We start from the raw sequence: 51,378 nt of genomic DNA on the forward strand, positions 1-51,378 counted from the left end.
TGAGGTTACAGGCAGGTTATGTTTTTCATAAAAGTGTCACAAATCTGACGCATAATGGCGCCGCGAATCTCAGTGACAGCCGTCATAATCAGCAGGAGTAATAATGGCTAAGCGCATTTTGGTTGTGGAGGATGAAGCCCCCATCCGTGAAATGTTGTGTTTTGTTCTGGAGCAGAACGACTATCAGCCAATCGAGGCGGAAGATTATGACAGCGCCGTTGGCAAGCTGATTGAACCCTGGCCCGATCTGATTTTGCTGGACTGGATGTTACCCGGTGGCAGCGGGATTCAGTTTATCAAGCATCTTAAGCGCGAGGCGATGACCCGCGATATCCCGGTGATGATGCTGACCGCGCGCGGCGAAGAGGAAGATCGGGTACGTGGCCTGGAAGTGGGCGCCGATGATTACATTACCAAGCCGTTTTCACCTAAAGAGCTGATGGCGCGGATCAAAGCGGTAATGCGCCGCATTTCGCCGATGGCAGTGGAAGAGGTGATTGAGATGCAGGGGCTGAGTCTGGATCCCTCCTCACATCGCGTGATGTCCGAAACCACGCCGCTGGAGATGGGCCCCACCGAATATAAGTTGCTGCACTTCTTTATGACCCACCCGGAGCGCGTCTACAGCCGCGAACAGCTGCTGAACCACGTCTGGGGCACCAATGTGTATGTGGAAGATCGCACTGTCGATGTTCACATTCGCCGTTTACGTAAAGCGCTGGAAGTCTCCGGCCACGATCGCATGGTACAAACCGTCCGTGGAACAGGGTATCGTTTCTCTGCCCGCTACTAAACGGAGCCTTTACCGTGCTGGAACGCCTCTCCTGGAAGAGATTACTGACAGAACTGCTGCTAGCCTGTCTGCCTGCGGCGCTGCTGGGCCTGCTGTCTGGCGGCCTGCCCTGGTGGCTGCTGCTGAGCGTACTGGTGGTGCTGTTGTGGCATTTCCACAATCTGATGCGGCTGTCGCACTGGCTGTGGCTCGACCGCACCATGACGCCACCGACCGGGCGTGCCAGCTGGGAACCGCTGTTTTATGGGCTTTACCAGATGCAGCTGCGCAACCGGCGGCGGCGGCGTGAACTGGGCAATCTGATTAAGCGTTTCCGCAGCGGGGCCGAATCGCTGCCGGATGCGGTGATCCTGACCACGGAAGAGGGCACTATTTTCTGGTGTAACGGCCTGGCGCAGCAGCACCTTGGCCTGCGCTGGCCGGAAGATAATGGCCAGAATATCCTTAATCTGCTGCGTTACCCGGAGTTCTCCCGCTATCTGCGCCAGCGCGATTTTGACAAGCCGCTGACGCTGGTGCTGAACAACAAACTTCATATGGAGTTCCGCGTCATGCCCTATAGCGAAGGGCAGTGGCTGCTGGTGGCGCGTGATGTGACGCAGATGCATCAGCTGGAAGGGGCGCGCCGCAACTTCTTTGCCAACGTCAGCCATGAGTTACGCACGCCGCTCACCGTGCTGCAGGGTTATCTGGAGATGATGAATGACTCGGTGATGAGCGAGCCGTCGCGCAGCAAAGCGCTGCACACCATGTCGGAGCAGACGCGCCGCATGGACAGCCTGGTGAAACAGCTGCTGACGCTGTCGCGCATCGAAGCCGCGCCCGCGATCGATCTCAAAGAGAAGGTCGATGTGCCGGTGATGCTGAAGCTGCTGCAGCATGAGGCGGCGACGCTGAGTGGCGGTCGTCACGATATTCATTTCCATACCGATCCCCATCTGAAAGTGTTCGGCAACGACGAACAGCTGCGCAGTGCTATTTCCAATCTGGTGTACAACGCGGTGAATCACACGCCGGAGGGCACGCGGATCGATATCAGCTGGCTGCGTGGCAAGCAGGGCGCGACCTTCCGGGTGTGCGACAACGGGCCGGGTATTGCGTCAGAACATATTCCGCGTCTGACCGAGCGGTTCTACCGGGTTGATAAGGCGCGTTCGCGTGCCACCGGCGGCAGCGGGCTGGGACTGGCGATTGTGAAACATGCGCTGAGCCACCACAACGCGCGGCTCGATATCACCAGCGTGCCGCATAAAGAGACCTGTTTTACCTTTACGCTGCCCGCGAGGTTGATTGTGAACAGCGTGATGCAGGAGAATGCCGTTCATTAATCGCTGCCGGATCTCTCTGATGCGCCTCCTTCTTTTGTTAATCATCTCTCTGCTGCCGGGTCTGGCGCTGGCCCAGCCCGGCACGCTCTCCGGCAATCTCAGCAGCGTCGGATCCGACACGCTCGGCTATCTGATGACCCTGTGGGGCGAAGATTTTAGCCGCCAGGCACCGGGCGTCAATGTGCAGGTTCAGGCCTCCGGTTCGTCTACCGCGCCGACCGCGCTGGCGGCGGGTGCCGCACAGCTCGGGCCGATGAGTCGCCCGATGCAGGCTGATGAACGTCAGGCCTTTGAGGCGCGCTACGGCTATCCACCGCTGGCGGTGCCGGTGGCAATGGATGCGCTGGTGGTGGTGGTCAATCAGCGCAATCCGCTGCAGCAGATTGAACCGCGCCAGCTCGACGCGATTTTCTCCATTACCCGCCTGTGTGGCGCGCACAGTGTGCCGCTGCGCTGGGGCGATCTTGGTTTAACCGGCGACCAGTGGCGCGAACGGCCGATTCAGCGTTATGGGCGCAACTCCGCCTCCGGCACCTGGGGGTTCTTCAAACAGCAGGTGCTGTGTAAAGGCGATTTCCGCAGTGACGTAGCGGAGTTTCCCGGCTCGGCGGCGGTGGTGCAGGCGGTGGCCGGTAATTCGCGCAGCATCGGCTACGCCAGTTTCGGCTTTCACCTCAGCGGCGTAAAAATGCTGGCGGTGATGAATGACCAGGGCCAGGCGATTGCTCCGGATGCCGATGCTATCCGCAGCGGCCGCTATCCCTGGGCGCGTCCGCTTTATCTCTATGTCAACAAAGCGCCCGGCAAACCGCTGCCACCGCTGGTAGCCGCGTTTCTGCAGCAGGTGCTTTCCGTGCAGGGACAGCGGCGCGTCAGCGAAGCGGGCTACCTGCCGCTCTCTGACAGCCAGATGGCGCAGGCGCGCGCAGCGCTGCAATAATCTTCCAGCATGAATTTTTTTCATCATCGCTGAATTTTCTTCAGTTGCAGACAGAGGTTACTCGTGTCACTCTGCATTCAGACATATAGCCATCCAGATGGCTATTTATATCAGAATGTAATTATTTCCTGCCGTAATCATTTGCAGGAAGGACAGGAGTGATCATGCAAAGAGAAACCGCCCCGTTCCGCGCCGACACCGTTGGCAGCTTCCTGCGTCCCGCTGCAATTAAGCAGGCACGCGAACAGTTTTCAGCCGGAGAGATTGATGCCGCTGCCCTGCGTCAGGTTGAAGATGCGGCAATCCGCGATGTGGTCGCGAAACAGCGTGAAAATGGCCTGAAAGTGGTGACAGACGGCGAGTTCCGTCGCGGCTGGTGGCACTTCGACTTCTTCTATGGTCTTGACGGCGTTGAGAGCTATGAAGCGGAGCAGGGCATCCAGTTTAATGGCGTGCAGACTAAAGCGCATGGCGTGAAAGTGGTGAGCAAACTCGGTTTCCCGGCGGATCACCCGATGCTCGACCATTTCCGCTTCCTGCAGAGTATTGCCGGTGATGCGGTACCGAAGATGACCATTCCCAGCCCCAGCGTGCTGCACTTCCGCGGTGGCCGCAAAGTGATTGATTCGGAAGTCTATCCCGATCTGGCGGACTACTTCGACGATCTGGCGCAGACGTACAAACAGGCGATCAAGGCGTTTTACGACGCGGGCTGTCGCTATCTGCAGCTGGATGACACTGTCTGGGCGTACCTCTGTTCTGAAGATCAGAAGCGCGATATCCGCGCACGTGGCGACGACCCGGACCAGCTGGCCCAGACGTATGCTCAGGTGCTGAATAAAGCGCTGGAAGATAAACCTGCCGATCTGACCGTGGGGCTGCATGTCTGTCGCGGGAATTTCCGCTCAACCTGGATCTCTGAAGGCGGCTATGGGCCAGTGGCAGAAATCCTGTTCGGCAGCGTCAACGTGGATGCATTCTTCCTGGAGTATGACAACGCCCGTTCCGGCGGCTTTGAGCCACTGCGTTACGTTAAGCCGGGCCATCAGCAGGTCGTTCTGGGGCTGATCACCACCAAAGTGGGTGAGCTGGAAGATCCGGCGCAGGTGAAAGCCCGGCTGGAAGAGGCGACGCAGTATGTCAGCCTGGACCAGATCTGCCTCAGCCCGCAGTGCGGCTTTGCCTCTACCGAAGAGGGCAACAGCCTGAGCGAAGCCGAGCAATGGCAGAAGATTCGTTTAGTGGTCGATATCGCTAATCAGGTCTGGTAATGCTGTAACGTTGTGCAGACAGGCGCGTAAAACGCGCCTTTTGTGTATCTTCTGGCCCGTTTATGCGGGGTTTTCTCACGCTCTGTCTGTTATTTAAGCACATCATCTTGTGTGCCTGCGGCAAAAATTAACGCTATCCACTGCCTTTTGAAAAAATGGCGGCATAACCTTCTGGTTTTCCGATCCCGTATTGCCTTTCACCGCTATAAACGTTTTACTTAGCGCCGTTGTCGATCCATCCCTCTGTGAACAGAATAAAAGCAGCTTAAATCACCTGCGCTTTACCCTGCGACGAGCATAATGCGCTGACATTGTCAGCCAGATCGCGGTTTGCACGCAGCGAGGGGACAACACTAACCCAACTTCCACCGCAACATCAGTGACAGGCCGTATGACACATCGTTTAACTTCGAAGGACATTCTCGCGCTGGGCTTTATGACATTTGCCCTGTTTGTTGGCGCGGGCAACATCATTTTCCCGCCCATGGTCGGTATTCAGTCTGGCGAACACGTCTGGACAGCCGCCATCGGCTTTCTGATTACCGCTGTTGGTCTGCCCGTGATGACCGTGATCGCCCTGGCCCGCGTCGGCGGCGGCGTGGATGCGCTCAGCACCCCGATTGGCAAGGTCGCTGGCATCGTGCTGGCCACCGTGTGCTATCTGGCTGTCGGGCCGCTGTTTGCCACGCCGCGCACGGCAACCGTCTCGTTTGAGATGGGCATTGCACCGCTGACCGGCGATGGCGCGCTGCCGCTGTTCATCTATAGCCTGATCTACTTCGCGCTGGTGATTGGCGTGTCGCTCTATCCGGGCAAGCTGCTCGACACGGTAGGGCACTTCCTGGCGCCACTAAAAATTATCGCGCTGACCGTGCTGGGCGTGGCTGCACTGGTGTGGCCCGCAGGCGGCACCATTCCGGCGACCGCAGACTATCAGCGTGCGGCGTTCTCCAGCGGTTTCGTTAATGGCTATCTGACCATGGATACGCTGGGCGCGCTGGTGTTCGGCATCGTGATCGTTAACGCCGCCCGTTCACGTGGTGTTGATAATGCCGCGCTGCTGACCCGTTATACCGTGCTGGCAGGACTGATTGCCGGTCTGGGCCTGACGCTGGTCTACCTCTGCCTGTTTAAACTGGGCGCAGGCAGCGGGGCGCTGGTGGATCAAAATGCTAACGGCGCAGCGATTCTGCACGCGTATGTTCAGCATACCTTTGGCAGCATGGGCAGCTTCTTCCTGGCCGCGCTGATCTTCGTCGCCTGTATGGTGACCGCCGTCGGCCTGACCTGTGCCTGTGCGGAATTTTTTGCGCAATACCTGCCGTTGTCGTATAAAACGCTGGTGTTTATTCTGGGTCTGTTCTCGATGGTGGTGTCGAATCTCGGCCTGAGCCACCTGATTCAGATCTCCATCCCGGTACTGACGGCGATCTATCCGCCCTGTATCGTGCTGGTGGTGCTGAGTTTCACCCTTAACTGGTGGAATAAGAGCAGCCGGATTATCGCGCCAGCGATGCTGGTCAGCCTGCTGTTTGGCATTGTTGATGCGATTAAAACCACCGGGTTTAAAGATTTGCTGCCGGCATTCAGTCAGCACCTGCCGCTGGCTGACCAGGGTCTTGCCTGGTTGCCACCGTCACTGGTAATGCTGCTGATTGCCGCTGTTGTGGATCGGGTGAAAGGACCGGAACAGGTGACGGTTCACTCGTAACAGAGCGCACTGATTCTTCTTTAACCACGGGCTTGCCCGTGGTTTTTTCATTTCACAGGTACAGGTTGTTATGCAAGAAACCAACAAGCTCAAACGCGGACTGAGCACGCGCCACATCCGTTTTATGGCGCTGGGATCGGCGATTGGCACCGGGCTGTTTTACGGTTCCGCTGACGCGATAAAAATGGCCGGACCGAGCGTGCTGCTCGCCTACATTATCGGCGGGGCAGTGGCGTATATCATCATGCGCGCGCTGGGTGAGATGTCCGTTAACAATCCTCAGGCCAGCTCTTTCTCCCGCTACGCGCAGGACTATCTTGGGCCGATGGCGGGCTATATCACCGGCTGGACCTACTGTTTTGAAATCCTGATTGTGGCGATAGCGGACGTTACCGCGTTCGGCATCTATATGGGCGTCTGGTTCCCTGAGGTGCCGCACTGGATTTGGGTGCTGAGCGTGGTGCTGATCATCGGTGCCGTCAATCTGATGAGCGTGAAAGTGTTCGGCGAAGTGGAGTTCTGGTTCTCCTTCTTCAAAGTCGCCACCATCATCGTGATGATTCTGGCTGGTTTCGGCATGATTATCTGGGGGATTGGCAACGGCGGTCAGCCGACCGGTATCCATAACCTGTGGACCAACGGCGGCTTCTTCGCCCACGGCGTCGTCGGCATGCTGCTGTCGCTGCAGATGGTAATGTTCGCCTATGGCGGCATCGAAATCATCGGTATCACTGCGGGTGAAGCGAAAGATCCGGAGAAGTCGATTCCGCGCGCGATTAACTCGGTGCCGTGGCGCATTCTGGTGTTCTACGTTGGCACGCTGTTTGTGATTATGTCGATCTACCCGTGGAATCAGGTAGGAACCTCGGGCAGCCCGTTTGTGCTGACCTTCCAGCATCTGGGGATCGCGGCAGCCGCCTCTATCCTCAATTTCGTCGTGCTGACCGCGTCGCTCTCGGCGATTAACAGCGATGTGTTTGGCGTGGGCCGTATGCTGCACGGGATGGCGCAGCAGGGTCATGCGCCGAAAGTCTTTATGAAGGTCTCGTCGCGCGGCATTCCTTGGGTGACGGTGGTGGTGATGATGTTCGCCATGCTGATTGCGGTTTATCTCAACTACCTGATGCCGGAAAAAGTCTTCCTGGTCATCGCCTCGCTGGCGACCTTTGCAACGGTGTGGGTCTGGATCATGATTCTGCTGTCGCAGATCGCCTTCCGTCGCAAAATTGGCAAAGAGGCAGCGAGTAAGCTGCAGTTTGCACTGCCAGGTGGCAGTTGGACGGCTGGCGTCGGCGTTGCGTTCCTCTGCTTTATTATCGGGCTGATTGGTTATTTCCCCGATACCCGCATTTCACTCTATGTTGGCATGGTGTGGATTGTGGTGCTGCTGCTAGGCTATAAGCTTGTGCGTAAACCACGCTAATCTCCTGTTCTGCTCTCCCGATTTATGGGGGAGCAGAACCCGCTATTTCCCTCTTTTATTTTCTCCCGTCACTGTTTATTTGTGTGATCTTCGCCACAACGCTGAATTCTTTTATTACGCGTTGAACCACTGTTATCGAAATAAGACGCTGCGCCTGATTATTACGGTGAATGCATCCCGAAAAGATTATTCAGACGGGCAATGAATATCGCTGAAGATTACAGGCGGGCAAAGGCGTTGATGGGGCTTCATGCTCAGAAAATTGCGGCTATACGGGCACTGGCGGGCTAAAAAAGCAGAGAGGCAGAAATAAAAAACGGCGAAACCAGTCGCCGAAATACGCAAGAATTACAGGAAAATAGATAATAAAGGGATGATTGACAGGACTATCGTAAATCAAAATGCGTGGCGCTGATAGTCAGGCGAATTAAATAAGAAAAGGTCGGAGTGGCGTTAATTAACAGCGGTTAACATTATTAAGGCCGCATTGCGACTACGGCCTTAATTTGATTAGCCACAGACTCAGGGCAATATAACCGAAACCGGCAGCACAGCGCTGTTATCCAGGTTTTTACGCAGCTGAGTCAGTGTGGATTGATAAGGGCAGAGCAGGCCGACAGCGGTAACTCTGCAGTCGGGCTGATGCCATTCCTGCTGTAATAACGGATGTTTATCATCAATCGGTTGCAGCTGGCGGATGCCATCCAGACTCTGCGCCTGAAAATAGATCCGCAAAAAACGCTCGCCGCTGCGGGTGTCGCGCCAGCGCTCCAGCACCAGACTGCTGCCCGGCGGAATGTTACCGCGAGAATAGCCGGGTAACTGCCAGTTAAAGTCCATCAGGGTGCGCACCATCGCAATGTTGGTGTCATGCGCGACGAGAACCAGCCAGCGGCCCGGCGAGCTGTCGGCAGCGATCGCCTCCAGCATCGTGTTGAGCAGTATCGAGCCACGGCGCTGTGCCAGGTAGAATACGTCGTTGCTGAGATCGTAGTTGGCGGTCAGCAGCGGCAGCAGGGAGGTGATCTGCGCGGCCGTGGTGATGTGTCCCCAGGCGAGCTGATCAAACGGCAGATTTTCGCTGTAGCCCAGTCGCAGCGTCTCCACCATGCTCGCCATCACGCTCAGCCCGTAAACGTAACTATTCCCGTTGCGGGTTTGCCGGAACGTCCAGGGCGCATCAAACAGGGGACAATCCGTTGCGGGGGGGCAGACGGTGGCTTTCAGCTGCTGAATCGCCGGTTGCAGTTGCTGTTGCAGGTGTGCCAGATCGCCCGCTTTCTGCTGTTTAGCAGCCAGTTCCTGTGCGGGATCGGTCCGGGTGACCGTCAGCTTTTCACTCTGAAACAGGGGATCAACATCGCCCGCGACGTGATGTACGGTTACGCCGCAGCCGGGAAACGCGCCGTCCGTCAGCGCCGCAGCCGTGGCGCGGGTGCGCTGCAGCGGGCTGGCGCGCACGTAGACCTGAGCGGCATCCGGACAGCCCGTGCCCAGCAGGCCGAGCTGGCGATAGTGCTCGCCTTCCCAGCGTCCTTTATTCACTACGGCACTGTAGCCGTGACCCGTCAGCTCGCCATCGGCAGTGGTCCACTGTGTCCAGGGTTGCTGGCTGGCGGCTTCAATCTCTTTACGATTGCCTGGCGTGGGTGGACGTACGCCGTGACGGCTCAGTTCAACCACTTTCTCCAGCTGGTAATCCGCCGCCTGTGTCGCCGGGCTTAACAGCCAGAGAGAACCGAGGATTAGCGCACAGCGGCACAGGGTTGGCAGCGTCATTTACTCTTCCAGTGCGCCGTTGCCGGTCAGCGCTTTAATTTTTGGATACAGAGCCGCATTGGCCAGCAACACCGGGTTACCGTTTTTCAGGCCTTCATTACGCAGATAATCATTGGTAACACCGCCTGCTTCGCGCATAAGAACGATGCCCGGCAGACTATCCCACGGATGCATATGCGCTTCGTAGTAACCAATCAGCCGACCGGCTGCTGCCCAGGCGCTGGTCAGCGCACCCGAACCGATGCGAATAAACATACCACCCTGTTCAATTAAGCCGCTGATCAGGCGTGAGACGCTTTCGCCCGGCGTCCGGCTGGAGTTACTGATGCCAAGTAAACCCTCGTTGAGATGCGTAGCGCTATGAACCTGCAGGCGAATTTCATTCAGCCATGCCCCCTGGCCTGCCCGTGCGTGGAACAGCTCCTGATGATTGGGATCGCAGACCACGCCGATCACCGGTTCGCCTTCGCAGACCACCGCCAGTGAAACGCACCAGTTAGGCAGGCCGTTGACGAAACAGGCGGTGCCATCGATCGGATCGACAACCCAGATAAAGGGCGCACCCTCAACCTCGCCGCCGCTCTCTTCGCCATAGACGATATCCTCAGGAAAACGTTCAGCGATTAAGGTCTTAATTAATGCCTCAACGTTACGATCAGCCTCGCTGACCACGTCCTGCAAATCCCTTTTGTGTTCCACGACCAGTGTCTGACGCTGCTGATACCATGACAGAGCCCGGCTGCCCGCCGCACGGGCGATGTCGCAGGCGTAACGGTAACGCGCGTCTATTTCAGAATGCGAAGCGGATGACATCTTTTCCTCTTATGATTTTTTGCCATAACGAACGGAAGGCGCGCCTGAACAGGCGGTCTGGCTGTGATGTTTACTTCACTATTGTTAAGAAAGGCTTCATTAAGCCGCAGATAAGCAGCAATGGCAAGATGGTGCTGAGCCGGGCAGGCGGCTTTTTTCATCAGGCAAAAGCGCATGTCCGTCAGCCCGGCAGCAGAGGATCGGGTTTTACAGGGTTCTGCTGGTCGCCAGCGCCATTAAACGCGGATAAAAAACAAAAAACAGCGCTTCCAGCTGATCATAATGTTGCGTGAAATCGTGGTAGGAGTCGCGTAGTGCCGACAGGCGTGGACGGCGGCTGGCCATGCCGTGCAGCACCCGCTCCAGCCGCGCAGGCTGGGCATAATGCTCAAACCACCGCTCACGCCACATCACCGCGTTGAGTGCCTGAAATTCAGGAGGCGTGTCGGCCAGCTGCGGCAGGATTTCGCGCTCGGCGGTGGCAGAAAACTGCAACAGCGTCTGGTCGGGCGTAAATTGCTGCCAGTGACGGGCCAGAAAATGGTCCCAGATGACGTCCAGCGTAATCGGTGCCACACGATAAGTTTCCGCACGGAACAGCTGACGGGCGCTGCGCACCTCCGGCAGCGCATCCGTCATCACGTCCAGACGACGATGCATCAGAATGCCGTCTGCGACAGGCGCGGACCAGTGCTGGTGCGGGTTGCCCCGCACAAAGTCGGCCATTAGATTGCCGAGTAAGGAGCTGTCGGCCAGCTTAGCCAGATGGAGATGCGCAAGAAAGTTCATGCCGCATTATAGGCTGAACTGCCTTTGCGCAGCCAGTTGTTCAGAATTGGTCGATTTTCCGCTAAACTGTGCCGCCTGTTTTTGCCTGAGAAAGAACATTTCAATGCGTGTCGCCGATTTTGCTTTTGAACTGCCCGAATCCCTGATTGCTCACTATCCCCAGGCGCAGCGCAGCGGCTGTCGTCTGCTGTCGCTCGACGGTCCCAGCGGTGCGCTGTCGCACGGTGTTTTCACCGACGTGCTGGATAAGCTGAATCCAGGCGATCTGCTGGTGTTCAACAACACCCGTGTGATTCCGGCGCGCGTGTTTGGCCGTAAAGCCAGTGGCGGCAAAATCGAGATGCTGGTGGAGCGGATGCTCGACGACAAGCGCGTGCTGGCACATGTGCGCGCCTCAAAAGCGCCGAAGCCGGGGGCAGAACTGCTGCTGGGCGAAGATGAGAGTGTGAAAGCGACCATGGTGGCACGCCACGATGCGCTGTTTGAGATCGCGTTTGATGATGAGCGCGCGGTGCTCGATATCCTCAACAGCGTCGGTCACATGCCACTGCCGCCGTATATCGACCGTCCTGATGAAGAGGCGGATCGCGAGCTTTATCAGACGGTTTACAGCGCCCGTCCGGGTGCCGTCGCGGCCCCGACAGCCGGTCTGCACTTCGATGAACCGCTGCTGCAGGCGTTGAAAGAGAAGGGCATTGAGATGGCCTTTGTGACGCTGCACGTCGGTGCAGGCACCTTCCAGCCGGTGCGTGTCGAAACCATCGAAGAGCATCACATGCACGCGGAGTATGCCGAAGTGCCGCAGGAGGTTGTCGACGCCGTGCTGGCCTGTAAGGCGCGTGGCAACAAGGTTGTTGCTGTCGGCACCACTTCTGTTCGTTCGCTGGAGAGCGCCGCCAAAGCAAGTCAGGATGCCCTGATTGCGCCGTTCTTTGACGATACCCAGATTTTCATCTATCCGGGCTATGAGTATCAGGTGATCGATGCGCTGATCACCAACTTCCATCTGCCCGAATCGACTCTGATTATGCTGGTCTCGGCGTTTGCCGGTTATCAGCACACCATGGCCGCGTACCGCGCAGCCGTGGCTGAGCAATATCGTTTCTTCAGTTATGGAGATGCGATGTTTATCAGCAAAAATCCGCAGGCGCCGCTGGAAAAAGTGGGCGACTGATTTATTAACCGATAGCCGGAATCGCCTGTCGTGCGACTGAAGGTTATCTGCATCGGACTGTTTCTCCGATGCATCGATTTCCAGCGGATGCGGAACCTAGCTAAATATCATTTCAATACATCAACTTACGAGAGTTATCCGGCCAGATTCACTCTCGTATTTCCCTTCCTGTGCCAGAAATGTGACGGCGCCGCTAAATCTGCTCAAATGTTCACCACTCAGATGTGCGTACTTTGTCACCATTTCCAGTTTCTCCCACCCTCCCAAATCTTTGAGAACCATCAGCGGCGTTCCGTCCTGAACATGCCAGCTCGCCCAGGTATGTCTCAGGTCGTGAAACCGGAAATCCTTTATCCCTGAAAGCTTCAGCGCCCGGTTGAAATCACTCCGTACGAAGTAGTCCTGCATGGTTCCATCGGAAGAAAAAACATATTCAAAATCCCGGGGGATCCGATTCAGTATTGCTACGGCGTCATCACCCAGTGGCAATTGCCTTGCTCTTCCTGATTTTGCTACCTCCGCCTTCACGACTGCCCGCCTCAGACCCAAATCAATATCCTGCCAGGTGAGGGACAGAATCTCCCGCAGGCGAGCGCCGGTCAGAAGGGCGAATGAGCACAGGTTTTTCATCCACTCATGCTGAAGGTTGCCGATAAGCGATCTGGCATCGTTCTTATCCAGCCACCTGACGCGCACCTTTGGCTCACGCATTGTCTGTGCATAGGGTATCTGGTCAATCCATCCGCTCTTATAAGCCAGAGAGAAGCCACGCATGATAAAGGCCCGGTACCGGTTCTTCGTTGCGTTAGAGAGGCGCTGGTGGGTTATGCGGCTGTGAGTAGGTAGATTTTCCGTAATCTCCTCGCCGCTCACAGATGAAACCAGCCGGCCCTCAAAAAGACTATGCCAGTAGCGCGCATAGATTTTGATGTTCTCAATGTTGGCGTTATCTTCTGCGTCACGGAGCGCCAGCATGATCAGGTCTTCAAAAAGGCGTTCCGGTCGCTTATCCAGATTCTTCACAGCCCACGCTTCGTGCTTCAGCTTGTCGTGCAGCTGCTGTGCCTTCTCTTTTTCTTTGGTGCCAGCAGAGCGTCTAATTCGCGAGCCGTCTGGCTTCGATATATCAATCCAGTACGTGTTACCTCGTTTGTAGATCGGCATTTCCTCTTCTCCTTACCGCCTACAACAGCCAGCCGGAAAACATTGTTGTCGTTTGCTGCCTGCTGTTCAAACTTTTTCATACTCTCTGAATTGGCACGCCAGCAGCCGCCCACTTTAAACATGTGGAACCGGGCCGGGTCTCGATAGATAGTTGACGCTGACACCCTGATAAGCGCAGCGTACTCTCTGACTTTCATGAATGCCTCGTCCGGCATATCTACTCCTTATACGGCCAGTTCCAGACCAGCACGATGCAAATAAAAAAGACGAGCCACAGGGTGAACTCGTCGGGGGAGATGTCGCGGATGGTGTTCATCAGAACTGCTTGCCGTTAGGCTGGCTGCGGTTTTCTTTTTTATGGTCAGCGCGCTGGCGGTTGTAATCGAGCTTCTCCGCAATCGCACCTTCAATGTCGTAACCAAAAGCATGCGCATAATCGAGGATTCGTATAACAGCGTCAGCCAACTCAACCTCTGCCATCTTTCGGTGTGGTAAATGGTCATCCATGAGGTTCTTGCGCTCCCCCTCCATCGCCTCGCTGATTTCTGAGTGGATAAGGCAAAGCAACGTGCCTTTCTCGCGTGGATTCTCCCACCAACCAGCCTCAATGTTCTGTTGATGGATTCTTTGCTGAAGCTCTTTTATAGACATAACAACTCCTCACGCAGAGCGCGATAGTGAATAGGGTGGGTGGGGGGTTACTTCAGGGTGATGTGGGGGATTTTTCCAGCAGCGATAGCGTCAAAGACTGTTTTTGCTGCGCCTTCCGTCATGCCATATCCTGTACCTTTCAGGCACAACCGCATGGCAACCTCTGAGTCTTCACGCTTCCGTTCTGCTTCAGTGCGGACAGGGCGAAAGCATTGCTCAACTGCATATGCCAGCATTCCTCCCCGTCCGCCATCGGCTTCATAAAATGCGACAGGGGAGCCATTGGTAAAACCGTTCCCGATGATTTTCACTACCTCGCCATGCTCTCCAACGAATTCAGGAAAATCGTTGCCGTAGAAGTTTACCAGCTCGCATTCACAGCCAATCGGCGGCAAACCTTCTCCGTTCCACTCAATACTCATGCGACTCTCCTGTGCTGCTTAGCGCGCTCAATGCGCTCATGGTCTTCCCGGCACTCTGGTGAGCAGAAGCATCCGGCCGGCACCGCCTCTTCGCAGTAATAACAGGCACCGGTAAACACCATTTCCGGATGCTTGCGGTTTGCCAGTGCGATATTGCGCTCCAGCTCTTCAAGCTCAGCGGCCTGGTCTAATTCGTCAGACATGTTCTACCTCCGAAATTTTGGCGTAAAAAAACCGCCTCGGTGGGCGGTTGCATTTTTTTTGGAAGTTAAAGGATATCGCTAACTTTCCTTTTTGGCTTTTCGTCTTCTAATTCTTTCAAAAGCGCATCAACGTATCGAATAGTAGCTGTTGCGCATTTTTCAGCTGTAAGGGTTCCTTCGGAATCCGAAGCTAAGATTCCTTGGAAAGCCATCCCTATCAGCCATTGGCGGTAACTCATGTCTTCAACAGGTAACTTTTTATCGCTCATCATTTTTCCTCTTTCAAATAAACCGGGTCAGTGCCGCGCGGGAACTGCAGCGCAACGTTCCTGTAATGCTGCAATCTCTCTTTGAAATAATCTCTCATCGCTGCAGGCTGCTGCATCTCCACTTCATGCGGAATAACAGGCTGATTCATGCGCTCCTTGTATGCGACTCCTGACGCGGCTAAATCCACGTTAATCCGGTCCCGCTCTTCTCTGCTGCGTGCTGCTAAGTTGTGTGACATGGCGATGTCCTCCTGTGGGGAGTATATCGCTTATTCGGGCGGGGTGGGTGCTGCTGTGAGCATTGCAGACCAGATGCGCTTGCGATTGTCATGGTGCAGGCATGGTTGACCGTTGTGATGCTCTTTGCACCCGTCAGCCGAAAGCATTTCCCAGCTAGGCTCAATTGGCACCAGTTGCCAGCTATCTGGCACCATCTTCGCCTCAGCTGCCCTTGCTCTGTCAGCCCAATGATTCTTAGCGTCGAACATCATGCGGCATCGCTCTTCTGCTCCAGCTTTCTCAACCTCTGCTGCTTCTGCGCGCTGCTCCAGCGCCGAAAGCCTTTCCATAAGCGCATCGCGGATTTTGTCGATCTCTTCCTGTGCTGCGTCTGGGGTGCGAACTTCGCGCACATCAACACAGGCCAGGCAAAGCCAGTCAACAAACTGCGTGTTGCCAAAATTTTTGATACGTTCACTTAATGGTCTCATTATTCCTGCACCTCATAGCCACTGTTGGCAATTAATAGCGGAGCGCCTTCTTCGTCATAAATCACGCTATTCAGCGAGTCTGACCATGCTATCTGGCATTTCATCCGCTGGCTTTTGCTGCGGTCTGTGAAGCGGATATGAACCCATTCATGGGGATGCTTAACCGGATGCGCGGTCAGGGAGACGAGTGCCAGACTCTCAACCTTAATTCGCCAACTGATATCTTCCGAATCCGCAGGAGAAGGGATAATCTTCAGATAGGAAGTCAGGTCGGCAATGCTGTTTTTAAGCTGGCGCGCAATTTCCTGCTTCTCTTCGTTTGTCATGATGGCTCTCCTGCGCGGATTGCATGTGCGTAGTACTGCGGCACCGCTTCACCACTAACCCTGAATTGCTGCTCTGGTCCGTCAACCTCAGCAACACAGACAACTGGCGTTTCCCGCCCACCCACAATGCTATATTCAGCACTGTGCCAATCTTCCCTTTCCGCCCATTCTTTTGCTGCTGATTCATGGTCATACGCCTCAATTTCACAGGCATCCTCACGCTCTGAACCCATATCAGGGCACCACACTAAGAAGGTCTTCATCACTCACCATCCTTACCGGCGCGGAGTTGGGCGGCGAAATCTCCCAGGGTGAACACGATGCTCTTTAACGCTTTCCAGTCTTTGCTTCCGACTTTCAGTTCTGCACATTTCGCGCCGATTGCCTCAGCAACATAATCAACACCCTCAGCCCGCACAGAGTTGAGGTAGGCGTCGGTGGCTGGGGTGGACATTGCCTCAACAGCATTATCAATTTGTTCGTCCTCAAAGCCGCAAAACCGCGCTGCTTCTGGGTTCGCATTTAGAGCACGAATAATGTTGGCAGTGTGTTTCAGCGCCGCATTCTCAGCCGCCAGCGCGTCACGCTGTGCTTTGAGTTCGGCGTAGTCTTCGTATTTTACAAGTTCTCCATCGGAAGACTCACGCAGCTGAAGGCTCTCGCATATATCGTTCCATACCGCACCAATTCTATTAACTTCACTCATTCTCTTACCCCTTATGCCGCTGTCAGGCTCAATGCCGCGGCGAAAATAGTTAGTCCTGCACCACGGCACCAAAGCGGCCGCGCAGCTCTGTTTGATAGTCATTCCAGACGACATCAGGCTTCGTCACCACAATGCGAGGCAGCTGCGGATAGAAGGCTGCCTGCCGTGCATATTCCTTGGTAGTGCGCTCCCTGCGCCTTGCTTCCAGTGATTCCGTTGTGCGTGATTCAATCCGGCAACGCTCACCGTACAGGGCGGCTATCTGCTGCTGTGCGTCCTGCATAGCCAGCCGATGAAGGCGCTGTGATTGCGTCTTGCCAGGGCGTGCAGAGTCCGCCGAAGATTCGGTGAGGTTCATGGTCGGTGCCTTATTTGTGGGTTAAATCAGAAGGGAATATCGGTGTCGTAATCAGGTTCGGTAGATTGACCACGCGACTGTTGCGGCCGACTCTGTTGCTGGCCGCTCTGCTTTGGTGGCAGGTCGATATCCCGAACGAGGATAGTTGGCGTAGATACCTTTGTGCCGTCATCCTTTGTCCATTCTTCCAGAACGAACTCGCCGGTAACGGTGACCTTCGCGCCTTTCAGGATGCCTGCCGATAGCTTCTCAGCCATAGCGCCGAACATCTTGCACTGCAGCCAGGATGTTTTCTCGTTGTCACCAAAGCCTGATTTTGCCGGCACGGAGAATGACGCGATGTGCTTTCCATTTGGAGTAACGCGCAGAACGGCATCCTTGCCGACATTACCTGCGATTGTGATCGTGTTGATTGGCATTATGCTGTGGCTCCTTCAAGCTCTGATTTCTTCATGTCGTAGACTTCTTTTGCTTTTGCCTGCTCCGGAGTTCCGTCCAGCGCCTGCCACGCTCTGGCGAATGACAGCTTCAGCTCTTCCGGGGTTTTCTTGCTGAGTGCAGCCTCAGAGAAGGCGGCAAGGATGTCCGAGGGCTTAGGCTTAGGTTTTTGCTGCTGAGGTGCTGAGGCTGACTGCTGTCGGTGCTCGTTGGTATCAGCATCCTTCGAGTCATCGATACCGAACAGGCCATTGAGACAGTATTTGCGGGCGTATGAGCTGGTTGCGCCTGTTATCTGGGCATCATCCATGCCTTTCTTGTCGATTGCTTCACGGGCCATTGCAGAGGCGCTGTGGGTGGTTTCGCCATCGGTAATCGTAGCGGTGGCTTTGACGTAATACCGATCACCAATCAGAACGATTTCGTCAGAGATGGACAGGAACAGGCCATTAAGCAGCGGCTTAACACCCTCAAGAATGTCTTCACAGCTGCGGTAGTGATATTTGCCGAAACTGTTGTACTGGCCTTTTGGTGCCTCCAGCGTGCGCTGTATCTCTGCCAGCCTGACGTAGAATTCCTTACTCATAGCTCACTCCCATTCGCTCTGCCTGCTGCTCCGTACGGTAATCAGCAGCCGCATCCATTGCAGCCTGCTCATATGTCATTGGCTCAGCCAAATCGCCAAGCATGCCGCGCATCAGAGCGACAAATTCATCTTCGTTATGCTGCATGGTTTTTGAACCTCTTATTCCAGTCATCGTCCTGACAGTCATGCCAGCCCAGCGCAATCTCAGAAGCCCACGCATAGGCCTTATGCATGCCTTCCTTCGTGTCTGGGAAAGCCTCTTCGTACAGCTTGTTGAAGTGGCTGCAGCCCTGCTGAACCAGAATGGTTCCGTTCACCGGGATAATAGTCATAGCGGATTTACCTTCTGATTCAGCGTGTCGATAAGGTTGCGCCAGCCAGTGCGGAGGCGGCGGGTGATAGTGTCGAGCAGTGATTCGTCTAGCTGAGCAGCGCCCACGATGGCGCCGCCCGCGATGGCATAGTTCATCGTGGGTTCCTTGCTATTGGTTGGTATTAGTAGGTGATGCGGATGGCGGTAACTTCGCCTTTGGCGATCGCCGTGATTACGGTGCGCGCCTGTTCTTCTGTCAGGCCGACAGCAACGAGGTCAGCCAGTGCCTTGTTATTAACTGCCTTGCGGTGCGCTACATCAGCTGCGCGGGCGGCGGCTTCATCAGCAATGCGTTTTTCTTCAGCTAGGCGGGCGGCTTCGGCTTCACGGGCTTTGCGCTGCTCAGCTTCGATAGCGGCTTGCTTCTCACGCTCAGCCTTCTCACGCGCTTCCTGTGCCTGCCTCTCAGCGCATTCCTGCGCCTCTCTGGCTTCGCGTTCTGCACGCTCCTGTGCAGCTTTAGCGTCGGCCTCAGCCTTTTCCTTGGCGACCTGCAGGTCTGCTTCCCGCTTTGCCGCTGCTTCGCGCTCACGCCGCGCTGCCTGCTCTGCTTCGATGCGAGCCTGCTCAGCGGCCTGGCGGCGAATCTCTTCTTCGTGTGCGGCACGCTGGCGCTCTGCTTCGGCTTTCGCTTCTGCAGCATCGCGGTCGAATTTATCGTTCAGCAGCAGCGCCATTTCATGATCGGATTCAATCTGCTTTTTCAGGGCTTCTGCAGCCGCTTTCTGTTCGGCTTCGATACGCAGGCGCTCATCTTCAGCGGCTTTCTCTGCCGCGATGCGCTCCTGTTCAATGTCCCACTCATTTCGAGGGGCAAGAATCTGGTCGCGGATTGTGTCGCATTCACGAGTGAACCGGCGAAGCTCCTCTTCAGCAGGTTTAACCGCCTCTTTGAGGTGCTTCAGGTATGCGCGTCCAGGCTCTTCAATGGCCTTTTTACTTGAGCCGACCATGCGCGCCAGTGAGCCGATACGGTCCCGGCCTTTCTTGGTGCTGACGTCAGGCACTTCGGCGGCGAGCTGGCGAATCTGCTCAAGGTAAGCGTCGAGGCCGTTAGGTACATACAGTGCCGGAGCCTGTTCAGGTTTAATCTCCAGCACTGCTAAATCGGTTGTCTCAGTCATTTCCTTCTCCTGAATTCTGGGCAAAAAGAAGGGAGCCATTGCGGCTCCCATAAGGATGAAACGTTCTGGTTATCTATCCTGCTGAAAACTCAGCGTTGGTGCGTAGCACCTCAAAGCCGCCTAAGCAGACAGCTTTACGGTGTCACTCACAGCCTGAACTTTGCTAAAAGCTCTGGAGTCACTATTTCGTTGAAGTCCACATCTTCTAGCAGCTTGATGAAGTCCTCTTCACTCATGGCTTCGTCTTTGCAAAATCCAATAAACCTACTGCTGTTTTCAGTGATGAAACCCCTGATGATGAATGGCGATAATCCTTTGAGTTCCATCCTCTTTCTCCTGTAGTGGTTACTGGCCCACAACTGACCAGCCTGTTTTCTGCCAATCTTCACCACGAAACCATCCGCGCATTGAGCAGCCGTCTTCGGCGTAAATTCTTCCCTGCCGCATCTCGAAGTATTCTTCGCGGGTGAAGTATTCATTTCGTACGCGCTTACCATCTTCCATTGCCAGCAGCGCCTGACTCCATGACATGCCTTTGGATTCCATCTCAACCTCCTGCTATAAACCCCAGCACCATCAGCACGCCAAACACAAACCACCCAAATGCATAATCAGACGCGATTAACATGGTGCCTCCAGATGTGAAAAAGCCGCTCAGTGGCGGCTAGTTAATTGCTTCGTTTAGCATCTTCTCGATGGTTTGCTTGCCGTTCTCAATCTGCTCGACATGCTTATCGAATTGCTCCTGATAGTGAGCGCGATTTCTTTCTGACGAGGCAAAGAGGCGATCTCTAATTAGCTTCATCTCGTCCAGGCTGAAGTTGATTCCCATGTTTCGGCACTTTTTAACTTCATCAATGCTCAGACCATTACCATTCAGTCGCTCCAAAGCTATGCGCTTCACGCACTGTCTGGCTTCCTCGATAGTCTTGTAAAACTCAACCGTATCGCTGCCGCCACTGCCGTCTGAGTAGCGATTTACACGCAGCGCAATGTCACCATTGGAGCTACCTAATACCGATAGCATCTTGATGCCTTCGAAATTTTTTCGGCCATAGTAGTTATCAACTGATGACATAAAATCTTCGAATCTCTCAATGGAGGGAAGGCTGTAATCGCGCCTGATAGCAAACCGAACCTGCCCGGTCATTACATCTGAGAAGTGGTCTAAATCCGCCTCATCGATATGCTCAGAAAAGGCTCTTACCTGCTTAACCATTCCTTTCCAAAAGCTGAGAGTGTTTCGTAAATCTCCAATCTCCTTATTGATCTGCTCGGTTTTCAACTTAGCATCAGCCAGAGACTTCTCTTGCTTGGCCTTCTCGCGAGAAAGCCATGATTCAACTGGCTGGTCATGCAGGCTTTTAACCACAAATCGCTCACCACCAGGCAACTCATCACCGGCCTGAGTAACGAATACTTCCTGAACGATGGTCTCGGTATTGTTCAACTGACCAACGATTACAACTTTGCGTCCATCCGATAAAAACTTGGTTTCCATAACTACCTCGCTGTAATGCTTTCTGATTTGCGGTAACCCGCGTTGAATAATGCAATCTCAGGCAAGCACACTGATGTGCTCTCATGCCTGTCACGCAGAGAAGGGGAGGAGCAAGCCTTCTCGACTCTCTGGTTGCAGCTGGATAAGGTGCTGACGATGCGACGTTCGAAACCCTGCTGCTGCATCTTCATTGCCCTGTGTTCTACTGCGCGCTGCAGCTTCTTGCGTTGCTTATTGTTCATGTTGCCTCCGGTAATTGGCTTAGGTACTGGCGCCGGAACCTGTGATGTTTCCGGATTTCAAGTCGCTTCATAGTTCGGCCCGATGTACTGCTAGGCCTAAGCTCCACGACACGCCAGTCCAAAGCCAACTTCACTTTGGTGAGACCGAATCAGTCTCAATCTCTATTGTTAAAGAACCTGCCACTCCGTTCCCTGTGGCCTGCCAGCGCCCTGCTGATGGGATAAACAATAGCATTGCGTATTATCCATAGCAATACGTATTAGTAAAAAAGTAATAGCAATTCACATAAACTAATGATGTGAAAAAGAAAAAAATTACATTTTTGATGCGATCAGGCTATGGAATTGGAAGGAATTTAAAAAAAACAGCAATGGTTAACTTGATTTATAGGAGGATGTGTTTCACTATGAAAACACTGTTCGGATAAACAGTGGCTGCATTAGGCGTTCAGCTTAACTAGTTGAATTAAATACAAAACGGGAGGGGGTATGGCAACGGCTTTGCTTAGGAATAGGCAAGGAGGGTATATCGAATACACCCCCCCGAAAAAAGAGGAGGATTACTTTTTGCGCTTTAGATCGCGGAGGAGAAAGACCACTACGCCAACAACCGATGACTCCAGCGCTGGAACCAAAGGCACTCGCTCGTCATCAACGGATAAATAGCCAGTAGAGCCGCCATCGACAAACTTGTAGACCGAGTAAGATCCATTGACCTGAGCGTATACCAGATCGCCATTACCGGGCCTCTCAGCTGTATCAATGACTAGGACCGTTCCCGCAGGTGCTTCGAGGCAACCACTGTTTCTCTCAAGCAAATATGCGCGGCAAGTATCACTCTCGACCGATTTAGGCACATAAACATAATCAGTGGTTTGCTGATTATCAGGCCCGAACATCGGTACGGGGAATACCCCACCCAGCTTCATTTCATTCGACGGCTGCTGAGGATAGGTCATCTTCTCCTCAGAATTCATCTGGCCGCTGCCATTAGCAAGCCACTCGACGCTTACTGAAAGCGCCCTTGCTATATCTACGAGGCGTGAAGAGCCCTTAGCTTTGCCGTTAACGAGCCGCCAAATGGTAGGTTGAGCAACGCCAGTAGCTTTTGCTAAAGCACCCTGTGACATTCCCCGTTCTTGCATGGCCTTAGCCAGTCTTTCTGCGAGAGTTTTATTCATACCAGGCAATTTATAGCTAGGCGTATTAACCGTCAAATGCGGAAAGCTATTGCTTTCACCGATACTCATTGCTATTATTCTCACTGTGATAATACGTAAAGGAATTGCACATGACCAACAAAGCTATCCAACGAGCTGTAAACATCGCTGGCAGCCAGCAGAAGTTAGCTGCCCTGTGCGGCGTAAAGCAGCCAACTGTTTGGCGCTGGCTTCACGGCGGCGGCATTGATGCCAAATACGTGATGGCAATCGCCAAAGCCACGCAGGGAAAAGTTAAACCTCATGAGATCCGCCCCGACCTGGCAGAACTCTTAGCAGCTTCTTAAGCAACACCGCTCTTTATCAATCTGACCGGAGGCTGTTTCGGCCCCCACAAACGTAGTGACTTGCTCACCGCAATGTCACGCAATCATTTACCTGCATGGAAATTATCAATTATGGAACACGCAAGAAATAGCAAGTTGATCAACGAAGTAGAAACAGAATTACGCAGCCGCCTGACTCACAAAGGCCAGCGCGTTCTGGCTGATGAGGCCGGATGGCATGAATCGAAGGTAAGCCGGTTAAACCTGCGCGATATGGCAACGGTTTTCGTGCTGCTGGAGAAGGTGTGGGAAACGAGCCTGATTGCAGAAGTAGCCCGGCAAGCGGTTGCGGCTGCGATGGGAAAAGAAAAGACCGAGATGAGCGGTAACTCATTCTCGGCCTGATAGCGATTAGCGGAAACTAATAACTGGAGAAAAGTATGCCAGGAAGAACTGGATATGTAAACAGTGGCGAGGTGCTTTATGAGTAATCTCGCTTACGACAACGTTTCACCAATCAGGCCTGATACAGAGGCCGTGGAGCGCCGTGTGGTCGATACCGATAATGGGTTTACCAGAGTCGCTAACGAACTACTGGAGGCTATCGCAAGCGCCGATTTAACAGCTCGTCAGTTGAAGCTCATGCTGGCTTACATCCGTAAAACATATGGCTTCAACAAGAAATCAGATCGCATTGCCGATGAGCAGATTGCTCAGGTTACCGGCTTGTCACGGCAGAACGTGAACAAGGCTAAAAAGGAGCTGATTTCAATGAAGTGTCTGATAGTTGAAGGGAGTCAAATCGGTGTTAACAAGGAGGTCTCAGCGTGGCAATTCAGCAAGTGTCTCCAAGTTAGCAATTTTGTCTCTAAGTCAGAGACTTCAAATGTCTCTAAGTTAGAGACTTCGGATGTCTCGAAATTAGAGACACACAAAAGACATTCTTCAAAAGACAAGAAAGACAATATTAATAAACCCCCTATAGTCCCCCAGCCTGATGAAGTGAAATCGGCTGAAAAGCCAAAGGCAAAAACTTTCGACCCGATGGATGTCGCATTGCCCGAATGCGTTTCTGCAGATCTGTGGTTTTCATGGGTCTCATATCGCAGGGATATCAAGCAGGCAATCAAATCTAAGCAAACCGTCACTCAGGCGCTCAACCTGCTAAGCCGGTGTCATGCGAATGGTCATTCGCCTGAAGAGATCATCAACAACAGCATCGCTAATGGCTGGACCGGACTGTTTGAACCTAAACAGGCCAAGGCGCCGGCTCGCCAGAATAGTGGCCCAGCGAGAGCAGTTGCTGAGCGGTTTAACGAGAAAGATTACGGTCACACTCAAATGCCTTCCTGGGCGCAGGAGTAAATCATGAGCTACGAAAACCAGATTGCCAGCGATACCCGCGAGAAGATCGCAAAGGTTCAGCGTCAACTCGATGAGCTTTCATCGCCCCCGAAGCAGATTGAAAACACCGTTTTCGAATTCATTCAGGCAGTGTGTGACAAGCATGGAGCATTCGAGCAGCGATGCCGGAAAATGAGCATTGGCATTGGTGGCAAGGAGATGATCACCAAGAGCGAGTGCAAGAAATGCCTGGAAGAGAAGCTTGCCAGACTGAAAAGCGACGAGGACAGCATCTCCCGCCGTCGACGTGAAAGCGAAATCATGCGCCTCATGGGGAACCTGAACCTGCCACAGCGCTTTGCGCCTTCAACACTGGATAACTACGAGCCAGCAAATCAGGATGCCGCGCGCTGCCTGAAGCTTTGCAAAGCCTACGCAGCAAAATGGGCCGACCGGCGAAAGCAGGGTGGCGGGATGGTCATGTGCGGCAAGCCTGGCACAGGTAAAAATCACCTTGCCCTGGCAATCGCAAAGCACGTCATCAACGAGCACCAGCACTCAGCCATGTTCACCACGGCGTTACGTGTCGCCCGCGCCTTCAAATCAACATGGGGTAAGAACGCCGAGCAGACCGAGTACGAGGTCATTAGCGCCTACACGGATCCCGACCTGCTTATCATCGATGAGGTGGGAGTTCAGTTCGGAAGTGAGGCTGAAAAGCTGATTCTGTTCGAGGTGATAAACACCCGCTACGAGCAGATGAAGCCAACGATTCTTATCAGCAACCTCCCACTTGAAGAGCTGACCGCATTCATCGGTGAGCGCGTAATCGACCGTATGAACGATGGAGGCGGCTGCACACTCGCTTTCACCTGGGAATCCTACCGCTCACGAGGTGCCGCATGACACAGGTAACTCAACTGGTAATTGACACGCCGCTGATGCGACAGGCCCGTAACCTGCAACTGGCAATCATCGACCTGGCTAAGAAGCGCGACCTGAAGCCTGAGCAGTTCCGGGCGCACCTGAATGCTATCGACATGCTGGCGCGGGAAGCGCATGACCTGATGGTTGATGCGGAAGATGAGCAACAGCCAGCCAAAGGCCAGAAACGGGGAGGATTTTGATGAAAAAGCTAACCGCAGAGAAGTGCAAAAGCGTTATCGAAGGCTTCAAGTGGATGGCTGCCGAAGGTCCAGGTATGTCTATTCGCGATGAATACGATATTCAGGCTTATGAGATTGCACTCCCCATACTGGAGCAGCAGGAGCGGGGATGCACGAAATGCAATGGCACCGGCGAGATGGACAGCGGCGGAACACAGCCATGGGGCGAACAAATCCTAATCGAATGCGACTGCAAGTTTGAGCGGCAGGAGCAGGGTGAGGGTGAGTGGTTACACTGGAATGGTGAGAGGGCACTCCCGCCAGTAGATAGCCTCGCTTGGGTTGAAGTTAAGCGACGCAACGGACGTTTAGATCAGCGCCAAGCGCAAGACTTTGCATGGCGTAATCAGCCAGTAAAAAGCGGCATCGACATCATCGCCTACCGCATCATTCCGGAGCGGGCCACCAATCAGAACGGAGAGCAGTGATATGGGCTGGACGAGACTGTTAAACAAAAGAAATTCAGTAGCGCTGGTCGACTTCAAGCTGGACACCAAAAAGCAAACGAGCAGGTCAGTGTACCAGGTTAAGCACTCAAGCAGCATCCAGAAAACTACGCTTGAGCAAAACATAATTATTGAGTGCGACGCTTATGGGCGAATAACGCCAACCGTTGAACTTGATGGGTTTCCTCAAGGCTTAAGTGAGCGAGAGACGATGCTGAAACTGGCTGACTGGCTGCACCGCCTCGGAGTTTCTCTTGAAGATTACTGGAGTAAACCATGAACAACGTAATCCCCTTAAAACGCTCTGAGCACGTCATATCAGACGCTGAGCTGGATAAGCTGGCAAATGACATCAGCAGCTTTGCCAGACGCTATCCGGACTCAATGTGCCTGAGCCACGGCATCAGGAAGTTACTCAGCGACGCATTAAAGCGAGAAAAACGCGATGGAGACTCAACGTTACCTGTTGCGTGACAGCAACATCCGACAGAACTGCATCAGCGCCATCCAGCAACTCCCCGCCAATCCCGAAAAACCTCTGCAGGTAACCATCCAGGAAGACACCAGAAGCCTTGCGCAAAACCGCATGCTTTGGGCCTGCCTGCATGACGTATCAAGCCAGGTGGTCTGGTACGGGAAGAAACTCGACTCAGAGAGCTGGAAGCACATATTCAGCGCCAGCCTGAAAGGGCAGGAGACGGTGCCGGGTATTAACGGCGGCTTTGTGGTGCTGGGCCAGTCAACAAGCAAAATGCGCGTCAGTGAGATGCGAGATTTAATCACCTTAATCCATGCCTTCGGTGCCGAGCAGAACGTCAGATTCAGCGACGAGTCAGCGCGTGCGGCTGAATGGGCAGGAAGATTCGGGAGTGCAGCATGAGCAAAGTTAAAACTGCGGTACTGGATGTTTTATCAGATGGAAACTGGCATCAGACGTTTGAAATCGTCGATTCGGTATGCAAGCGGTGCCGAACCAATCGGGCCAACGTATCGAATGTCATCAATACGCTCTGTGGCGGTCATCACGTCATCCGGGAGCACATCACGGGCGGAAGAAACAACGCATGCCGCTACCGACTGGCAAATGAGCAGGCAGGCTTTGGTGTCAGCCAGCAGATGGCAACCCTGAATGAACTGCTTAAGGCCGCAAGGGGGAATCATGCGACGCACTAAATCCCTCTGGGAGCGAATGGAAAACCACGCCGTCTACCACACCAAACCACGCCGCAGAACACCTAAAACAATCCCATCAGCCAGCCAGGTAAGCACCTTCGATTATGTCGGCGGGCTGCTGCAGGCTAAATGGGACCGGCTCCGGAGGGCGCGATGAAAGAACGCTGCTGCCGATGCCACACCATCCTCACCTCAGAAGACAAGTATCACTACGGCCAAAATTGCGAATCGTGCGAGGTAGATTACCGCTATGAAGACCACGAACGGGACCAGCCTGTCAAATCTGCCTACTGGCGCTGGCGAGCCATCTGCTTCTGTGTGCGTTTTCTGTTCTGCGGCGCTTCCAGAATCAGTGGTGTACTGCTGCACAAGCTGCGAAATAAGCCTGATGCAGGACCCCAACTTTTTGATGAGCGGAGAGAGCCATGATAGAAGTTGTTAAACTAACACACGACCAGCTTTGCGATATCGCCTGCCAATTTCTACAAAACAACGGATTCAAAGTAGCCTTCCACGATAAGTTCCGCGCATGGACTGCTTACGGAGAGCAGCCGGACGCCATCGGATTTCGAAATGGAGCATCCTGCTTGGTGGAGGCAAAATGCTCACGCAGTGACTTGCACGCCGACCGTAAAAAGCCATTCCGCATCGATCCATCGAAGGGCATGGGTGACTGGCGCTTCATGATTAGTGAGCCGGGCATTGTAGATGTTGTAGATTTACCCGATGGATGGGGCTTACTTCATGTGGTTAAAGGCCGAGTTAAAAAGGTGCATGGTTGGCCCGGAAATGCATTATGGGTTAACACGCTATCAAAACCATTCCAAGCGAACAAGCAAGCTGAGTGCGACATGATGTTCAGCGCGCTTCGTCGAATGGATATTCGCGGACACCTGAAAGAAATTTACGATGGTCTGCCTGCACCCAAGGAGGCTGCCAATGGCTAAAGGCATCAAGCCGCCGAAGCCTAAGAAATGCAAATGCTGTCCTGAAAAGTTTTTCCCCCGCAATAGCCTCCAAACCGTCTGTTCTCCCAAATGTGCCATCCAACTCGCTAACCAGTTATCCGAGCGCAAGCAAAAGCGCCTGGAGAAAGAGGAGCGTGCTGCATGGAACAAACGCAAAGCCGATGTGAAGCCGTTAAGCCACTGGATGAACATGACCCAGCGGGCATTCAACGACTACATACGGGCGCGGGACGGGAATATCTGCATCAGCTGCGGGAGCACAACAGCAGTCAGCTATCACGCTGGACACTTTCGGACGACAGCATCGGCTTCGCAGTTACGTTTCAACGAGGACAATGTTCACAGCCAGTGCAGTGCGTGCAATACGCATCAGTCAGGCAACATCAGTCCATACCGCATCAACCTCATCACCAAAATCGGCCTTCAGCGCGTTCTGGCGCTCGAATCAAACAACGAACCTCACCGATACACCAGAGAAGAGCTGGACGCGATACGAGCGCGTTACAGGGCGGCTCTGCGTGAACTGAATAAACAAAGAGAGGCAGCATGAAAACATTTCAGGAAGTCCTGGAAGAGTCACGCAAAAGAATGGCTGAAAACAGATTCACGCCAAAGGTGAAGTGTGCCATCTGCTTTGGGCGCGGTGATGTCGCTTGTTACCCAGCATTTAACCGGGCTGGGACGGCAGAAATAGTGCGGCAGCCTTGCCAGCGCTGCGGCGGCACCGGGGAGCACACAACATGGTGACCGAATACCTCAGAGAGAAGTGGCTCAGGCTCCGCATCCTCAAGATGCGCGGCATGTACGAGATCAACTACCGGATAATCCGCAATACGGCGAAAATGATGGGGGTTAAGCATGCGCATTGAGCGTGACTATCAGCAAATCGTCAGGCTGTCAGGCGTAAGAACCGCAGCGGATATGCGCCGGTTATTCGGCAACGGCTGGAAGACCATCAACAAATCACAGCAGGCATGGGTGCGTCATCTGCTGGGGGTATGGGGCGATCACCTGGGCGGGGAAGATTACGACCGAGCAGAGGTAAACGTGATTGGCCGCCTGATGATGCGCTGTGAATGGAGTGAGCAGAAGGGCAGGCAGATAGAGAAAATCGTGTCACAGCTGCATTGTGAAGGGCTGCGCGGTGAAGAGCTGTTCCGCAAGGCGCGTGACCTGCTTATCCCTCAATCATCAACGGCAAACATCATCGCTCTCGCCAAAGAATCAGATGATGCCGCCTTTGTTGAATCAGTCATGGTAAAGACGTTTGGTAAGGACAACCCGCTTCGAAACGTAGCAAGATTACGCTACTGCAAACGCAAGAGCGTGCAAAACATCGGCTCATCACTGATTTATTACTGCGCCATCTCACCCAAGGAAGCCCGAAACAGAATGGAATGGGCCATGGATATACTCGAAGGAGAAATGTTTTACGCAATTAAACGAGAAATGGAGAAGGAGATTCTTAAAATCGCTGCGTGATTATACAAAATAGCACGAAATGACAAAGACAAAGGGCAAGCAACCTGGCACATTAACGGCATGATCGGGAAGTAAAGCGAACAGATCGCGGCTTTACCGGTCAGTTGCATAAATGTGGATGCCAAGAAGCCTCGCGACCTCACCAGTCGTCGGGGCTTTTTTATTATCCGCTGCAGGGTATAAGCATAAAATTATCCCTTCCATGGGATAGTTGCTCCTAACTGCTGCGAAGTCACGATTAAGATTTGATACTTTCGGCAAACATCGCCAAAGCCTTAGTCACTACAGCTGACTGAGGCTGTCCTGTTTGCTCTGCCAGTGATTCCAGAAGCGCGATTGTGTCGGTGTGCAATTTGATGCCCTTTACCTTCATGCCGCGCTTCTCATCACTACGTTTTTGCCGATCGTCGTTAGTTGATTTCATAACGTCACCACTCTAAAATCTGGGGTGGGGTTGGAGGGGATTTCTCCCCTCCGCCTGACTGTCTTAGTAAGCTGGCGAGCTAATCACTAAGAGAACAATCAGGATGATGATTAACTTCATCATAACCCTTACCTCATGTTGGCCTCTGCTTCGGTAGAGGCCTTCCCGTTTCAGCGTCCTGCTGATGAAATACATTGTAGGTTAACCTACATCTAAGCGCAAGTGTTTTCTCTGCGCTTCTACAGCAAATTCAAAGAATTATTAAGGCTCACTTCGGTGGGCTTTTTTCGTTTTGCGCGCGCCATACAACACCAGAAGCGATTTCCCCTTGATGGCGTAGCGCATCTTTTTTGCAAACACAGCGGATGTAAATCGTGCGGAGGAGTTTCAGGAAGGTTTCTTACGTGACACTAAGAATTCTAACCTGGCTCGCTCAGTTCACAATTTCATCAATTCCTAAAAGCGAGCCTCCAGTCCTGGAGGTGGATATGAAAACTATGGCAGACAAAGTAACGACAGCCGCGGCGTATACAACGTCGGGGGCGACTTTCCTTGCCGGGAGCATGTCTCTAAACGAGTGGTTAGCTGTGGGCGGTTTCATTCTGGCTATCGCGACATTCATTGTGAACATTCACTTCCAGCGTAAGCGAGACCGGCGTGAAGAGCGCATGAGTCAAATGAGATGGAGTCCGGCAAATGAGTCTGATAATCCCGATCCTCAACTTTGAAGAGGGTTACGTAGAGTCACCTTATCTCGACACTCAGGGCTTTCCCACGGTGGCCGGTGGTATCCGTATCGGTCCCAAAGGTGCGCCGCTCAGCAGCTACACCTTCCGCGTTCCCCGCAAAGTAGGGGATGTGTGGAAGCAGGCGATCGTGGATGAGAAGGTGCTGGACATGAACAGCCGACCGGCAATCTACGCAGCCCTGAAGCAGTGCAATCCAGCTCGTGCAGATGTGCTGTACAGCATGGCTTACCAGATGGGCGTCGATGGGCTGGCAGCCTTCAAGAACACGCTGGTCATGATTTCAAATGGCAACTTCACTGGTGCGGCAGAGGGGATGCTGAATAGTCTCTGGGCTAAACAGACTCCCGGCCGCGCGCGTCGCCACGCTGAAGTGATGCGTACCGGCTCATACGATATCTACAAGGGGAAGATATGAACGTTATCGCCTTCCTCGCCGTGGTTATCGTTGTGATCGCCATTGTGCTTCTGGTGCGTAAATACAGCTCGGTTGAGTTCGTAGCCCATGCACGACTGCTGTTTCGCGCCTGGTCAGTCTGGCTGACTGGTGCCGGTACGCTGTTGGGCGTCTACCTTGCCTCCGCGCCTGATGCGATTATCTCCGCCTGGAATATGTTGCCGCCTGACCTCAAAGCCATGCTGCCGGTCAACATCGCGCAGTACGTGAGCTACTTCATTGTCGCTCTGGGCGTTATTGCTCAGTTCATCCGGCAGCGCAAACTGAGCGATCGCAAACAGCAAATGGACGGCCAGCCATGACAACTCTCGTTCATCTTTTTGCAGGCGGCTGGAATTATGTTCTCGCCTTCTTCGCTCTCATTGCTGCTGGCGTGGTTGCTTACTTTGGCGGTAAGAAAAAAGGGAAAACTGAAGAGAAGGCAAAGGCTGATGTGGAAGCGGCAAAGGTTGAGTCACAGCAGGTTAGTGATGTGGCTAAGGTGCAGGCAATCAATACGGAGAAGGCCAACAGTGTTAAAGAAAACAATGCTTCTCTGTCTGACGCCGCTGCTCGCGACAAGCTGCGCCAGTCACAATTCAACTCAGACGACTAAAGCCCCGACAAAGACAGTCGATTCACTCTGCACTCAGGACGCTCCAATCAGGACGCACGGCAAAGATGCTGATGTGATGGACGTTCGCACCGTAAGGGCAATCAACACGCATAACGACCTGTGGGTTGCTCTGTGTGGTAAGCCAGTAAATCTGTAAGGCATTGCAAGAGGCATTAACTTTTCCAGATGCCTCTGACAATGCTCAACAGTATGTGGAGAAACATAATGGTAAATGGGCAAATCACCATTCGTAAAAAGTGGGTGCAGCTGACGGACGGCACCGCAGATTTAGACGCGCAGATTGCCAATGGCTATTTGTGGGTGCTCGACACCACTAATGCGGATAAGCCTCAGCAGTCTCCAGCTGATAATGCGCTGGGCAGGGTAGAGACAGATTCCCTGAGCATCACCAAGCCGTCTGTAGTGTGGGTCATATCACCGACAGGCGATCCGGTAACCATCTTCGCTATGTGAGGCCATATGACCGTTTACTATGGCAAGCAGCAAAAGAGCACTCAACCGGGTGAACCTCTACCAAACAAGCTATCAGTGGGCAACGTCATCACGCTTTCACCTGGCAGCAAAGCCGCGGTAGAGATAACCGGTGATGCGCCAGCACAGGTGATTAACTTCAGCCTGCCGGCCGGTAAAGACGGAACCAGCCCGACACTGAAGATTGGGAAGGTGACCACACTCGCTGCAGGTAGCGCGGCAACCGTAACTCTCGGCGGAACGGCTCCGGATTACACAGTCGATTTCGGCATCCCTAAAGGTGACGCAGAGACCAATGCAGCCCCTGTTCAGCTTGAAGTTGTCGCAGGCTCAGTAGCGACTGCCGGCCAGAAGGTAGCCATTACCTTTGCAAAGAAATATTCAACGCCCCCTGTGGTGCTACCTAATCCAATCTGGAATGGTCAGCAACTCATTCAGGGGCAGGCGTCAGAGATAACCACAACTGGCTGTAACGTCACTGTCATGCAATCCAAAGGTACACTGCTGCTATCGAGTGGGCCATTTGAGAGCGCAGCGGCTAAAGCGGCATTCAGCATGTTCGTAATAGGAAATTAAATGGCAAAGCTCACCGACAAACAAGGGCTGTTTGCTGGTGAATCAACTCAGCGCCCCCTACCCAGGCAAGACTTTCTTTCAGCATTCCATCCCCACATCAGTCTTGCGCCTGCTAATGAATTATCTGATTGGATTAATGAAAACATCCTCAGTGAAGATGGATTCTTACACAACCCAGACCACAGCCATCTCTTAGAAGCCGACATCCGCTTCATGTGGGCATCAAGTGCCTTCACAAAGCAGGGCAGGACCGTATTAGGGCAAGCTGAAGAAGTCGCTATGCGGGCAGGTGGCTGGCAGAAGGCAAGAATGCAACAACAGATGCACGACTGGTTCGGAGAGGTTCCGCGATTCATCATAACTCTTGCGGGTGATTACTGCTCCGAGTGTAGCGACCTCGACTTCTGCGCACTGGTTGAACATGAGCTTTATCACATTGGACAAGCTCAGGATGAATTTGGCGCACCCAAGTTCAATAAAGAGGGCCAGCCAGTTTTGACCATGCGCGGACATGATGTTGAAGAGTTTGTTGGTGTTGTTCGTCGATACGGAGCCAGCTCAGACGTTCAGCAATTAGTGGAAGCTGCCAGCAAGCCTGCTGCGGTGGCCCACCTCGATGTAGCCAGAGCATGCGGAACATGCCTCATGAAGCTGGCATAACGCTTTATTCAGATTGTCATGGAGGTAGCCTGTGGCAGCATTATCGACAGAGGTTAAAGCCTTCATCGTGCAGTCTCTGGCGTGCTTTGAGACGCCAACAAAAGTCATTGAGCTTGTAAAGGCTGAGTTCAATATTCAGGTATCCCGTCAACAGGTGTCTCAGTACAGCCCCGGAAATGCGATGGCTGCTAAGCTCAGCCAAAAATGGATTGACCTGTTCGAGAGTACCCGCCTTAGATTTCAAAACGAAATATCCGATATCCCGATAGCAAATAAGGCCTACCGGTTACGCGTCCTTGATCGCATGGCAGCGAAGGCAGAGGGTATGAAAAACCTATCTATGACCGCTCAGTTGATTGAGCAGGCTGCGCGGGAAGTTGGTGATACTTACACAAACAGACTGCGCGTGGAGAGCACTGGCAAGGATGGCGCTCCAATAAGAACCGAAAACACCACTATGTCACCTCAAGAAGCTGCTGAGCACTACAAAAAACTGATGGGTTAGATATGCCAATTCCATTCCCTTTCGACTTCAAAAAACCGGACTACGCTCAGGTTTTTGAGTGGAGAATGGAGAGGCTTCAGCGCATCCGCGCTAATCCCGCGATGTTGCCTGCGCTGAAGGCCTTTTACCGGGACAATCCAGCACAGTTCATTATCGACTGGGGTATGACAACAGACCCGCGAAACCTCGATTATGGCCTGCCTGTAACAATCCCTTTTCTGCTATTCCCGAAGCAGGAAGAGTGGATCAACTGGATAATGGACCGACGTCGCAGCATGGAGAACGGCATCACTGAAAAGAGCCGTGAGATGGGCCTCAGTTGGACTTCAATTGGCCTCGCATGCTCTCTCTGCCTGTTCAATAAAGAAATGGTGATTGGCTTCGGCTCCCGTAAAGAGGAGTACGTAGACAGCACTGGTGACCCAAAGGCCCTATTCTGGAAGGCGCGTAAGTTTGTCGAAACGCTGCCGGTTGAGTTCCGTGGAAGCTGGAGCGAGAAGAAACACGCCCCTTATATGCGTGTTGAGTTCCCCGATACAGGCGCTGTGCTGAAGGGCGAGGCAGGCGACAATATTGGCCGTGGTGACCGTACCACGCTGTATTTCGTGGATGAGGCGGCGTTTCTGCAGCGCCCATTACTCATTGATGCTGCGCTATCGCAAACAACTCGCTGCCGCATCGACCTTTCATCCGTAAACGGAATGTCGAACCCATTCGCACAGAAGCGCCACGGCGGTCGAATCCCGGTATTCACATTTCACTGGCGAAGCGACCCGCGCAAAGATGATGCCTGGTATCAGAAAGAATGCGCGAAGATTGACAACCCGGTTGTGGTGGCTCAGGAGCTGGACCTCAACTACTCCGCGTCAGCTGAAGGTGTGCTTATCCCTAACGAGTGGGTGCAGGCCGCAGTGGATGCTCACATTAAGCTAGGTATCTCGCCAACTGGCAAGAGATTGGGCGCGATGGATGTCGCAGACGAAGGTAGAGATAAAAACGCCTTTGCACGCCGCTACGGATTCCTTCTTGAAGAGGTTGATGAGTGGTCCGGTGTTGGCAGTGACATTTACAGCTCTGTAGTGAAGGTCTTTGGCCTGTGCGATCACAACAACCTCGAGGAATTTCGATTTGATGAGGATGGTTTGGGCGCCGGCGTACGTGGGGATGCAAAAGCCATTAACGAGCTTCGCCAGCCTGAAGGCAGGCCATATATCCTCGCAACCCCATTCCGGGGGAGCGGCTCAGTATTCGACCCTGAAGGTGAGGCGGTCAAAGGCGACAACGGGCAGCCATCTCGACTCAACAAAGACTTCTTCGCCAACTCCAAAGCACAGAGTTGGTGGCACCTCCGTAAGTTATTCAGAAACACTTTCCGCGCTGTTAACGGGATGGAATTCAATCCTGATGAAATTATCTCGCTCAGCAGCGGCATCAACAATAAAGACAAACTAATCATCGAACTATCCCAGCCGACCTACTCAATTAACGGAGTGGGGAAAATCGTCGTGGACAAGCAGCCAGATGGCACCAAGTCACCTAACCTGGCTGACTCAGTGATGATCAGTTATGCACCTATGGAAACCACGCTCGATATCTGGGCGCAACTTGGGAAAGGCTGAATATGTCCGAAACAGAAAGCATGTCGCAGCCTGTACCAACGCGTGACAGCTATGAAAACTTCATTGCCCGGATGGGCGTCAATGAGTCGAACCAGTCCGGTGCTGGCACCTACCGCAATAACTGGACGTCCCGCAACCGCCTGCTGATTGAGCAGGCCTACCGCACATCATGGCTGGTTGGTGCAGGCGTTGATGCTATTCCTGATGACATGACCCGCAAGGGCGTGACCATCACCTCCAAGCTGGAAGATGGCCGCAAGAAGCAGCTTGACCACGCATGGGATGAAATGGGCCTGTGGGAATCACTCAACGACACCCTGAAGTGGGCGCGGCTCTACGGTGGCGCTGTTGGCGTCATCCTGATTGACGGACAGAACTACTCAACGCCGCTTCGTGTCGAGGCTATTGCCAAAGACTCGTTTAAAGGCGTGATGGTGATGGACCGCTGGATGCTCAATGCCATGACGGAGCGCCGGGTGAGTGAGCTGGGGCCGGACTTCGGCATGCCAGAGTTCTACAAGGTCGTGACGTCAGCTACCGGCATCCCGCCGTGGCGCATTCACCACTCCCGGCTGATTCGGTTTGACGGTATCCCGTTACCGTATCAGCAGCGCCTGACTGAGAACGACTGGGGCATGTCGGTGATTGAACGTTGCTTCGATCGCCTACTGGCCTTCGACTCCACGACCACTGGCGTCGCTCAGCTGGTCTATAAGGCTCACCTGCGCACCTACAGCATTGAAGGCCTGCGTAAGCTGTTAGCGATGGGTAAAGACAGCCCGATGTTCAAGGGGCTGATGTCGCACATGGACATGATTCGCGAGTACCAGAGCAACGAAGGCATGACGATTATGGACGCCGCAGATAAGTTCGAGGCGCACACATACTCCTATGCCGGTCTCAGTGACGTGCTGGCGCAGTTTGGTCAGCAGGTGTCAGGCGCTTTCGGCATCCCACTGGTGCGTCTGTTTGGGCAGTCTCCTGCCGGCTTCTCTACAGGTGACACTGACCTGGCTAATTACTACGACAACGTGTCTACCCAGCAGGAGCGCAAGTTACGCCGCCCCATCCGCAAGCTGTTTCAGGTTCTGCACATGAGCCTGTTCGCAACACCTCTGCCTGATGACTTCACTTTCGAGTTTAACGAGCTGTGGCAGACACCAGACAGCGAGCGTGCTGACACCGCGACGAAGGTTGTGGCCGCAACCGTTCAGGCTGTTGATGCTGGGCTGATGACTGAAAAAGCCGGGGCAATGCATCTGCAGGAAACGGCACGCGTAACCGGCATCGGATCAACCATCAGCGACGAGGATATTGATAATGCCAGTGACCTCCCGCCGCCGAGCGAGAAAGACCTCGATAACGTCGAAGCCGCCGAACCTGAAGCGCGCCGAGAGGCAACTGGGAACACAGCTACGACAGATAGCGCAGGCGGTGGGCGCGATAGTCGAGGGTTCTTACGATGGTTCAAATGACAGCGTCACCGACATTATGGACAGGCTGGAGCGTTACGCCGACCTGATTGAGCCATGGGCTGAAGCGGTATCAAATCGGCTCATCAGCACGCTGGAGATTGCCGATGATGCGATGTGGCGCGAGCGCTCCTATCAAATCTCTGCCGGCCTGCGTGACCTGATGGCGGGCAGTCAGGGGATGGTCACCCGCAGCATCATTCAGGAGCAGGTGAAGCTGTTCAAGTCACTGCCGCTCGAAGCCGCCGACCGGGTCTACGACATTCACAATCAGGCGATTGAGGCTGTCGTATCCGGCAAGCGCTCCAGTGAGCTGAAGAAAGAAATCATGCGTACGGGTGAAGTCACTGAGTCCCGGGCGCGCACAATTGCCCGGACTGAGGTTGGGCGCGCATCCACCGCTATCACGCAGGCTCGCTCAACCGCAATCGGATCAGAGGGATATATCTGGCGGACATCTGAAGATGGAGATGTACGTCACTCTCACGACCTGATGAATGGGAAGTATGTCCGATGGGACTCACCCCCAACGCTTGATGGGATGGTTGGGCACGCAGGGCAGTTTCCAAATTGTCGATGCTACCCAGAGGTTGTGTTCCCTCATTCAAATGTATTTGCTTCCAACTCTCGCCAGACTCTCGACGGATTAAATATCGCCTCAGTTAAAGGGAAATCTGTGAGGGTCAGGGTTAAGGCCTAACGATGCAATATTTCTACACCACCCGCCTCGGAAACACTCGATTTGAGATGGCCGATGGCTCCCTGCTGTGCAAAGACGTCCCGATCGCCCGTATCGGCGCGCAGGTATATGACGAAAGCGAGCTGCCCGGCATCGTTGGTGATGACGATGGTGAGATTGTCGTCACCCGCGACGCTGACGAGGTGTTCCGGCCAGAAACACTCGCCTCATTCGAAGGCATGGCATTCACGCTGGGCCACCCGAAAGACATGGTCAATCCCGGCAACTGGAAAGAGCACGCGCACGGGCACATACAGAACGTCCGGCGCGGCACTGGCGACCAGTCAGATTTAATGCTGGGTGACATCCATATCAAGACTGCTGAAGGCATTCAGAAGGTGATGGACGGTCAGGACCAGATATCGATGGGCTATGACGCTGAGTATGAGCAGCAGGCACCCGGTCAGGCCCGCCAACACACAATTATCGGTAACCACTGTGCGAGCGTACCCAATGGTCGTGCAGGCATTCGCTGTTCAATTGGAGATAGCACATTCATGACTACCAAAAATCAGGGCTGGCTTAGCCAGCTGAAGCGGGCCATTAAAACCAAGGATGCCGATAGCCTGGCTGATTTGGTGGACAATGCGCCATCAGAACTGGTCGAGCCAAGCCTTGATCTGGCACGGGCAGTTAACATCACCATTAACCCGGCGCAGCCACTGCCACAAGAGCGTGAGCTTGGCGGCCTGACTACCGATGAAGAAGGTAGTGAAAGTGGCGGCGCCATGAGTATCGGCGAGCTGGAGAAGAAAGTTGATGCTCTGGCATTACTGGTTCAGCAGCTGGTTAACCCTGCCTCTACCGCAACCACTGACTCCGATCCGGACGAAGAGGAAGAGAAGAAGAAGGCCACCACTGACGCTGCATACCATCAGGGCGTTGTGGCGCGTGCTGAACTCATCATGCCTGGCGTCAAGCTACCTGAAGGCGGCAAGCTGGCGGCGTTTAAACGCTCCACCATGGACGCAGCATTCAGAACACCAGAGGGTCAGGCGCTGCTTGCGCCGCTGGTTGGTGCCACGCCTGACTTCAGCAAAATGCCAAAAGCGACGCTGGATGCCGTGTTTGTGTCTGCGAGTGAAATCGCTAAATCACGTAACGCTGCGCCGGTCACCACCTCTCGCGCTGCTTTCTACGATTCATCCAACAAAAACTCACCGGCTGCTCTCAACAAAGCCTTCGCCGCTCACTGGAAAAAATAAGGGATAAACCCATGGTTGCATATCTGTACCGGATGCCAGTAGGCATCGCCGGGGCTATTTCACGCCCTCAGGACCTGACCACCGAGCCGGTGATCATCGATTCATCCAACGTCTTCGCTGCCTATGGCGTGGCTGGTAAAGACAGCGCAGATGGCAAGTTTATCCCGCTGGCCGCATCTGATGCCGCCACTGTGATTACCGGTCTGTACGTTCGCCCATATCCAACCACATTGACGCCAGACATGGTCCGTCAGGTTGGTACCGGGAAGAATTTCACCGGCGACGTGATGAAGCGCGGTTACATGACCGTGAACATCGGCAGCACCGCAGTTGGCCTGGTTAAGGGTGGGGCGGTCTATGTCCGCAATGCCAATCCGACCGACGCAAGCCCGCTGGGTGCAATTCTTGGCGCAGCAGTCACCGGCGAAACTGTCGTGCTGCCTAACGCCTCCTTCACCGGTGCAGGCGATGCCGCTGGCAACGCTGAAGTCGCTTACAACATCTAAGGGAACCGCTAAATATGTTTACTTTTGACCAAGCCACCGTTGACGGTTCTGGCGCTTTCCTGGTTGGCGAGCTTGAGCGTCTTGACCAGAACCTGAATATGCCGTTGGTGGGATACACCTGGTCGCGCGATATCGAGCTGCGCGAAGATGTGTCTATCGCTGATGACATCAGTTCTTTCACCAACTCTCAGTTTGCTGCCGCGGGTACACCTAACCCGGCTGGTAAAAACTGGATCGGCAAAGACTCCACTGCAATCGCAGGTGTTAACGTCGACATCTCTAAAACCGGCTTCCCGCTGACCCTATGGGGCATGGAGCTGGGCTGGACCGTTGTCGAACTGGCTGCCGCCGCTAAAGTTGGCCGCCCGCTGGATACCCAGAAGTTCGACGGCATGCAGCTGAAGTGGAACATGGACACCGATGAGCAGGTATATCGCGGTGACAGTCAGCTGGGCGTTAAAGGCCTGACTAACTACGCCGGTGCTGCGGTAACCAACGCGCCGAAAACGTGGGCAGCCTCTACTGCCGATGAAATCCGTACCTCGATCAACCTGTTGCTGTCGAATGCATGGGCAGCCACCGGTTACACCATCGTTCCGCGTGACCTGCTGCTGCCACCAGAGCAGTTCGCTCTGCTGTCGAGCATCATCGTCTCATCTGCCGGTAACCAGTCACTGCTGACCTACCTGCAGAACAACACCATCGCATTCCATCAGAACGGCACGCCACTGAATATCCGTGCTGTGAAGTGGCTGAAAGGCGCTGGCGTTGGCGGCACTGACCGCATGATGGCCTACACCAACGACAAGAAGTTCGTACGCTTCCCGATGGTTCCGCTGCAGAACATCCCGGTTCAGTATCGCGGCATCTACCAGCTGACCACGTACTACGGCAAGCTGGGCGCTGTTGAATCTCCGTACCCGGAAACCATCGCGTATATGGATGGCATCTAACCTATCCGCCCCGAAAGGGGCATTAAGGAGAATGTAATGGCTAAGAAGACCATTCGAGTGCACACCCCGTTCAAGTTCAACAGCGAAGACGGCACGGCGCAGGAGTTCAGCGTTGGTGAGCACACTGTTGACGACAAGGTTGCCGATCACTGGTTTGTCGCCGCGCATGCCGATGTCACTGGCAAAACCAAAGCGCCGGCAGACACCAAGGAGTTTCAGGCCCAGCTCGACAGCCTGACCGCGCAATTGGAAGGCAAGGATAAGTCCATCGGTGACCTGCAGTTATCAGTAACCGAGAAAGACGAAATCATTGCTGACCTGACCGCTCAACTGGCAGCGCTGCAGCAGCCTGTGATTGATCCGGAGCCGGAAGGTAACGACGATGGCAAGAAACAAAAACCTGCCGACAGTAAGTGATTTCCGCCGCGACTTCCCGCAGTTCTCTGACGCCACCAAATACCCCGACGCAGTAATTCAGTTCCGTCTAAATCTCGCCGACTTGCTCATTGATGGCTCTGCTATGGGGGATATGTTCCCCTACTTAGTGGAGCTGTTCGTGGCGCATTACATGGTGCTGAACGCAGCTGATACTGCCGCCGGGGTCCTGGGTGGTGCCGGCGGTGCTACGAGTGGCGTAGTTGCTTCCAAGTCAGTCGATAAGGTCAGCGTGAGTTATGACAACAGCTCGACATTAAACGCTGATGCGGGTTTCTGGAACTTCTCACGCTACGGGGCTGAGTTCTGGCAGATGCTGCAGTACTTCGGGTATGGCGGGATTCAGCTATGAAATCAGGCCTGACGGTTCGTGCTGACAAAGCGCAAAGCATTCTGGACGCCCTTAAAACCCTCGCGAACAAGGATGTTCTGGTGGGCATCCCTGAAAGCAAGGATGAGCGTCAGGGTGACAGTGAAGGTGAGTTTGGTAATGCTGGCATCGGGTATATCAATGAAAACGGATCGCCCAAGCAAAACATTCCGGCTCGTCCACATTTGAAACCCGGAGTTAGGTCCGTTGAGCAGGATTACCTGCCTCACCTGAAAGCCGCGGCTCAGAAGGCGCTGGACGGAAATGCAGAGGGCGCGGTGACATCACTGGATCGTGCTGGGACTGTTGCCGCCAATGGCGTGAAGCGATACATCACCATCACCGGCTTCACTCCCCTGGCGGATGCCACGATCGCTAATCGCCTCCGTCGCGGACGTACCGGTAATAAGCCACTAATCGACACAGGCGAGTACCGCCGCTCAATCACGCACATCGTGAGGGATAAAGATGCCGACTCTTGATGTAACTGACGTGCTGCTTTCACCTGAGTTTCTCGACACATCCCTCACCGTTAAACGAAATGTCCAGACCGTCGATGATGACGGTTTTGCCACCAATATCGCCACGGTGACGCCATTTGGTGGAGTGGTGACGGTTGACCGCTCACTGGAGGCCCGGCGCATGCAGGCCGGGCAGGTGATTAACGGCGCAATCCTGATTGTGACTGTTTTCCGCCTGACCAGCGGCAACACCGGTATCGATGCCGACATTGTCACCTACCGCGGGCGTGAGTATCGGGTCACATTCGTAGATCCATACACGGCCTACGGTGCGGGATTCGTCCAGGCTCATTGCGAACTTCAACCATTTGATGGAGGTCCAGGTGAGTAACGACAGCACATCTTCCGGCTTTCTGACACCCATCAGCGCGACACAGGCCTACGATGAGACACTGGAGCGCGAGCTTAGCCAGTGGGCAAGAGCATTGTCCGGATTACCGGCTGGCATGGTGCGACCACGCTGGACGGCTAAACAGGCAGCACTCCCTTCGGCTGAGACTAACTGGTGTGGGTTCGGAATCATCGGCTTCACCGCTGATAACGCCCCAGCGTTCGTCCGGCAGACTGACGATGGTAATCAACTCTGGCGGCATGAGGTGATTGAAACGCTCGCATCCTTCTATGGCCCGCAAAGCCAGTCGATTGCCACTCTGTTTCGCGACGGCCTGACGGTTGAACAGAACAACGAAACACTCAAACAAAACGAGCTGTCGCTTGCTGATTACAGTGAACTGACAGCCTTCCCCGAGCTAATCAACAACCAATGGGTTCGCAGGTACGACATCACTGTGCGCCTGCGCCGCAAGGTAATCCGCGACTACGGCATTAAATCACTGGTCGAAGCGCCAGTATCATTCTTTGGAGATTAATCTATGGCACAGGGCTTACCTGTATCCAACGTTGTGAACGTTGATGTAATCATGTCGCCCACTGCGGCGACGGGTCGTAATTTCGGCTCGCTGCTGATTCTCGGCACATCGACTGTAATCCCTGTGTCAGAACGAATCCGGCTCTATACAAGCTCAGAGGATATCGGCGTTGATTTCGGTGAGGACAGCCCGGAATACGAAGCAGCGCTTATTTACTTCTCACAGTCACCGCGACCATCACAGGTCTATGTTGGCCGCTGGGCCAAGACTCTGGCGACGGGCGAAACCGGAAGTGTTGAGACGCTGGCGCAGGCGATCAGCGCAGTACTGCAGTTCACCAACTGGTATGGACTCGGCATTGCTGATGAAGACGACCTGACGCCTGCAGAGATTACGGCGACCGCGGCAGCTATTCAGGCATCCAGCCTCAGCCGCGTATTCGCAGTTACTTCTGCTGATTCAGGCATTATCGACTCGGCAACCACTTCAGATGTGGCATCTACCCTCAAAGCAGCCGGTTACAGCCGCACGTTTGTTCAGTATTCGACGAAGAGCAAATATGCAGCGCTGTCAGCGTTTGGTCGCGCCTTTACCGTTAACTTCACCGGCAACAACACCACGATCACCCTCAAGTTTAAAACTGAACCTGGCGTGACGTATGAAACCCTGACCAGCGCACAGGCCGCCGCAATTGATGCGAAGAATGCCAACGTCTACGTGTACTACGCGAATGACACAGCAATCCTTCAGCAGGGCGTGATGTCCAACGGCGACTTCTTTGATGAGCGACACGGGCTGGACTGGCTGCAGAACTACGTGCAGACAAACCTGTTTAACCTGCTGTACACATCAACCAGCAAAATCCCGCAGACAGAAGCCGGTATCACACGCCTCCTCACGAACGTTGAGATGTCGCTCGACCAGGCTGTTTCGAATGGGCTGGTCGCGCCGGGTGTCTGGAATGGCGGTGACATCGGCCAGATAACTTCTGGTGACACCCTGACTAAGGGCTATTACGTGTACGCACAGCCCCTATCATCACAGGCTCAGTCAGACCGTGAGAAACGCCGCGCGCCGCTGATTCAGGCTGCTATCAAACTGGCCGGTGCAGTTCACTACGCCGATGTTCAGATCAACGTTGTTCGCTAAGGGGATATAGATGAGTACCTACAGCTTTATGGACATCACGGCGTCCATGACCGGCCCGACCGGCTCAATTGACCTTGGCTACGGCTCTGCGAACGCCGAAGAAGGCATCACGGTAACGATGACCGAGGCTAAAAACACCATGACGATTGGTGCGGATGGCGAAACGATGCACAGCCTGCACGCTGGCAAGAGCGGCACCGTGACCATCAACCTTCAGAAAACCTCGCCAGTAAATAAGAAGCTTTCCCTGATGTACAACGCGCAAAGCCAGTCTTCGGCGCTGTGGGGGAACAACGTGTTCCTGCTGCGAAACAAAGCATCAGGCGACATCGTTACCATTCGCTCTGCGGCATTCCAGCGCCAGCCAGACTGGAACAACCCAAAGGTTGCCGGAATGGTCGCATGGGTGTTTGACGGCGGCAAAATCGACGAAGTGCTCGGGGAGTTTTAATCGATGGAATTTGAAATCAAAGGCGTTAACTACCGCGCATCAAAGCTCAGCGTCTTCGACCAACTGAAAGTGTCCCGTAAGTTGCTCCCGGTTCTGGCCGGGATGCTCGGTGACTTTCAGGGCATTAAGGCTGCCGCGCAGGGTGGCGATGTGAATAAAGCCATTGAAAGCGCGCTACCGAAAATTGCTGACTCGCTGGCAGAGATGAGTGAAGAAGATACGAATGCGATCATCTTCCCCTGTCTGTCCGTAGTCGCTCGGCAGAACGGCAAAGTATGGGCACCGGTAATGGTTCAGGGCGCGCTGATGTTCGATGACATCGACCTGATGAGCATGCTGCAGATCGTCGGTCGGGTGGTGGGCGACAGCCTTGGAAATTTTTTGCCCGCAGCCCCCGACAAAGAGATTGCGGACAACTCAGCGGCCTGACGCTTGAATCCCTGCCGGATGGTGAAGACTTCCTGATGCGCCCGGTTGATGCCGGGTACATCAGCTACACCGCGCTGAAAGATGGTTCAGTAGACCTCGCAGACGTTGCGCGCATGAATGACTGGCTCGACCTGAAAGCAGATAACAACAATCGTATTGAGCGCTGGAGACAGGATAATGAATGCTGAGACTATCAAGGATTTTCTGGTAAGCCTCGGCTTTCAGATTGACGATGCTGGCGCGCGCAAGTTTGACTCTGTGGTGCTGGGCACCACGCTGCAGGTGGTGAAACTCGGCGCGGCAGTGGAAGCTACTGCCCTGTCAGTGGTGGCCTTCACAGCCAAAATTGCTAGTGGGCTGGATCAGCTTTACTGGTCATCCCAGCGTACCGGCGCGACCGTTGCCGGGATTCAGGCAATTGGCTATGCCGCATCTCAGGCGGGCTCAAGCGCAGAGGCTGCGCGCGGTTCCCTTGAGGGGCTCGCGCGGTTCATGCGCAACAATCCCGGCTCAGAAGGTTTCCTTAACCGACTGGGAGTGCAGACGCGTGACGCCAGCGGCAACATGCGGGATATGGCGAGCATCTTCACAGGTGTAGGCCAGAAGCTCAGCAACATGCCGTACTACCGCGCAAATCAGTATGCGCAGATGCTCGGCATCGATGAAAACACCCTGATGGCGATGCGTCGCGGGCTGGGCCAGTTCAACCAGCAATACACGCAGATGGCGAAGGCTATCGGATTCAATGCTGACCAGGCGGCAATCAGCTCTAACAAGTTCATGACCTCGCTGCGCGCTTTCGGGCAGATGGCGGGCATGGCGCGCGATAAAATCGGCTCCAGCCTGGCTGAAGGCCTGTCGGGTTCAATCGACACGCTGAGAAAGCAGATTGTCGATAACTTTCCGAAGATTGAGCAGACGATCACCAGCGGTGTGAAAGGCATTCTCTGGATGGCAGAGGTGATTGGCCGCGTAGTTTACCGACTAATTCAGGCTGCCGGAGATATACGTGAGTGGTGGAACACCCTCGACAAGGGAACTCAGCAGCTTATAGAAACGCTTGGCGCGCTTGTTCTGGCGTGGCGGATTGTTAACAGCGCATTCCTGACATCACCTATTGGCCGAATCATCGCACTTGGCCTCGCCATTCTCAGTCTGTATGACGATTACAAGACATGGCAGGCTGGCGGTAAATCCCTTATTGACTGGGAGAAATGGCAGCCGGGAATCGACGCCGCTAAAAAGGCGCTGGACTGGTTTACCGACAAGCTGAATAAGCTGAATAACGGAACCCTGACATGGAAAGGCACGCTCCAGTCGCTTTCTGATTTCATGAAAGGCGACTGGTCGAAGTCGATTAACGATGCGATCGCCTCCGTTAACCGTGCTTTTGGCGGCTTCCTGACCCAGATTGGTCAGAAGTTCGCTAATAGCCCGTTCTGGAAAACGCTACAGCGCCTCCATATCGTCAATGAGAAAGACACTCAGGACATGCTTAACTTCTTCAGTGGCGAAGGTGGTAAGCCAACTGCAGCCGCTGCACCGGACAAAATGCCAGGCGAAGATGACGGCCCGGAAGCAATCTACCCTGTCGACGGACCAGCCTCACAATATGCACAGTCGCTGAAGCGCGGGGAGCGAAATAATAACCCCGGCAACCTGAACTATGCAGGTCAGGCAGGCGCAATGCTGGAGCGTAGTGGCGGTAGATTCGCTAAGTTCCAGTCTGCTTATGATGGCCTGCGCGCGATGGCGCGCCAGCTGATGCTGTATGCCCGTCGTGGAATTAACTCTGTTGAGGGCATCATCTCCACCTGGGCACCATCTTCTGAGAACAACACTGGCGCTTACGTTAACGCCATCTCATCACGGCTTGGCGTTGATCCAAAGGCCGCGCTTAACCTGCAGAACCCGCAGGTGCTTTCTCAGCTGATGAACGGCATCATCCACCATGAGAATGGCCGCAATATCTACTCCAGCGAGCTGGTCAGTCGTGCCGCATCCGGAGCTACCTCGCCTACAGTCAATCAGGAAACAAACATCCATATTCACGGGGTGAGCGATCCGGAGCGTGCAGGCAGCAGCGTCGCAGAGCGGCAGATGGGCGTTAACTCCAGGCTAACCCAGCAACTTACACCGGCGGTCAGATAATGGATATTCTCTCTACGCTGTTTTCACAGCAAAGCAGGAAGATAGGCCTGATCATCCCGGACGTGGTCATCTCTGAGAAGCACAGCGATGTGCTGGAAATTACAGAGCATCCTACTGAATTGGGCTCGCCGATCGCTGACCATGCTTACAAGCGCCCGGCAGAGCTGACAATGGAGGTTGGATTTTCCGGTGGTGGCTCGTTGCTGGACTTGCTCGACACCTCATCTGTTGGATTAAGTCTTGGGCTTAGCCCGAAAGAGACCTACCAGCGGCTTCTCGATCTGCAGGCCAGTCGCGTTCCATTCGATGTGGTAACCGGCAAGCGTATTTACAGCAACATGCTGATACGCGTGCTTGATGTAACCACCGACCGGACGTCTGAAAATGTCCTGATGGCTTCCCTTACACTCAGAGAAGTAATTATCTCGCAGACGCAGACAATCAGCGTGGCGAACAAAACCGACATGACAGATGGAGTGAGTACCTCACCAGTGCAAAACACCGGCACCAAGTCAGTGAAAAGCGCCAATGAGTCGCTCCTTTCTAAACTCTCAAGTTATTTTTAGAGGTGGGCATGCAGGGATATGAAATCCCGCTATCTCCCGATAATCAGGCATTCAATATCCAGCTGAATAACACCACCTACCAGTTACAGGTTGAGTGGCGCGACTTTGCATGGGTACTTGATTTGAAGGACAGCGGCGGCAATGAAATCGTAAGCGGGATTCCCATGGTGACAGGAGGTAATCTGCTTGCTCAGTGGGGCTACCTTAACCTTGGTTTTGCGCTTGAGGTGGCCTGCGATGATGCCTCGCAGGATTACCCGACCAAAACTGACCTGGGTATCCGCAGTCACCTTTACGTCATTAAGGAGTAAGCATGAGCCAGAACTGGATGCGCCACTTTGAACTGCTCCTTGTTGACGAGTCCGGCACGGGCATCAGCCTCTCCGATTTCAAAGTCGTGTTTAATATCGAGTGGACTAATGCGCTATGGCCGCGCGTTGCCACGGTGAAAATCTACAACCTGAAGAAGGATACTGTCAGTCGGATACAGGGGAAGGAGTTTTCACGCCTGAAGATGATCGCCGGATATGACGGACTGGCTGCGCCGGTCGATGCCAGTCAGGTCGGCATTGCACGCAATGTCGATGCTACTCAGGTCGGACAGACTGAGGGTCAGAACTTCGGCCAGATATTCGACGGTGAGATTCGCTTTACGATAACCGGGCGCGATAACCCCACAGACACCTACATCCTGATTCAGGCCATCGATGGTCACCAGGCGTTTGTGGCTGCAAAGGTCAACACCACGCTGGCAGCCGGTTACACGGTGGCAGACCTGCATGCTGCCACAATGCAGAGCTTCCAGCCTTTCGGCGTCACTCAGGGCATCACTGCTCAGATGCCGGATACCGTATTCCCACGCGGGCGGGTGATGTATGGCATGGCGCGCGACGTGATGAGTAACGTGGCTGACCAGTGCAATGCGAACTGGCAGATCGTGGATGGTCAGGCGCAGATGGTCAGCACTGATAAGTACATCCATGAAGCGATCGTACTAAACAGCCGTACCGGACTCATTGGCATGCCTCAGCAGACCATGGGCGCTGGCGTTAACGTTCGATGCCTGATTAATCCCAACATCAGGGTAAGCGGACTGATAGAGCTGGACCAGGCCTCCGTGTATCGATCGGCACTCTCCAGTGACGAAGTGCAGCGGTCTGGTGGGCGCATCTTTGAGACCGAAAATAACGGGAATCTGAACGTTAACGGAACCCTGCAACAGCCCGCAAGTATTGCGACCGATGGCGTGTATATCGTGCAATCCATCAGTTATACTGGTGATACACGCGGGCAAGCCTGGTATATGGATTTGATGTGCAGCGCCAGAGGTTCCGCAGACCTTCAGACAACATCGGCCTTAAACAGGAGTGCGGATGCATGAAAATTAAAATTGTAATGGTCGCCCTGTCATTCTTAAGTGCGGGTGCATTAGCAGGTGATATAGCTAAGCCTCTAATGCAATGCGGGCCATTTACACTGTCATCAAGTAATGATGGCTTCATGCATGTAAATAACATTCGCCCGGTCAGTCAGAAGTTCAGGTTCACAAACGTTGCTGACGATTACAAGAACATCACATATCAATGGATGGTGCCTCGCACCGACTATCCCGGCTACTACGGTATGGATTTTATCAAGCGTAATGGCAAAGCCATCCTGAACGTTGAGGCCATCCGCTCAAACATGGATGAGTCTAGAATGTTCGGAACATATGATTGCAAGCGGGTTTAGTAAAAGTCATCAGCACTTACCTGAAACTGCCGGATTATAGCTGCCAGTTCAAACGCCAAACGTAACCTGCAATCACGCCTAAAGTCCTCTTCCGCTTAACCGATAATCAATACATGTGATTACCGATGAAGATTCTGGTTTCTATCTTTGTGCCATTTTAGCAGTTGCAGGTATGACCCGCAGGTAATACACTCAACGTTACCAGATTGGTAGCAGTTGAACCGATAAACAGCTGTTCTAACCTATCTGATTATGTTTCAGTCCATACTGAGGCATTTTTTTACACCTAATTTAGAGGTATATCCATGGGTCACGCACAGAAAAAGGCAGAGCGTTTGTACATTCCGCCTCGTGACAAGCGCGCCATAGCGGGTCCGAGAGCGTCAATTGGTGACGATTCAACGCATCATGATCAGGTCAGAAATGCTTTTGGCTTTGGTTTCGCTCGCTATGAAAAAGCGATGGATGATCTGTCAAAAGTGTAAGCGAGCTAAGCGTAGATGGCTGAGTATGTTGAGGGAGTAAATTACCTTTCAGTAGATGACCTAATTTTTATAAACAGGTCTTTAATTGAAGCTCAAACGCCATCAGAGCAAATTCGCGTCCTAGACGACAACAGTCTCGGTTCATCACAGGCTCGCCCTAGCCAGATAAGATACTATGAACAGACAGATGATATGTTTCGTCTGTCTGCTGCACTTATCGAGAGCATCATCCAAAACCATTCATTTGCAAACGCTAATAAGCGTACGGCAATGATGTCAGGTTACATTTTCCTCCTCATAAACGGATATGAACTGACCGCTCCTGATCATGAAATGGTCACCATTGCGGAAGGTATCGCGATGAAGGAATATGACGTTGAGGACCTTGAGAACTGGCTTTGTCATTGGGCAAGAGCATATGATTCAAGAAGCCTGTGCATTAAGGCTCAAGTCAGGATCTGCGAAATCTTGCAAATTAAAATAAGCAAATGATTTTAATGGATTAAAATAGACATCGCTAACTAAACAAACCCGCCATTGAGCGGGTTTTTTTATGCCCGGAGAAAGCATGCCAGTTTCACCACAATCACAGGCTGGCGGTGAATCGCAGGCCTATAAAGCGCTATCAGATTCCATCTTCTCCATGCTCCGCGTTTCCATGCCCGGCATCATCCAGAGCTTTGATCCAATAGCCTGCACTTGCACTGTTCAGCCAGCCATCAGCGGCCAGACGGCCGATGAGTTGGGTAACTTCAAATCGGCACCGCTTCCTCTGCTTCTTGACGTCCCTGTGATATTTCCTCGCGGCGGCGGATGCACAATCACCTTCCCGGTTAAGGCCGGGGATGAGTGTCTGGTCATCTTCAGCGACCGGTGCATTGATTTTTGGTGGCAGAACGGCGGCATTCAGGAGCCAGTAGACCCGCGCCAGCACGACCTGTCAGACGCCTTCGCTATCATCGGCCCTCAGTCACAGGCTGAAGTGATAAGCAACATCAGTACCTCAACGCTGCAGATGCGTACCGATGACGGGGCGGCTTATATCGAGCTGGACCCGAACAGCCATGCAGTAAATATCGTCGCGCCTGGCGGGCTGAATGTAACAACCCCTTTGGCTAAGTTCAGTCAGGCGGTAACGATTACGGGACTGCTGACGTGGATGGGGGGCATGGTTGGAAGCCTTGCGACCGGTACCGCTGCAAAAATTACCGGCGCCATAGAATTCATCGGCAGCCTGAAATCAAACGGCAAAGACATCAGCGACCAGCACACGCATAACGGCGTGCAGTCTGGCTCTGGCAATTCCGGCAAGGTGAACTGATGCGATACAGACGCGAAGATGAAAACGGTGATTACACCTTCGGTAAAGGGGATGACACCTGGCTGATTAACTCTCCAGAATGCGTAGCTCAGGCGATCAAGACGCGATTCCTGCTCTGGTACGGTCAGTGGTTCCTCGACACGACAGAGGGCACACCGTGGGTTCAGTCGGTGCTCGGGAAGCAGAAACCTGAGACATACAACCTGGCTATCCGAAAGAGGATACTGGAGACGCCCGGTGTTAACTCGATTAAATCGTTTGATACCAACCTGAACACCTCATCCCGGCGTGTAATTTTTACCGCAACCATCGAAACCATCTACGGAACGACGACCGTCACAAGCGAGGCATAATGGCTCTCAATCTCGATACGCTGGGGCTCTCCGCTACGGTGACCGCCTCAGGGATAAGTGCGCCCGATTACCAGACAATCCTGAGCACTCTCACCAGTTATTTTCAGCAGATTTACGGCACCGATGCCTATTTAGAACCAGACAGCAAAGACGGTCAGATGGTTGCCCTTGTGGCACTAGCAGTGCATGACGCCAACAACACAGCCATTCAGGTTTACACGTCATTCTCGCCATCAACCGCACTGACTGACGCTCTCACGCGTAACGTGAAAATCAACGGCATCACACGTAAACCCTCAACTAACTCAACGGTTGATTTAACGCTGACAGGAACAGCTGGCACCACCATCACCAATGGATCGGTGAAAGATGCAAACGGCATTATCTGGAACCTTCCTGCCAGCGTGACTATTGGCGTAGGCAGCTCAGTAACGGTTAC

At 53.8% G+C, this 51,378-nt stretch carries 80 protein-coding genes (1 of these 80 cut by a window edge); 54 read left to right on the forward strand and 26 right to left on the reverse strand.

Features of this window, described 5'->3' with window-relative positions; translation table 11 throughout:
- Window positions 1-103 precede the first annotated feature (103 nt).
- The 6 genes from phoB (at window position 104) to proY (ending at window position 7,466) form a co-directional block, all read left to right on the forward strand.
- Window positions 104-793, forward strand: a complete 690-nt coding sequence (gene phoB / locus FA92_RS02770; RefSeq protein WP_003852491.1) for a phosphate response regulator transcription factor PhoB — start codon at window positions 104-106, stop codon at window positions 791-793.
- A 14-nt stretch (window positions 794-807) separates the two neighbouring features.
- Window positions 808-2,121 carry a phosphate regulon sensor histidine kinase PhoR gene (gene phoR / locus FA92_RS02775; protein WP_033782024.1) on the forward strand — a complete coding sequence of 438 codons (1,314 nt, stop codon included), beginning with the start codon at window positions 808-810 and terminating at the stop codon, window positions 2,119-2,121.
- Between the two features lie 19 nt (window positions 2,122-2,140).
- A complete protein-coding gene (locus FA92_RS02780) occupies window positions 2,141-3,061 on the forward strand; it encodes a PstS family phosphate ABC transporter substrate-binding protein (protein ID WP_033784500.1) in 921 nt (306 codons plus the stop codon).
- A 164-nt stretch (window positions 3,062-3,225) separates the two neighbouring features.
- Entirely contained in the window at window positions 3,226-4,332 is a 1,107-nt protein-coding gene (locus FA92_RS02785; protein WP_013356962.1) for a cobalamin-independent methionine synthase II family protein, read from the forward strand.
- Between the two features lie 391 nt (window positions 4,333-4,723).
- On the forward strand, window positions 4,724-6,043 hold the full coding sequence (gene brnQ, locus FA92_RS02790) for a branched-chain amino acid transporter carrier protein BrnQ (protein WP_013356963.1): 1,320 nt from the start codon (window positions 4,724-4,726) through the stop codon (window positions 6,041-6,043).
- A gap of 70 nt (window positions 6,044-6,113) precedes the next feature.
- The gene (proY, locus tag FA92_RS02795) at window positions 6,114-7,466 is read left to right on the forward strand and encodes a proline-specific permease ProY (RefSeq protein ID WP_033731734.1); all 1,353 of its coding nucleotides are present in this window, start codon (window positions 6,114-6,116) and stop codon (window positions 7,464-7,466) included.
- A 522-nt stretch (window positions 7,467-7,988) separates the two neighbouring features.
- Here proY and FA92_RS02800 read toward each other — a convergent pair.
- From FA92_RS02800 to FA92_RS02810, 3 genes are all read right to left on the reverse strand, one after another.
- A complete protein-coding gene (locus tag FA92_RS02800; protein WP_033782026.1) occupies window positions 7,989-9,245 on the reverse strand; it encodes a histidine-type phosphatase in 1,257 nt (418 codons plus the stop codon).
- Window positions 9,246-10,058 carry an inositol monophosphatase gene (locus FA92_RS02805; protein WP_033782028.1) on the reverse strand — a complete coding sequence of 271 codons (813 nt, stop codon included), beginning with the start codon at window positions 10,056-10,058 and terminating at the stop codon, window positions 9,246-9,248. It lies immediately after the preceding gene.
- A gap of 207 nt (window positions 10,059-10,265) precedes the next feature.
- The gene (locus FA92_RS02810) at window positions 10,266-10,847 is read right to left on the reverse strand and encodes an ACP phosphodiesterase (protein ID WP_033782030.1); all 582 of its coding nucleotides are present in this window, start codon (window positions 10,845-10,847) and stop codon (window positions 10,266-10,268) included.
- A gap of 103 nt (window positions 10,848-10,950) precedes the next feature.
- Between FA92_RS02810 and queA the strand changes: the two genes are divergently transcribed.
- Window positions 10,951-12,021 (forward strand): tRNA preQ1(34) S-adenosylmethionine ribosyltransferase-isomerase QueA, encoded by a 1,071-nt coding sequence (gene queA / locus FA92_RS02815; protein WP_033731738.1) that lies wholly within the window; start codon window positions 10,951-10,953, stop codon window positions 12,019-12,021.
- Window positions 12,022-12,141: 120 nt separating this feature from the next.
- Here the strand turns inward: queA and FA92_RS02820 are convergent, their stop codons facing one another.
- From FA92_RS02820 to FA92_RS02915, 22 genes are all read right to left on the reverse strand, one after another.
- Window positions 12,142-13,185: a site-specific integrase gene (locus FA92_RS02820; protein ID WP_033782032.1), complete on the reverse strand. Its 1,044-nt coding sequence runs from the start codon at window positions 13,183-13,185 to the stop codon at window positions 12,142-12,144.
- A 315-nt stretch (window positions 13,186-13,500) separates the two neighbouring features.
- Window positions 13,501-13,836, reverse strand: coding sequence for a hypothetical protein (locus FA92_RS02825; protein ID WP_197061481.1), 336 nt, complete (start codon window positions 13,834-13,836; stop codon window positions 13,501-13,503).
- Window positions 13,837-13,883: 47 nt separating this feature from the next.
- Entirely contained in the window at window positions 13,884-14,258 is a 375-nt protein-coding gene (locus FA92_RS02830) for a hypothetical protein (RefSeq protein WP_033782034.1), read from the reverse strand.
- Window positions 14,255-14,461 (reverse strand): hypothetical protein, encoded by a 207-nt coding sequence (locus FA92_RS02835; RefSeq protein WP_033782036.1) that lies wholly within the window; start codon window positions 14,459-14,461, stop codon window positions 14,255-14,257. The genes FA92_RS02830 and FA92_RS02835 overlap by 4 nt, the downstream gene beginning before the upstream one ends.
- A 65-nt stretch (window positions 14,462-14,526) precedes the next feature.
- Entirely contained in the window at window positions 14,527-14,733 is a 207-nt protein-coding gene (locus FA92_RS02840; RefSeq protein WP_156105662.1) for a hypothetical protein, read from the reverse strand.
- Complete coding sequence (locus tag FA92_RS02845) at window positions 14,730-14,969, reverse strand: DNA polymerase III subunit theta (protein WP_033782040.1); 240 nt, start codon at window positions 14,967-14,969, stop codon at window positions 14,730-14,732. The genes FA92_RS02840 and FA92_RS02845 overlap by 4 nt, the downstream gene beginning before the upstream one ends.
- A 30-nt stretch (window positions 14,970-14,999) precedes the next feature.
- A complete protein-coding gene (locus FA92_RS02850) occupies window positions 15,000-15,440 on the reverse strand; it encodes a hypothetical protein (protein WP_033782042.1) in 441 nt (146 codons plus the stop codon).
- Window positions 15,440-15,766, reverse strand: coding sequence for a hypothetical protein (locus FA92_RS02855; RefSeq protein WP_033782043.1), 327 nt, complete (start codon window positions 15,764-15,766; stop codon window positions 15,440-15,442). The genes FA92_RS02850 and FA92_RS02855 overlap by 1 nt, the downstream gene beginning before the upstream one ends.
- Entirely contained in the window at window positions 15,763-16,029 is a 267-nt protein-coding gene (locus FA92_RS02860; protein WP_033782044.1) for a hypothetical protein, read from the reverse strand. The genes FA92_RS02855 and FA92_RS02860 overlap by 4 nt, the downstream gene beginning before the upstream one ends.
- Window positions 16,029-16,472, reverse strand: a complete 444-nt coding sequence (locus FA92_RS02865; RefSeq protein ID WP_051926439.1) for a hypothetical protein — start codon at window positions 16,470-16,472, stop codon at window positions 16,029-16,031. Before FA92_RS02865 ends, FA92_RS02860 begins: the two co-directional genes overlap by 1 nt.
- 49 nt (window positions 16,473-16,521) lie before the next feature.
- Window positions 16,522-16,830 carry a hypothetical protein gene (locus FA92_RS02870; protein ID WP_033782045.1) on the reverse strand — a complete coding sequence of 103 codons (309 nt, stop codon included), beginning with the start codon at window positions 16,828-16,830 and terminating at the stop codon, window positions 16,522-16,524.
- Window positions 16,831-16,856: 26 nt separating this feature from the next.
- A complete protein-coding gene (locus FA92_RS02875) occupies window positions 16,857-17,249 on the reverse strand; it encodes a single-stranded DNA-binding protein (protein ID WP_033782046.1) in 393 nt (130 codons plus the stop codon).
- Complete coding sequence (locus tag FA92_RS02880) at window positions 17,249-17,854, reverse strand: ERF family protein (protein ID WP_033782047.1); 606 nt, start codon at window positions 17,852-17,854, stop codon at window positions 17,249-17,251. The genes FA92_RS02875 and FA92_RS02880 overlap by 1 nt, the downstream gene beginning before the upstream one ends.
- On the reverse strand, window positions 17,847-17,999 hold the full coding sequence (locus tag FA92_RS23190) for a hypothetical protein (RefSeq protein ID WP_156105664.1): 153 nt from the start codon (window positions 17,997-17,999) through the stop codon (window positions 17,847-17,849). Before FA92_RS23190 ends, FA92_RS02880 begins: the two co-directional genes overlap by 8 nt.
- On the reverse strand, window positions 17,989-18,186 hold the full coding sequence (locus FA92_RS02885) for a DUF5444 family protein (protein ID WP_033782049.1): 198 nt from the start codon (window positions 18,184-18,186) through the stop codon (window positions 17,989-17,991). The genes FA92_RS23190 and FA92_RS02885 overlap by 11 nt, the downstream gene beginning before the upstream one ends.
- Window positions 18,183-18,323 carry a protease FtsH-inhibitory lysogeny factor CIII gene (locus FA92_RS23195; RefSeq protein ID WP_156105666.1) on the reverse strand — a complete coding sequence of 47 codons (141 nt, stop codon included), beginning with the start codon at window positions 18,321-18,323 and terminating at the stop codon, window positions 18,183-18,185. The genes FA92_RS02885 and FA92_RS23195 overlap by 4 nt, the downstream gene beginning before the upstream one ends.
- 26 nt (window positions 18,324-18,349) lie before the next feature.
- The gene (locus tag FA92_RS02890; RefSeq protein ID WP_033782051.1) at window positions 18,350-19,351 is read right to left on the reverse strand and encodes a hypothetical protein; all 1,002 of its coding nucleotides are present in this window, start codon (window positions 19,349-19,351) and stop codon (window positions 18,350-18,352) included.
- 146 nt (window positions 19,352-19,497) lie between these two features.
- The gene (locus FA92_RS02895) at window positions 19,498-19,677 is read right to left on the reverse strand and encodes a hypothetical protein (protein ID WP_033782053.1); all 180 of its coding nucleotides are present in this window, start codon (window positions 19,675-19,677) and stop codon (window positions 19,498-19,500) included.
- Between the two features lie 19 nt (window positions 19,678-19,696).
- On the reverse strand, window positions 19,697-19,897 hold the full coding sequence (locus FA92_RS02900) for a hypothetical protein (RefSeq protein ID WP_197061482.1): 201 nt from the start codon (window positions 19,895-19,897) through the stop codon (window positions 19,697-19,699).
- A 118-nt stretch (window positions 19,898-20,015) separates the two neighbouring features.
- Window positions 20,016-20,852: a hypothetical protein gene (locus tag FA92_RS02905; protein ID WP_033782054.1), complete on the reverse strand. Its 837-nt coding sequence runs from the start codon at window positions 20,850-20,852 to the stop codon at window positions 20,016-20,018.
- A gap of 2 nt (window positions 20,853-20,854) precedes the next feature.
- Window positions 20,855-21,094, reverse strand: a complete 240-nt coding sequence (locus FA92_RS02910; RefSeq protein ID WP_033782056.1) for a hypothetical protein — start codon at window positions 21,092-21,094, stop codon at window positions 20,855-20,857.
- A 560-nt stretch (window positions 21,095-21,654) separates the two neighbouring features.
- Window positions 21,655-22,344 (reverse strand): LexA family transcriptional regulator, encoded by a 690-nt coding sequence (locus tag FA92_RS02915; RefSeq protein ID WP_051926441.1) that lies wholly within the window; start codon window positions 22,342-22,344, stop codon window positions 21,655-21,657.
- A gap of 41 nt (window positions 22,345-22,385) precedes the next feature.
- Between FA92_RS02915 and FA92_RS02920 the strand changes: the two genes are divergently transcribed.
- From FA92_RS02920 to FA92_RS02980, 15 genes are all read left to right on the forward strand, one after another.
- Window positions 22,386-22,601 carry a helix-turn-helix domain-containing protein gene (locus FA92_RS02920; RefSeq protein WP_033782058.1) on the forward strand — a complete coding sequence of 72 codons (216 nt, stop codon included), beginning with the start codon at window positions 22,386-22,388 and terminating at the stop codon, window positions 22,599-22,601.
- A 111-nt stretch (window positions 22,602-22,712) separates the two neighbouring features.
- Entirely contained in the window at window positions 22,713-22,985 is a 273-nt protein-coding gene (locus FA92_RS02925; RefSeq protein ID WP_033782059.1) for a CII family transcriptional regulator, read from the forward strand.
- A 78-nt stretch (window positions 22,986-23,063) separates the two neighbouring features.
- Window positions 23,064-23,945: a replication protein gene (locus FA92_RS02930; protein WP_033782061.1), complete on the forward strand. Its 882-nt coding sequence runs from the start codon at window positions 23,064-23,066 to the stop codon at window positions 23,943-23,945.
- A gap of 3 nt (window positions 23,946-23,948) precedes the next feature.
- Window positions 23,949-24,830: an ATP-binding protein gene (locus tag FA92_RS02935; RefSeq protein ID WP_051926443.1), complete on the forward strand. Its 882-nt coding sequence runs from the start codon at window positions 23,949-23,951 to the stop codon at window positions 24,828-24,830.
- Window positions 24,827-25,051 carry a hypothetical protein gene (locus FA92_RS02940; protein WP_033782062.1) on the forward strand — a complete coding sequence of 75 codons (225 nt, stop codon included), beginning with the start codon at window positions 24,827-24,829 and terminating at the stop codon, window positions 25,049-25,051. Before FA92_RS02935 ends, FA92_RS02940 begins: the two co-directional genes overlap by 4 nt.
- Complete coding sequence (locus FA92_RS02945; RefSeq protein ID WP_033782063.1) at window positions 25,051-25,518, forward strand: hypothetical protein; 468 nt, start codon at window positions 25,051-25,053, stop codon at window positions 25,516-25,518. The genes FA92_RS02940 and FA92_RS02945 overlap by 1 nt, the downstream gene beginning before the upstream one ends.
- A gap of 1 nt (window position 25,519) precedes the next feature.
- Window positions 25,520-25,816: a hypothetical protein gene (locus FA92_RS02950; protein WP_033782066.1), complete on the forward strand. Its 297-nt coding sequence runs from the start codon at window positions 25,520-25,522 to the stop codon at window positions 25,814-25,816.
- Window positions 25,813-26,010 (forward strand): hypothetical protein, encoded by a 198-nt coding sequence (locus FA92_RS02955; RefSeq protein ID WP_033782068.1) that lies wholly within the window; start codon window positions 25,813-25,815, stop codon window positions 26,008-26,010. Before FA92_RS02950 ends, FA92_RS02955 begins: the two co-directional genes overlap by 4 nt.
- Window positions 25,982-26,416, forward strand: a complete 435-nt coding sequence (locus FA92_RS02960) for a recombination protein NinB (protein ID WP_033782070.1) — start codon at window positions 25,982-25,984, stop codon at window positions 26,414-26,416. Before FA92_RS02955 ends, FA92_RS02960 begins: the two co-directional genes overlap by 29 nt.
- Complete coding sequence (locus FA92_RS22945; protein ID WP_033782072.1) at window positions 26,413-26,709, forward strand: hypothetical protein; 297 nt, start codon at window positions 26,413-26,415, stop codon at window positions 26,707-26,709. The genes FA92_RS02960 and FA92_RS22945 overlap by 4 nt, the downstream gene beginning before the upstream one ends.
- Before the next feature lie 16 nt (window positions 26,710-26,725).
- Window positions 26,726-26,866, forward strand: coding sequence for a NinE family protein (locus FA92_RS23200; protein WP_239780546.1), 141 nt, complete (start codon window positions 26,726-26,728; stop codon window positions 26,864-26,866).
- Window positions 26,867-27,134: 268 nt separating this feature from the next.
- Window positions 27,135-27,656: a hypothetical protein gene (locus tag FA92_RS02970; protein WP_033782074.1), complete on the forward strand. Its 522-nt coding sequence runs from the start codon at window positions 27,135-27,137 to the stop codon at window positions 27,654-27,656.
- Window positions 27,649-28,227 carry a recombination protein NinG gene (locus tag FA92_RS02975; RefSeq protein WP_033782075.1) on the forward strand — a complete coding sequence of 193 codons (579 nt, stop codon included), beginning with the start codon at window positions 27,649-27,651 and terminating at the stop codon, window positions 28,225-28,227. Before FA92_RS02970 ends, FA92_RS02975 begins: the two co-directional genes overlap by 8 nt.
- Before the next feature lie 190 nt (window positions 28,228-28,417).
- A complete protein-coding gene (locus tag FA92_RS23210; RefSeq protein ID WP_139016379.1) occupies window positions 28,418-28,546 on the forward strand; it encodes a YlcG family protein in 129 nt (42 codons plus the stop codon).
- Window positions 28,536-29,159, forward strand: coding sequence for a hypothetical protein (locus FA92_RS02980; protein ID WP_081917099.1), 624 nt, complete (start codon window positions 28,536-28,538; stop codon window positions 29,157-29,159). Before FA92_RS23210 ends, FA92_RS02980 begins: the two co-directional genes overlap by 11 nt.
- A gap of 238 nt (window positions 29,160-29,397) precedes the next feature.
- Here FA92_RS02980 and FA92_RS02985 read toward each other — a convergent pair whose 3' ends face one another.
- Window positions 29,398-29,583 (reverse strand): hypothetical protein, encoded by a 186-nt coding sequence (locus FA92_RS02985; RefSeq protein WP_033782076.1) that lies wholly within the window; start codon window positions 29,581-29,583, stop codon window positions 29,398-29,400.
- A gap of 696 nt (window positions 29,584-30,279) precedes the next feature.
- On the opposite strand from FA92_RS02985, the gene FA92_RS02995 reads away from it, so the two are divergent.
- The 32 genes from FA92_RS02995 to FA92_RS03150 all read left to right on the forward strand — a co-directional run.
- The gene (locus FA92_RS02995) at window positions 30,280-30,747 is read left to right on the forward strand and encodes a glycoside hydrolase family protein (RefSeq protein WP_033782079.1); all 468 of its coding nucleotides are present in this window, start codon (window positions 30,280-30,282) and stop codon (window positions 30,745-30,747) included.
- Window positions 30,744-31,088 (forward strand): hypothetical protein, encoded by a 345-nt coding sequence (locus tag FA92_RS03000; RefSeq protein ID WP_033782080.1) that lies wholly within the window; start codon window positions 30,744-30,746, stop codon window positions 31,086-31,088. Before FA92_RS02995 ends, FA92_RS03000 begins: the two co-directional genes overlap by 4 nt.
- Complete coding sequence (locus tag FA92_RS03005; protein ID WP_033782081.1) at window positions 31,085-31,381, forward strand: hypothetical protein; 297 nt, start codon at window positions 31,085-31,087, stop codon at window positions 31,379-31,381. The genes FA92_RS03000 and FA92_RS03005 overlap by 4 nt, the downstream gene beginning before the upstream one ends.
- Before the next feature lie 225 nt (window positions 31,382-31,606).
- Window positions 31,607-31,855 carry a hypothetical protein gene (locus FA92_RS03010; RefSeq protein ID WP_033782082.1) on the forward strand — a complete coding sequence of 83 codons (249 nt, stop codon included), beginning with the start codon at window positions 31,607-31,609 and terminating at the stop codon, window positions 31,853-31,855.
- A 6-nt stretch (window positions 31,856-31,861) separates the two neighbouring features.
- Window positions 31,862-32,449 (forward strand): hypothetical protein, encoded by a 588-nt coding sequence (locus tag FA92_RS03015; RefSeq protein WP_033782083.1) that lies wholly within the window; start codon window positions 31,862-31,864, stop codon window positions 32,447-32,449.
- A complete protein-coding gene (locus tag FA92_RS03020) occupies window positions 32,450-33,109 on the forward strand; it encodes a putative metallopeptidase (RefSeq protein ID WP_051926444.1) in 660 nt (219 codons plus the stop codon).
- A 31-nt stretch (window positions 33,110-33,140) separates the two neighbouring features.
- Window positions 33,141-33,614, forward strand: coding sequence for a DUF2280 domain-containing protein (locus tag FA92_RS03025; RefSeq protein ID WP_033782085.1), 474 nt, complete (start codon window positions 33,141-33,143; stop codon window positions 33,612-33,614).
- A 2-nt stretch (window positions 33,615-33,616) separates the two neighbouring features.
- Window positions 33,617-35,233, forward strand: coding sequence for a bacteriophage TerL protein (locus FA92_RS03030; RefSeq protein WP_033782087.1), 1,617 nt, complete (start codon window positions 33,617-33,619; stop codon window positions 35,231-35,233).
- A gap of 2 nt (window positions 35,234-35,235) precedes the next feature.
- Window positions 35,236-36,708 carry a DUF1073 domain-containing protein gene (locus tag FA92_RS03035; protein WP_033782089.1) on the forward strand — a complete coding sequence of 491 codons (1,473 nt, stop codon included), beginning with the start codon at window positions 35,236-35,238 and terminating at the stop codon, window positions 36,706-36,708.
- Window positions 36,668-37,405 (forward strand): phage minor head protein, encoded by a 738-nt coding sequence (locus FA92_RS03040; RefSeq protein WP_033782091.1) that lies wholly within the window; start codon window positions 36,668-36,670, stop codon window positions 37,403-37,405. The genes FA92_RS03035 and FA92_RS03040 overlap by 41 nt, the downstream gene beginning before the upstream one ends.
- 2 nt (window positions 37,406-37,407) lie before the next feature.
- Window positions 37,408-38,649 carry a DUF2213 domain-containing protein gene (locus FA92_RS03045; protein WP_033782092.1) on the forward strand — a complete coding sequence of 414 codons (1,242 nt, stop codon included), beginning with the start codon at window positions 37,408-37,410 and terminating at the stop codon, window positions 38,647-38,649.
- Window positions 38,650-38,660: 11 nt separating this feature from the next.
- Window positions 38,661-39,155, forward strand: a complete 495-nt coding sequence (locus FA92_RS03050) for a hypothetical protein (RefSeq protein WP_033782093.1) — start codon at window positions 38,661-38,663, stop codon at window positions 39,153-39,155.
- 14 nt (window positions 39,156-39,169) lie between these two features.
- The gene (locus FA92_RS03055) at window positions 39,170-40,108 is read left to right on the forward strand and encodes a DUF2184 domain-containing protein (RefSeq protein WP_033782095.1); all 939 of its coding nucleotides are present in this window, start codon (window positions 39,170-39,172) and stop codon (window positions 40,106-40,108) included.
- A 36-nt stretch (window positions 40,109-40,144) separates the two neighbouring features.
- Entirely contained in the window at window positions 40,145-40,525 is a 381-nt protein-coding gene (locus FA92_RS03060) for a hypothetical protein (RefSeq protein ID WP_051926446.1), read from the forward strand.
- Window positions 40,491-40,895, forward strand: a complete 405-nt coding sequence (locus tag FA92_RS03065; RefSeq protein ID WP_033782097.1) for a DUF4054 domain-containing protein — start codon at window positions 40,491-40,493, stop codon at window positions 40,893-40,895. The genes FA92_RS03060 and FA92_RS03065 overlap by 35 nt, the downstream gene beginning before the upstream one ends.
- The gene (locus tag FA92_RS03070; RefSeq protein ID WP_033782099.1) at window positions 40,892-41,395 is read left to right on the forward strand and encodes a hypothetical protein; all 504 of its coding nucleotides are present in this window, start codon (window positions 40,892-40,894) and stop codon (window positions 41,393-41,395) included. Before FA92_RS03065 ends, FA92_RS03070 begins: the two co-directional genes overlap by 4 nt.
- Window positions 41,382-41,765 carry a hypothetical protein gene (locus FA92_RS03075; RefSeq protein ID WP_033782102.1) on the forward strand — a complete coding sequence of 128 codons (384 nt, stop codon included), beginning with the start codon at window positions 41,382-41,384 and terminating at the stop codon, window positions 41,763-41,765. Before FA92_RS03070 ends, FA92_RS03075 begins: the two co-directional genes overlap by 14 nt.
- Complete coding sequence (locus FA92_RS03080) at window positions 41,746-42,303, forward strand: hypothetical protein (protein ID WP_033782104.1); 558 nt, start codon at window positions 41,746-41,748, stop codon at window positions 42,301-42,303. The genes FA92_RS03075 and FA92_RS03080 overlap by 20 nt, the downstream gene beginning before the upstream one ends.
- Window positions 42,304-42,306: 3 nt before the next feature.
- Window positions 42,307-43,452: a DUF3383 family protein gene (locus FA92_RS03085; protein ID WP_033782107.1), complete on the forward strand. Its 1,146-nt coding sequence runs from the start codon at window positions 42,307-42,309 to the stop codon at window positions 43,450-43,452.
- Between the two features lie 10 nt (window positions 43,453-43,462).
- Window positions 43,463-43,903 (forward strand): DUF3277 family protein, encoded by a 441-nt coding sequence (locus tag FA92_RS03090; protein WP_033782110.1) that lies wholly within the window; start codon window positions 43,463-43,465, stop codon window positions 43,901-43,903.
- Between the two features lie 3 nt (window positions 43,904-43,906).
- The gene (locus FA92_RS03095; protein ID WP_033782113.1) at window positions 43,907-44,332 is read left to right on the forward strand and encodes a phage tail assembly chaperone; all 426 of its coding nucleotides are present in this window, start codon (window positions 43,907-43,909) and stop codon (window positions 44,330-44,332) included.
- Window positions 44,333-44,367: 35 nt separating this feature from the next.
- The gene (locus FA92_RS03100; RefSeq protein ID WP_033782114.1) at window positions 44,368-44,520 is read left to right on the forward strand and encodes a hypothetical protein; all 153 of its coding nucleotides are present in this window, start codon (window positions 44,368-44,370) and stop codon (window positions 44,518-44,520) included.
- The gene (locus FA92_RS03105; protein WP_033782117.1) at window positions 44,510-46,483 is read left to right on the forward strand and encodes a hypothetical protein; all 1,974 of its coding nucleotides are present in this window, start codon (window positions 44,510-44,512) and stop codon (window positions 46,481-46,483) included. Before FA92_RS03100 ends, FA92_RS03105 begins: the two co-directional genes overlap by 11 nt.
- A complete protein-coding gene (locus tag FA92_RS03110) occupies window positions 46,483-47,049 on the forward strand; it encodes a phage baseplate protein (protein WP_033782120.1) in 567 nt (188 codons plus the stop codon). Before FA92_RS03105 ends, FA92_RS03110 begins: the two co-directional genes overlap by 1 nt.
- 8 nt (window positions 47,050-47,057) lie before the next feature.
- Window positions 47,058-47,360, forward strand: a complete 303-nt coding sequence (locus FA92_RS03115) for a hypothetical protein (RefSeq protein ID WP_033782121.1) — start codon at window positions 47,058-47,060, stop codon at window positions 47,358-47,360.
- Window positions 47,361-47,362: 2 nt separating this feature from the next.
- Window positions 47,363-48,430, forward strand: a complete 1,068-nt coding sequence (locus FA92_RS03120; protein ID WP_033782122.1) for a hypothetical protein — start codon at window positions 47,363-47,365, stop codon at window positions 48,428-48,430.
- Window positions 48,427-48,780, forward strand: coding sequence for a hypothetical protein (locus FA92_RS03125; RefSeq protein ID WP_033782123.1), 354 nt, complete (start codon window positions 48,427-48,429; stop codon window positions 48,778-48,780). The genes FA92_RS03120 and FA92_RS03125 overlap by 4 nt, the downstream gene beginning before the upstream one ends.
- Before the next feature lie 305 nt (window positions 48,781-49,085).
- Window positions 49,086-49,265 (forward strand): hypothetical protein, encoded by a 180-nt coding sequence (locus tag FA92_RS03130; protein ID WP_033782125.1) that lies wholly within the window; start codon window positions 49,086-49,088, stop codon window positions 49,263-49,265.
- Between the two features lie 15 nt (window positions 49,266-49,280).
- Window positions 49,281-49,757, forward strand: coding sequence for a type II toxin-antitoxin system death-on-curing family toxin (locus tag FA92_RS03135; protein WP_033782127.1), 477 nt, complete (start codon window positions 49,281-49,283; stop codon window positions 49,755-49,757).
- 76 nt (window positions 49,758-49,833) lie between these two features.
- Window positions 49,834-50,586, forward strand: coding sequence for a Gp138 family membrane-puncturing spike protein (locus tag FA92_RS03140; RefSeq protein ID WP_033782129.1), 753 nt, complete (start codon window positions 49,834-49,836; stop codon window positions 50,584-50,586).
- Window positions 50,586-50,939, forward strand: coding sequence for a bacteriophage protein (locus FA92_RS03145; RefSeq protein ID WP_033782131.1), 354 nt, complete (start codon window positions 50,586-50,588; stop codon window positions 50,937-50,939). Before FA92_RS03140 ends, FA92_RS03145 begins: the two co-directional genes overlap by 1 nt.
- On the forward strand, window positions 50,939-51,378 hold the beginning of the coding sequence (locus tag FA92_RS03150; RefSeq protein WP_033782134.1) for a baseplate J/gp47 family protein. Its footprint extends 760 nt past the window's final position; only the first 440 of its 1,200 coding nucleotides appear in the window; it begins with the start codon at window positions 50,939-50,941; its stop codon lies off the right edge, out of view. The genes FA92_RS03145 and FA92_RS03150 overlap by 1 nt, the downstream gene beginning before the upstream one ends.

Origin of the sequence: Pantoea sp. 9140 (assembly GCF_000745295.1) — a bacterium.
In the GTDB taxonomy this organism is placed as follows: Bacteria; Pseudomonadota; Gammaproteobacteria; order Enterobacterales; family Enterobacteriaceae; genus Pantoea; species Pantoea vagans.

Coding starts and splice junctions, on each gene's coding strand:
- phoB (WP_003852491.1), top strand. CDS start 104: ATGGCTAAGCGCATTTTGGTTGTGGAGGATGAAGCCCCCATCCGTGAA.
- FA92_RS02780 (WP_033784500.1), top strand. CDS start 2,141: ATGCGCCTCCTTCTTTTGTTAATCATCTCTCTGCTGCCGGGTCTGGCG.
- FA92_RS02785 (WP_013356962.1), top strand. CDS start 3,226: ATGCAAAGAGAAACCGCCCCGTTCCGCGCCGACACCGTTGGCAGCTTC.
- brnQ (WP_013356963.1), top strand. CDS start 4,724: ATGACACATCGTTTAACTTCGAAGGACATTCTCGCGCTGGGCTTTATG.
- proY (WP_033731734.1), top strand. CDS start 6,114: ATGCAAGAAACCAACAAGCTCAAACGCGGACTGAGCACGCGCCACATC.
- FA92_RS02800 (WP_033782026.1), bottom strand. CDS start 9,245: ATGACGCTGCCAACCCTGTGCCGCTGTGCGCTAATCCTCGGTTCTCTC.
- FA92_RS02805 (WP_033782028.1), bottom strand. CDS start 10,058: ATGTCATCCGCTTCGCATTCTGAAATAGACGCGCGTTACCGTTACGCC.
- FA92_RS02810 (WP_033782030.1), bottom strand. CDS start 10,847: ATGAACTTTCTTGCGCATCTCCATCTGGCTAAGCTGGCCGACAGCTCC.
- queA (WP_033731738.1), top strand. CDS start 10,951: ATGCGTGTCGCCGATTTTGCTTTTGAACTGCCCGAATCCCTGATTGCT.
- FA92_RS02820 (WP_033782032.1), bottom strand. CDS start 13,185: ATGCCGATCTACAAACGAGGTAACACGTACTGGATTGATATATCGAAG.
- FA92_RS02825 (WP_197061481.1), bottom strand. CDS start 13,836: ATGTCTATAAAAGAGCTTCAGCAAAGAATCCATCAACAGAACATTGAG.
- FA92_RS02830 (WP_033782034.1), bottom strand. CDS start 14,258: ATGAGTATTGAGTGGAACGGAGAAGGTTTGCCGCCGATTGGCTGTGAA.
- FA92_RS02835 (WP_033782036.1), bottom strand. CDS start 14,461: ATGTCTGACGAATTAGACCAGGCCGCTGAGCTTGAAGAGCTGGAGCGC.
- FA92_RS02840 (WP_156105662.1), bottom strand. CDS start 14,733: ATGATGAGCGATAAAAAGTTACCTGTTGAAGACATGAGTTACCGCCAA.
- FA92_RS02845 (WP_033782040.1), bottom strand. CDS start 14,969: ATGTCACACAACTTAGCAGCACGCAGCAGAGAAGAGCGGGACCGGATT.
- FA92_RS02850 (WP_033782042.1), bottom strand. CDS start 15,440: ATGAGACCATTAAGTGAACGTATCAAAAATTTTGGCAACACGCAGTTT.
- FA92_RS02855 (WP_033782043.1), bottom strand. CDS start 15,766: ATGACAAACGAAGAGAAGCAGGAAATTGCGCGCCAGCTTAAAAACAGC.
- FA92_RS02860 (WP_033782044.1), bottom strand. CDS start 16,029: ATGAAGACCTTCTTAGTGTGGTGCCCTGATATGGGTTCAGAGCGTGAG.
- FA92_RS02865 (WP_051926439.1), bottom strand. CDS start 16,472: ATGAGTGAAGTTAATAGAATTGGTGCGGTATGGAACGATATATGCGAG.
- FA92_RS02870 (WP_033782045.1), bottom strand. CDS start 16,830: ATGAACCTCACCGAATCTTCGGCGGACTCTGCACGCCCTGGCAAGACG.
- FA92_RS02875 (WP_033782046.1), bottom strand. CDS start 17,249: ATGCCAATCAACACGATCACAATCGCAGGTAATGTCGGCAAGGATGCC.
- FA92_RS02880 (WP_033782047.1), bottom strand. CDS start 17,854: ATGAGTAAGGAATTCTACGTCAGGCTGGCAGAGATACAGCGCACGCTG.
- FA92_RS23190 (WP_156105664.1), bottom strand. CDS start 17,999: ATGCAGCATAACGAAGATGAATTTGTCGCTCTGATGCGCGGCATGCTT.
- FA92_RS02885 (WP_033782049.1), bottom strand. CDS start 18,186: ATGACTATTATCCCGGTGAACGGAACCATTCTGGTTCAGCAGGGCTGC.
- FA92_RS23195 (WP_156105666.1), bottom strand. CDS start 18,323: ATGAACTATGCCATCGCGGGCGGCGCCATCGTGGGCGCTGCTCAGCTA.
- FA92_RS02890 (WP_033782051.1), bottom strand. CDS start 19,351: ATGACTGAGACAACCGATTTAGCAGTGCTGGAGATTAAACCTGAACAG.
- FA92_RS02895 (WP_033782053.1), bottom strand. CDS start 19,677: ATGGAACTCAAAGGATTATCGCCATTCATCATCAGGGGTTTCATCACT.
- FA92_RS02900 (WP_197061482.1), bottom strand. CDS start 19,897: ATGGAATCCAAAGGCATGTCATGGAGTCAGGCGCTGCTGGCAATGGAA.
- FA92_RS02905 (WP_033782054.1), bottom strand. CDS start 20,852: ATGGAAACCAAGTTTTTATCGGATGGACGCAAAGTTGTAATCGTTGGT.
- FA92_RS02910 (WP_033782056.1), bottom strand. CDS start 21,094: ATGAACAATAAGCAACGCAAGAAGCTGCAGCGCGCAGTAGAACACAGG.
- FA92_RS02915 (WP_051926441.1), bottom strand. CDS start 22,344: ATGAGTATCGGTGAAAGCAATAGCTTTCCGCATTTGACGGTTAATACG.
- FA92_RS02920 (WP_033782058.1), top strand. CDS start 22,386: ATGACCAACAAAGCTATCCAACGAGCTGTAAACATCGCTGGCAGCCAG.
- FA92_RS02925 (WP_033782059.1), top strand. CDS start 22,713: ATGGAACACGCAAGAAATAGCAAGTTGATCAACGAAGTAGAAACAGAA.
- FA92_RS02930 (WP_033782061.1), top strand. CDS start 23,064: ATGAGTAATCTCGCTTACGACAACGTTTCACCAATCAGGCCTGATACA.
- FA92_RS02935 (WP_051926443.1), top strand. CDS start 23,949: ATGAGCTACGAAAACCAGATTGCCAGCGATACCCGCGAGAAGATCGCA.
- FA92_RS02940 (WP_033782062.1), top strand. CDS start 24,827: ATGACACAGGTAACTCAACTGGTAATTGACACGCCGCTGATGCGACAG.
- FA92_RS02945 (WP_033782063.1), top strand. CDS start 25,051: ATGAAAAAGCTAACCGCAGAGAAGTGCAAAAGCGTTATCGAAGGCTTC.
- FA92_RS02950 (WP_033782066.1), top strand. CDS start 25,520: ATGGGCTGGACGAGACTGTTAAACAAAAGAAATTCAGTAGCGCTGGTC.
- FA92_RS02955 (WP_033782068.1), top strand. CDS start 25,813: ATGAACAACGTAATCCCCTTAAAACGCTCTGAGCACGTCATATCAGAC.
- FA92_RS02960 (WP_033782070.1), top strand. CDS start 25,982: ATGGAGACTCAACGTTACCTGTTGCGTGACAGCAACATCCGACAGAAC.
- FA92_RS22945 (WP_033782072.1), top strand. CDS start 26,413: ATGAGCAAAGTTAAAACTGCGGTACTGGATGTTTTATCAGATGGAAAC.
- FA92_RS23200 (WP_239780546.1), top strand. CDS start 26,726: ATGGAAAACCACGCCGTCTACCACACCAAACCACGCCGCAGAACACCT.
- FA92_RS02970 (WP_033782074.1), top strand. CDS start 27,135: ATGATAGAAGTTGTTAAACTAACACACGACCAGCTTTGCGATATCGCC.
- FA92_RS02975 (WP_033782075.1), top strand. CDS start 27,649: ATGGCTAAAGGCATCAAGCCGCCGAAGCCTAAGAAATGCAAATGCTGT.
- FA92_RS23210 (WP_139016379.1), top strand. CDS start 28,418: ATGGTGACCGAATACCTCAGAGAGAAGTGGCTCAGGCTCCGCATCCTC.
- FA92_RS02980 (WP_081917099.1), top strand. CDS start 28,536: ATGCGCATTGAGCGTGACTATCAGCAAATCGTCAGGCTGTCAGGCGTA.
- FA92_RS02985 (WP_033782076.1), bottom strand. CDS start 29,583: ATGAAATCAACTAACGACGATCGGCAAAAACGTAGTGATGAGAAGCGC.
- FA92_RS02995 (WP_033782079.1), top strand. CDS start 30,280: ATGAGTCTGATAATCCCGATCCTCAACTTTGAAGAGGGTTACGTAGAG.
- FA92_RS03000 (WP_033782080.1), top strand. CDS start 30,744: ATGAACGTTATCGCCTTCCTCGCCGTGGTTATCGTTGTGATCGCCATT.
- FA92_RS03005 (WP_033782081.1), top strand. CDS start 31,085: ATGACAACTCTCGTTCATCTTTTTGCAGGCGGCTGGAATTATGTTCTC.
- FA92_RS03010 (WP_033782082.1), top strand. CDS start 31,607: ATGGTAAATGGGCAAATCACCATTCGTAAAAAGTGGGTGCAGCTGACG.
- FA92_RS03015 (WP_033782083.1), top strand. CDS start 31,862: ATGACCGTTTACTATGGCAAGCAGCAAAAGAGCACTCAACCGGGTGAA.
- FA92_RS03020 (WP_051926444.1), top strand. CDS start 32,450: ATGGCAAAGCTCACCGACAAACAAGGGCTGTTTGCTGGTGAATCAACT.
- FA92_RS03030 (WP_033782087.1), top strand. CDS start 33,617: ATGCCAATTCCATTCCCTTTCGACTTCAAAAAACCGGACTACGCTCAG.
- FA92_RS03035 (WP_033782089.1), top strand. CDS start 35,236: ATGTCCGAAACAGAAAGCATGTCGCAGCCTGTACCAACGCGTGACAGC.
- FA92_RS03045 (WP_033782092.1), top strand. CDS start 37,408: ATGCAATATTTCTACACCACCCGCCTCGGAAACACTCGATTTGAGATG.
- FA92_RS03050 (WP_033782093.1), top strand. CDS start 38,661: ATGGTTGCATATCTGTACCGGATGCCAGTAGGCATCGCCGGGGCTATT.
- FA92_RS03055 (WP_033782095.1), top strand. CDS start 39,170: ATGTTTACTTTTGACCAAGCCACCGTTGACGGTTCTGGCGCTTTCCTG.
- FA92_RS03060 (WP_051926446.1), top strand. CDS start 40,145: ATGGCTAAGAAGACCATTCGAGTGCACACCCCGTTCAAGTTCAACAGC.
- FA92_RS03065 (WP_033782097.1), top strand. CDS start 40,491: ATGGCAAGAAACAAAAACCTGCCGACAGTAAGTGATTTCCGCCGCGAC.
- FA92_RS03070 (WP_033782099.1), top strand. CDS start 40,892: ATGAAATCAGGCCTGACGGTTCGTGCTGACAAAGCGCAAAGCATTCTG.
- FA92_RS03075 (WP_033782102.1), top strand. CDS start 41,382: ATGCCGACTCTTGATGTAACTGACGTGCTGCTTTCACCTGAGTTTCTC.
- FA92_RS03080 (WP_033782104.1), top strand. CDS start 41,746: ATGGAGGTCCAGGTGAGTAACGACAGCACATCTTCCGGCTTTCTGACA.
- FA92_RS03085 (WP_033782107.1), top strand. CDS start 42,307: ATGGCACAGGGCTTACCTGTATCCAACGTTGTGAACGTTGATGTAATC.
- FA92_RS03090 (WP_033782110.1), top strand. CDS start 43,463: ATGAGTACCTACAGCTTTATGGACATCACGGCGTCCATGACCGGCCCG.
- FA92_RS03095 (WP_033782113.1), top strand. CDS start 43,907: ATGGAATTTGAAATCAAAGGCGTTAACTACCGCGCATCAAAGCTCAGC.
- FA92_RS03100 (WP_033782114.1), top strand. CDS start 44,368: ATGCGCCCGGTTGATGCCGGGTACATCAGCTACACCGCGCTGAAAGAT.
- FA92_RS03105 (WP_033782117.1), top strand. CDS start 44,510: ATGAATGCTGAGACTATCAAGGATTTTCTGGTAAGCCTCGGCTTTCAG.
- FA92_RS03110 (WP_033782120.1), top strand. CDS start 46,483: ATGGATATTCTCTCTACGCTGTTTTCACAGCAAAGCAGGAAGATAGGC.
- FA92_RS03115 (WP_033782121.1), top strand. CDS start 47,058: ATGCAGGGATATGAAATCCCGCTATCTCCCGATAATCAGGCATTCAAT.
- FA92_RS03120 (WP_033782122.1), top strand. CDS start 47,363: ATGAGCCAGAACTGGATGCGCCACTTTGAACTGCTCCTTGTTGACGAG.
- FA92_RS03125 (WP_033782123.1), top strand. CDS start 48,427: ATGAAAATTAAAATTGTAATGGTCGCCCTGTCATTCTTAAGTGCGGGT.
- FA92_RS03130 (WP_033782125.1), top strand. CDS start 49,086: ATGGGTCACGCACAGAAAAAGGCAGAGCGTTTGTACATTCCGCCTCGT.
- FA92_RS03135 (WP_033782127.1), top strand. CDS start 49,281: ATGGCTGAGTATGTTGAGGGAGTAAATTACCTTTCAGTAGATGACCTA.
- FA92_RS03140 (WP_033782129.1), top strand. CDS start 49,834: ATGCCAGTTTCACCACAATCACAGGCTGGCGGTGAATCGCAGGCCTAT.
- FA92_RS03145 (WP_033782131.1), top strand. CDS start 50,586: ATGCGATACAGACGCGAAGATGAAAACGGTGATTACACCTTCGGTAAA.